This window comes from Sphingopyxis sp. (assembly GCF_016704835.1).
Taxonomy (GTDB): domain Bacteria; phylum Pseudomonadota; class Alphaproteobacteria; order Sphingomonadales; family Sphingomonadaceae; genus Sphingopyxis.
This window is the reverse complement of record NZ_JADIZJ010000021.1, coordinates 737867-792106: the sequence shown is the minus strand read 5'-3', so window position 1 is coordinate 792106 and position 54240 is coordinate 737867. Positions and strand designations below refer to the sequence as shown.

The window sequence follows — 54240 nt, the reverse complement described above, 5'->3', positions numbered from 1 at the left end:
CGACATCGCCCTTGAGCAACAGATCCTGCCCGTCGTCGACATGGAAATTCTTCACATTGGGCTTTTGCTTGATCATCATCGCTTCGATTGTCGCGATGTCGGCGGGGGTCAGTGCATTGACCGACTTGCCCAGATATTTGCCGTAGAGGCGGAACATGTCGCCGGCTTCGGACAGCCAAGCGATGCGGCCCGCATATTCGGGGCTGTCGAACAGGACTTTCCAGCTGTCGGGCTTCGCCTTCACCTTCGACTTGCGATAGCCGATGCCGAGCGCGAGCCAGGTGTAAGGCATCGAGACTTTGCGGCCCTTGTCATAATCGACGTCGATGAAGGTCGGATCGATATTCTTCATGTTCGGGATCTGGGCATGGTCGAGCGTTTGCAGCATGCCCGCCTGCGCCATTCGCTCGACAAAGTCGTTCGAGGGAACGATGACGTCGTAACCGGGGTTGCCGGCCTTGAACTTGGCGAACAGCACGTCGTTGCTGTCGAACAGGTCCATCTTCACTTCGACGCCGCTGGCTTCCTTGAAATCGTCGAGCGTCGTTTCGCCGATATAGGTGTCCCAGTTGTAGAAGTTGAGCTTGCCCTCTTCGCCATTGGCGAGCTTTTTACCTTCGCCCTTGCTGCACGCGGCGAGGCCGCCAAAGCTGATTCCGATCGCCGCGACCCCCATCGCCTGCAAGAGCGAGCGACGCCCACGGGCTTGCTTGATCAGTTCGTTCAGATCCATGACGACCTCCCTGTTTGTGACGTCAAGCTGACTCATTAAAGTCGGCTTGGAAAGAGGTTATTTTGCACCGCAGCACGAATCTTTGGAATATTCATGCGTTGCGGAGGTACCAATCGTAATCGAGCGTCGGGACGACACCGAAATAGCGATCCTGTTCAACGCGTTTGACGATGCTGAACATGTCGACAAAGCGTGACCCGAGATAGTCGCGCATCAGCACCGAGCCGTGGAAGCGATCGACCGCGGTGAACCAGTTCGACGGCGGCTTGTCGTCGCCCGAATTGTCGCGGTCATAACCGTTGCCGACCACCGCGGAGCCGGGATCGGTTTTCTCGGTCATGCCGTGGTGCATGCCAGCGAGCACCGCGGCGACGGCAAGATAGGGGTTAGCGTCCGCGCCGCAGGCGCGATGCTCGACATGGCGGCTCGGCGGCGGTCCGGCAGGGATGCGGAACGACACGGTGCGGTTGTTGACGCCCCAAGTCGGCGCGACCGGGGCATAGCTGTTTGCCTTGAACCGGCGATAGCTGTTGGCGTGCGGGGCGAAGAGCGCGAATGCATCGCCGACGGTCGCGATCATGCCGCCGATCGCGTGCCGCAGCGCCGGGGTGCCTTCGGGGTCGTCGCTGGCGAAGATGTTGGTACCCGAACCATCGTTGACCGAGACATGGATGTGCATGCCGCTGCCCGCTTGTTCGGCGAACGGCTTGGCCATGAAGGTGGCTTCGAGGCCGTGCTGCTGGGCCACCGCCTTGACCAGCCGCTTGTACATGATCGCATCGTCGCAGGCGCGGAGGGCATCGGGTTTGTGGCGCAGTGTGAGCTCGAACTGGCCGGGCGCAAATTCGGAAATTGCGCTTTCGAGCGGAATGTCCTGCGCGTCGGTCGCGGCGTAGAGCGCGTCGAAGAAGGGCCGGAAATCGTCGAGTTCGCGCAGGCCATAAACCTCGACGTTGCGCGGCGTATCGCGGCTGTAGCCGGGACGGGCGGGGCGCACCGTGCCGTCGCGGGCGCGGCGCGGATCGACGAGATAGAATTCCAGCTCGACCGCCAGCACCGGGGTCAGCCCGTCGGCGATAAAGCAGTCGATGACGCCGCCGAGGACATGGCGCGGATCGAGGTCGTGGGGGGTACCGTCGAGTTCGTAGAAATCGACGAGGAACTGCGCGGCATGGTCGCCGCCCCACGGGGTGCGGACGAGGGTGCCGGGGATCGGCTTCATCGATCGGTCGGCGTCGCCATCTTCCCACACCAGCCCGGTTTCGACGGTGTCCTGGCCGGTGATGTCGACGACCGTAATCGATCCCGGGAACATCCGCCCGCTTTCATACACCGCCATCACCTCGTGCTGGCGCAGCCGCTTGCCGCGCGGCACGCCGCCCATATCGGTATAAATCATTTCGATCGAATCGACGTCGGGATTGGCTTTGAAAAAGGCCTCGGCCTCCGATCGCGGCGCGATCACGCCCGATGATTTCGACATCACCCCTCTACTCCTTCAGCGCTTTGGTGCAGTCGGCGAAGCCGTTCACCAACCGGTCGATCTGGTCGTCGCCGGTAACCGGGCTCACCAACATCATATTGTGGAAAGGCGCCAGCAAAATCCCGCGGTTGGCAAGGAACAGGTGGATTGCGGCTTCGAGGTCGGGCTGCATCGCCGCCTTTGCTTCGCCGCCATTGCGCGGCGGGGTGGGGCAGGTGAGGAATTCCACGCGGGCGCCGACGTGGGTGACGTGCCAATCCAGATTGGCGTTCGCGACTTCCTGCTCCAGCCCGGCAACAAGGCGCGCGGCGCCGCGGAGCATATGATCATAGGCGTCGGGGGTGATGACCTCGGACAGCATCGCGTCCATTGCGGTGATCGCAAGTGCGTTGGCCGACAATGTCGTGCCGATGCCGCTGTGACCCGCCGGGCGCGATTGATTGAGCGCCGACATCTGCGCCGCTACTTCGGACGAAAAACCATAGACCGCGCACGGGACGCCGCCGCCGATCGACTTGCCGACAACCATCAGGTCGGGCTTCGGGCCATGGGTGACGCCATGGCCGCCATAGCCCGACGAGATCGTGTGCGTTTCGTCGAACACAAGCAGCGTGCCGGTCTCGTCGCACAGTCGGCGGAGCGACTGGAGAAATCCCGGTGCATCGCGGACCATGCCAACATTGGTCATCACCGGCTCGGCGAGGACGCAGGCGATGTCGCCGGCGCGCAGCGCCTCGGCGAGGGCGGCTTCGTCGTTGAACTCGATGGCCGTGGTCGTGGCGCGCAGGTCGTGGACCTGGCCGACCAGGCTGGCACGCATGACGGGCTGGCCGTTCTTCAGATCGACGAAGGCATCGTCGACCGCGCCATGATAGGCGCCGTTGAAGGTCAGGATTTTGGCGCGCCCGCTGATCCCGCGGCACCAGCGGATGACCGCACGATTGGCTTCGCTCGCGGTCGTCGTGACCTGCCAGAGCGGCAGGCAGAACATCGCCGCCAGCCGCGCGGAAAATGCCGCGCCGCGTTCCGTCGGCAGCATATAGCTCAGCCCTTCGCTTGCCTGCTTGGCAAGCGCCGCGGCGAGCGCGGGCGGCGAGTGACCGAACAGGCTGGCGGTGTCGCCGAGGCAGAAGTCGTCGTATGCTTGCCCGTCAATGCTGGTCAGGGTGGCATTCTTTGCCGATGCCGCGACGATCGGAACCGGGCTCGGCCAGTCCTTCATCCAGTGAAACGGCACGGACTGGAAAAAGCCGATCGCCGCGGCATGATGGGAAAAAGCGCGCGGGTTGGCGGCGCGGAAGCGCTCGGCTTCGCGGCTTGCGACCCGCGTGATGGCGGCGCCCGAAATCATCCGAGCCGATCCTTCAATGCGTAGTAGAGCAGCCCCAGGGTCGCAAGCGGCTGGCGCATCCATTTTCCGCCGGGGAAGGGACGGCTGGGCAGGTTCGCCAGCACGTCGAAGCGCTCGGCGGTGCCCGCCATCGCCTCGGCTATCAGCTCGCCCGCCAGCGTCGTCACCAGCGCGCCGTGGCCCGAAAAGCCGTGCGCGAAAAAGACATTCCCGCGCCGCCCGATATGCGGCAACCGGTTCATCGTCACCGCCACCGCGCCGCCCCAGCCATAGTCGATCCTGGCATCGGGAATCTGCGGGAACACCTGCGCCATGAAGGGGTGCACGAAGGCTGCGATGTCGCGCGGCGGCGTCTGCGAATAGCGCTCGCCACCGCCAAAGATCAGGCGCTTGTCGGCCGAAAGGCGGAAATAGTTGAGCACGAACCGGCTGTCGGCGACCGCGGCGCCGCTGGGGAGCAACGCGTCGGCGTTCGCGAGCGGTTCCGTCGCGATGTTATAGTTCATGATCGGCACCGTGTAGCGACCAAGGTCGGGTTCCAACTGGCCGATCCAGCTATCGGTTGCGTCGATGACATAGCGCGCGGCGACATGCGCGCGATCGGTCATTACGCCCAGACCATCGGGCGTGTCAGTGATCTCGTAGGCGCGCTGACCTTCCCACATGCAAACACCCGCCGCTTCGGCGGCTTGCGCAAGGCCGATCGCATAGTTCAGGGGATGGAAATGGCCGCCATGCGGGTCGTAGATGCCACCGTGATAGAGCGGGCTGGCGATATGGCCCGCCATATCTGCTTTCGCGACGACGTCACTCTGGTAGCCGAAGCGGGTGGCGAGATAGTCCGCCTCGCGCCGCATCGCGTCGAAGTCCTTCGGCGTCCACGCTGCTTCGAGATGCCCCGTTTTCAGGTCGCAGTCGATGCCATGCTTGGCGATCCGCGCCGCCACCCGATTGTCGCGCCAGCACAGGTCGAACAGCGCATCGGCGCGCTCTCGGCCAAATTCGGTCTCCAGTTCAGACGCGGACCAGCGCAGGCCGGGAATCAGCTGTCCGCCGTTGCGCCCCGACGCGCCAAAACCGATATGCTCGCGCTCGATCAGAATCACTGAAAAACCGCGCTCGGCACAGGCAAGTGCGGCGGACAGACCCGTGAAGCCGCCGCCGACCACTGCAACGTCGAACGACAGCGCGTCGCAGATTTGAGAGGCCGACCGCCACGGATGCGCGGTCGCGGCATAATAGCTGTTGGCGAGCGGGTCGGTCATGGCCGGGTCGCGGGTCAGACCCGCATCAACAGATGTTCGCGTTCCCAACTGGACACCACCGACTGGTAGTTGAACAGCTCATAGTCCTTCACCGCAAAGAAGATTTCGAAGAAATCGTCGCCGAGCAAATTGCGGACCTTCTTGCACGAGCTGAACCGGTCGAGAGCCGCCTCCAGCGTTCGCGGCAACGTGCGAGCGCGGTTGTACGCGCTGCCGGTGATAGATTTTGCCGGGACCATGCGGTCGACCACGCCGATATAGCCGCAGATCAGCGACGCCGCGATCGCCAGATAGGGATTGCTGTCCGCGCCGGGCAGGCGGTTTTCGACGCGGCGGTTGGCCTTTTCCGAAATCGGGACGCGGAATCCGCACGAGCGGTTGTCCTCGCCCCACTGGACGTTGATCGGTGCCGCGCTGTCGGGGCGCATCCGGCGGAAGCTGTTGACGTTGGGCGCCCATAGCGGCGCGATCTGCGGCATGTAGCGTACGAGGCCCGCGATATAGCTGCGGAACATTGCGCTGTCGCGACCGTTGGCGGTCGAGAACAGATTCTTGCCGGTCGTCGCGTCGACCACCGATTGGTGAATGTGCATTGCGCTGCCAGGCTGGCCCGCCATCGGATTGGCCATGAAGGTCGCATAGACGTCGTGCTGCTTGGCGACATTGCGCACCACGCGCTTGAACAGGAACACTTCGTCGGCGAGCCGCAGCGGGTCGCCATGCTCGAAATTGACCTCGAGCTGCGCGGCACCCATTTCGTGTATCATCGTATCGATATCGAGCCCCATCAGCTCGCAATCGTCATAGATATGATCGATGATATCCTCATATTCGTTCATCGCCTCCAGCCCATAGGGCTGGCTTGCGGACTCGCTGCGCCCCGACTGGCCGGTCGGCGGGGTCAGCGGAAAGTCGGGGTCGACGTTCTGCGACACCAGATAAAATTCGACCTCCGGCGCGATGACCGGACGCCAGCCTTTTTCGGCATAGAGCGCGAGCACTTTTTTCAGGATGGTGCGCGGGGCGATATCGACTTCGCTGCCGTCGCGGTTGAGGACGTCGGCGATCACGAAAGCGGTGGGCGATTTGAACCCCGGCGCGACGCAGATCGTGTCGGGATCAGCGATCAGGATCTTGTCGGGATCCTTGTCCCAGATATCGTCGATATCTTCGGGATAATGACCGTCGATCGTGCAAATGAACACGCTGCCCGGAATGCGCAGCGACTTGTCCTTCACCGATGCCAGGAACTTCTTGGCCGGCAGAACCTTGCCGCGCTGGACCCCGTTGATGTCGGGGACGATGCATTCGACTTCGTCGATCTTATGGTCGCTGATCCATTGTTCCAGATTGACTGACATGAGCCCCCGATTGGGCCAAGGAGCTGGCCCGGTTGTACCGGCGCAGCCTATCGCGAAGTGGAGCAGAGCGCCAGAGGAGCCGTTATCGGCCATTTTCGACGTTGCCAGTGTCGAGCGCCGGGGCCACTATGTGCGCGTTCGGCTGGTCGGGAGAATGGCAGTGAAGGGCGAAAATGATCCGCTGGCAGCGTTCTGGATGCCGTTTACCGCCAACCGGTCGTACAAGGCGAACCCGCGCCAGCTCGTGTCGGCGAGCGGCATGTATTATCAGAGCGGCGATGGGCGGCCGGTCCTCGACGGCACGTCGGGGCTGTGGTGCAGCAATGCCGGTCATTGTCGTCCCGAGATCACCAATGCGATTGCCCAAACCGCGGCAATGCTCGATTTCGCGCCGACGTTTCAGCTCGGCCACCCGCTGCCATTTGAGCTTGCGCAGCGGCTCGCGGTGCTGATGCCCGACGGCCTCGACCGGATATTCTTTACCAACAGCGGCTCCGAATCGGTTGATACGGCGCTGAAAATTGCGCTTGCGATCCAGCGTGCCAAGGGACAGGGAACGCGGACTCGGCTGATCGGGCGCGAGCGCGGCTATCATGGTACCGGCTTTGGCGGGATCAGCGTCGGGGGGCTCGTCAACAATCGCCGCGCGTTCGGCGGTTTGCCCGGCGTAGATCATATGCGCCACACGCACGACATTGCGCGCAACGCGTTCACGCGCGGCTTTCCCCAGCATGGCGCTGAGCTCGCCGACGATCTCCAGCGGCTTGTCGATCTGCACGGCGCCGAGACGATTGCTGCCGTCATCGTCGAGCCGATGGCGGGTTCGACCGGGGTGCTGGTGCCGCCGGTCGGTTATCTCCAGCGGCTGCGCGAACTCTGCGACAAGCACGGCATCATCCTGATCTTCGACGAGGTGATTACCGCCTTCGGGCGCGTCGGCGGCGCGACCGCGGCGGGACAGTGGGGCGTCACCCCTGACATCATCACGATGGCGAAGGGGCTGACCAACGCCGCGGTGCCAATGGGCGCCGTAGCGGTGAAGCGCGAGCTTCACGATGCGGTGCTCGACAGCGTCGATGCGGGCATCGAGCTGTTCCATGGCTATACCTATTCGGGCCATCCGCTGGCCAGCGCGGCGGGACTCGCGACGCTCGACCTATATGCGCGCGACGGCCTGTTCGACCGCGCGAGCGAACTCGGTGGCTATTGGGAAGACGCCGCGCACAGCTTGAACGGCAAGCGGCACATCATTGATGTCCGCACCATCGGCCTCGTCGCGGGTATAGAGCTGGATCCGCGACCCGGCGCGCCGACGGCGCGCGCGATGGAACTGTTCCACGCCTGTTTCGACAATGGCCTGCTGGTGCGCGCGACGGGCGACATCATCGCCCTGTCGCCGCCGCTTATCGTCGAAAAAGCGCAGATCGACGAAATCTTCGGGAAAATCGCTGACCTGCTCGTTGCGATCGATTAACGCTCCAGGCCGTCCATCTGCATCGCGGCGGCTTCGGCGTTCGCCTCGGCCTTTGCCGCGGTGGCGGCGACTTGCCGCGCGCGCGTGGCTTCGGTCTGAACCAGACGTTCGGCCATCGTGCGCCACGCCTGTTCGGCACGCAAATTGCGGTCGCGAACCTGCGACAAGGTGCTGGCTGCCGCGTCGACGGCGCATTTATCGGCCTGGGCCTGATAGAAGTCACTGGTGTTCGACATGGCGGATATCCTTAGCTCTGGGGTGGGGTAGGCAGTCGGTTCGGAATGGGTTCAGTCGATCATCTGGGCGATCAGGCGGCGCAATTCGCTTTGCGACAGGGTCGGCGATCGCCGATGGGATTTCCGCGCTGGCGCGTTGATCGCGGCATAGGGGCGGAGAAGGGAAGGGAAGCTGTTCGAAACTAAGTTCATATTATCCTGTATTCATTCATGTTTTTGTGGTCGTGGGTCAGCGCCGGTTGCCCTTGCGCGGACCGCTACCGGCCGGACCGGCGCCGCGATCACGATAGATGATGCGGCCTTTGGTCAGGTCATAAGGCGTCATTTCGACGCGAACGGCGTCGCCGACGACTGACCGGATGCGAAAACGTCGCATCCGGCCTGCCGTATACGCGATGATCCGATGGTCATTTTCCAACGTGACGCCAAAGCGTCCGTCGGGAAGGATCTCGTCGATCTGGCCGTCGAGGGTCAGTAGTTCCTCTTTGGCCAAAGATCAGGCCGACTGGATGTTGACGGCGGACACTTTGCCGCGCTGGTCGGTTTCCAGATCGTAAGAAACGCGCTGATCTTTGTTCAGCGTCGACATACCGGCGCGTTCGAGGGCGCTGATGTGAACGAAGCTGTCGCCCGAGCCATCCTCGTTGGCGATAAAGCCATAGCCTTTGTCGGTGTTGAAAAATTTTACGGTGCCGGTGGGCATAGGTCGTTCCTTTCACGGAAGCGGAGTTACCGCCGATCCATATCGGCGGCGCCAGGAAGCGTGAGGAAGGAAGGTCCTGCCGATGCGGCAACAAAATCCGTCGAAAGCGACGATAGCCTGTGCAAGATGGGCCATTCCGGGCCAAAAGTCAAGGACTAGCCGGTTTTGGCAATCCCGCGCGCGGGCCGTCAGTCGTGGACCAACAGCGGAAATGTCACCGACACCCGGGTTCCTTTGCCGACTTCGCTGTCGATATCGAGCTGTCCCTGATGGCGCTCGCCGATATGTTTGACGATCGCAAGACCAAGGCCGGTGCCGCCAACCGAGCGGCTGCGGGCTTCATCGACACGGTAGAACCGTTCGGTCAGTCGCGGCAGGTGATCGGGCGCGATGCCGTCGCCCTGATCGCTGACCGACAGACGTACACGGCGACCCTCGCGCGCCATTTCGACCGTTACCGGGGTCCCGGCGTGGCCATATTTCATCGCGTTGGAAATGATATTGTGCACCAGTTGGCTGAGTTGGGCCTCGTCGCCCAGCATCGGCTGCGGGCTGTCGCCGAGCTTTGCCACGAGATCCTTCGCGCGCACCGGTTCGCTGTCGCTGACCTGGCCGATGGTCGTGCGAACGATTGCGGCGAGATCGACCGTCGCGGTCGGGCGGCGAAAACGGTCGGCCTCGACCCGCGAGATTGACAAGAGATCGATCACTAGTTGCTGCATGCGCCGCGCTTCACGCTCGATGATCGACAGGAAGCGATCGCGGGTCGGTGCGTCGGTTTCGCCGTTCATTTCCTGCAGCGTTTCGACGTATCCCAGGATCGCCGCCAGCGGCGTGCGCAGTTCGTGGCTGGCGTTCGCGACAAAATCAGACCGCATTCGATCGGCGGCGTCGATCGCCGAACGGTCCGACAAGAAAATGATACATTCACTGTCCGACAATGCGGCAACGCGCATCGTCCAGCGCTGGCCGGCGCGGGGAAAGTCGATCAGATTGACAGGCTCCAAAGGCTTGGCGTCTTGAATGTGCGACAGCCATTCTGTCGCGGCGGGGTGACGGATTGCGGTCCGCACGTCGGCGCCGACGATATGCCGCCCTAGCAGCCGTATTGCGGCGTCATTGGCGATCGTGACGATGTTGTCGGCGGTGCCGAGCAGCGGTTCCTTTTCTTGATCAACCCAGTGCGCGAAGTCGGGATGACGAAGCAGCGACACGGACGGCGTTTCGACTGGTGGTTGAGCCGCGGTTGACGGCTCGGGCGCGGCCGACGGCAGCGCGCTGTGCACGATAGCGGCCGCGACAAATCCAGCGACAGCCATGAGCGCGATCGTGAGTCGATCACCGCCCGTCAGCGCGGCAAAAATCGCGGCGATGGCCACCATCGTGAACGCAATGACGAGGCTGGATACGCGATCGAACATTGTCTGCGGCCTGGCACGAAGCGAGGGGCGGGCGCAAGGCTGTTTGCGGGCGTTAATGCATGGACGGCGAATGTCCCAAACCGGGATGTCGGAGTCTAGAAGCGGTGTTTTGCTTTTCCTAGCGTCGTCATTGGGTTATGCGCCCACCATGGAAAAGAGCGACATTCCGACCGCGAACGCCAACGAAACTGGCGGTGCGATCTCCCCGCGGCGGCAGATACTGGCGCTTGGCGCGGTGGGCGTGTCGGCGGCGCTGACGATCCGTCCTGCCTTTGCGCAGACTGCGGTGTCGGTGATGAATTGCCAGATCCCGGTTCCCGGCCCGGGCGGCGCCGGAAAATTTATCGATACCCAAGGCAAGCTGGTCCCGCCAGGTACCAAGGGCGCTTTCCCGGGCGCGCTGCGACCCTTTACCGGCGAAGAAGTGAAGCGCGCGTTCCGCGGACAGACGCTGCCTGGTACGACCTATAACCAGTCACAAGCCTATCTACAGTACATCCGGCGCTTGCAGGCGGGGCAGAGCGGCTTTACCTGTTTCGCCTCGATCACGACGTCGCGCTGATTTTCGCTCCTTTACAGGCGATATCGGTTCAGCCGCGTCGCCAGCCAAAGGAGTTTTCGTGAAACTAGCTTCGCTCAAGCAGGGCCGCGACGGCCGTCTCGTCGTCGTTTCGGACGATCTGGCCTGGTATGCCGACGCCGGGCAGATTGTACCGACGATGCAGGCCGCGCTTGACAATTGGGCCTATGCCGCGCCGCGCCTCGCCACGCTCGCCGAAGATCTAAATCACGATGCAATCCCCAAGGAGCGGTTCCACGAGCGCGACGCCGCCTCGCCGCTGCCGCGCGCCTATCAATGGGCCGACGGCAGCGCTTATGTGAACCATGTCGCGCTGGTGCGGCAGGCGCGCTCCGCCGAGATGCCCGACAGCTTCTGGCACGATCCGCTGATGTATCAGGGGGGTAGCGATGCCTTCCTTAGCCCGCGCGACCCGATCCCACTTGGCGATCCGGCGTGGGGCTGTGATATGGAGGCCGAAGTGGTCGTCGTAACGGGCGACGTGCCCGCCGGCATCGACGCCGTCGCGGCGCGCGACAAGATTTTGCTCGTCGGGCTGACGAACGATGTTTCGCTGCGCGGGCTGATCCCGGCCGAGCTTGCCAAGGGATTCGGCTTTTTCCAGTCGAAGCCGTCGAGTGCAATGTCGCCGGTGTTCGTGACGCCGGAGGGGCTCGGCGAGCGCTGGAAGGATGGAAAGCTGCATGGCGCGCTATGCGTCGACCTGAACGCTCAGCCGCTCGGCCGCGCCGATGCGGGTGTCGACATGACTTTCGATTTCGGCGCGCTGATCGCGCATGCGGCAAAGACGCGCGACTTGGGTGCTGGCACGATCATAGGGTCGGGCACCGTGTCGAATCGTGATGCTGACGGCGGCCCTGGCAGGCCGATTGCTGAGGGCGGATTGGGCTATAGCTGCCTTGCCGAAGTGCGCACGGTTGAAACGATCCAGCAGGGGGAGCCTAAGACGCCGTTCATGCAAAGAGGCGATACGGTCCGCATCTGGATGGACGACGAGCGCCACCACAGTATTTTCGGTGCGATCGAGCAGCAGGTGATGTGAAACGAAAAGAGGCGGGTTTGCACCCGCCCCTTCTTGTCGTTTCAGTCGGTCGCGGCGATCATCCGAAGCTGCCGCCTGACATCGCATCGCTGAGCGAGCAGGCTGCCGGACCCAAGATCACGATGAACAATACCGGCAGAATGAATAGAATCAGCGGAACGGTCATGATCGCGGGCAGGCGCGCAGCCTTTTCTTCGGCGCGCATCATGCGTTCATTGCGGAATTCGGCGGACAAGACGCGAAGTGCGCTGGCGAGCGGCGTACCATATTTTTCGGTCTGGATCATGGTCGTGACCACGCCTTTCACCGACTCCAGGTTGACGCGATAGGCCAGGTTTTCAAACGCCTGACGGCGCTCAGTCAAGAAGCCGAGTTCGATCGAGGTGAGCGCAAATTCCTCGCCCAGTTCGGGATAGGCGCGGCCTAGTTCCTTCGATACGCGCGAGAAGGCGGAGTCGACGGTGAGGCCAGCTTCGGCGCAGATCACGAGCAGGTCGAGCGCGTCGGGAAGTCCTTTGCGGATCGCGTCGGTGCGCTTGGTGCGCTTGTTCTGGACGAACAAATCGGGCGCCTTGTACCCAAGCACCAACGCCGCCATCGTCACGCCAGAACGCTTAAAGGGGGTCAGGTCGGGCCACATGTCGAGGCCGTAAATCAGGAAGGCGGCAAGACCGCCGAACACAATTGGCAGGACCAGACGACCAAAGATCACCGCGACGGCCAGATCCTTTGACCGGATTCCGGCCTGCGCCAGCATTTGCTGGACTTCTTTGATCTGCCCTTCCTGGAGCACCTGGAGTTTGCCGAGGAAGGTGCGCATCTTGTCGGCATGCTGATTCTTGCGCACAAGTTTGGCGCGGCGTTTCGCGGTCGACGCGGTGATCCCTGCCTTGAGCTGTTCGCGGCGTTCATTGAGCGCCTTGACGCGTTTGGCCATCGGGTTGCGCACGGTGAGCGCGCCGTAGATCGCGAATAGCACGGCGAAAACCCCAACGGCTGCAAGCATGGTGCCGGCCCAGACGACATCAATGCCCATCAGCGTCGGGCCGGTCTGAGCGCCGGTGAAGGTCGTAAGAAGGAGGCTGCTGTTCACTGGTTCCGCCCCTTCAGATTTCGAAACTGATCATTTTGGCCATAATCCCGGCCCCGATGCTCATCCAGATCAGGCCGCCGAGACCGGTGATGATCAGCCGCTGTTCGTAGAAAAACCCCGCGAGATAGGTCGGGTTCATCGACCAGACGACGCCAAATACGAAGAAGGGCAACGCGCCAACAATATAGGCCGATGCTTTCGCTTCCGACGACATGGCGCGGATCTTCAGCTTCATCTGTGCGCGCTTTCGCAGCACTTCGGACAGGTTGGACAGCGTCTCCGCCAAATTACCGCCCGTCTCACGCTGGATCTGAATAGTGATGCAGAAAAACTGAAACTCGGGCGTTCCCAGCATCACTGCGGTTTCCTGCAATGCAGCTTCCATCGTGTTGCCGATGCGGATGCGTTCGATGACGCCTTTGAATTCTTCACCTACCGGCCCGGGGAGTTCCTGACTCACGATCTGAAAGGTTTCGGTGACCGGCAGGCCGGACCGGAGGCCACGGACGAGCAGGTCGATCGCGTCGGGAAAGCGGGTCGTGAATTTTGCGACGCGCTTTTTGATGGCGCGACCGACGACGAGATAGGGCAGGCCAAGGCTCAGGAACAATCCGATCATCGCGGCCATCATGAAAGGTGCGCGGATCGCGAGCATGCCGCCAGTGACGGCAACAAACATGCCCATCGACACGAACATATACTGGGTGAGCGTCCATCCTTTGCCGGTTCGGCGGAGACGCTTTTCCATTTCTTCACGGCGCGGCATCAGGCTGGTCAGCGATGTTCCGCCCCGGCCGACCGATTGGATAGTCTTGCGCATTTGCGCCGCGACAACGGCTTCGGTCGAAGCCGCATGGCGATCCTTGACCATCGCCAGTCGGCGCGTCTTTGCCTTGCCGACCGAAGGTCCGCCGAGCAAAATGACGAGCAGCGCAAAGGCGAAGAAGGCCCCCGCAATGATTAGGATGACTGGCAGGTTCATGTCGGCAGATATCCGCTTCTATCGCTTAATGGTGGTAACGACCCGTCGGGTGATCGTTATGCCGCCTGTTTCGCGCCTTTTTTCGTCATCAGGCCCAGTTTGCCGAGAAGCGAACCGCCCGATTTGCCTTTGGTTGCCGCGATCTGCGCCTCTTCGGCCTCGACATCGGCGCCATCAAGGATCAGGCGCATCAAATTGTTCCACACTTGCGCGGCTTTCGTACCCTTGCAGACCTCGGCGTAGGATTTTCCGAGTTTCGCCGACTGGCTGACCAGTTTCGGGTCGAAGGGGATGACGACATCGATCTGGCGTTCGATCGAAGATTCGAATTCCTTGCGCGACAATTCGCCAACGGCGTTCTGGAACTTGTTAGCGACCAGTACCACACGCGCGCCCGGAACATTTTGTTTGAACCAGGACAACAGACGAATCGTATCGCGTGCGGCCGCGAGCGTCACATCGCTGACCAGCATGATGGTTCCGGCTTCCGCCACAAGGTGGGGGAAGGGGATCAGCACCTGGCGCGGGATATCGACGATCGTCATCTCAAACGCACCGCGCAGCTCTTCCTCCAGCTGGAAAAAGGCCGAACCGTCGGTCATCACCGGCTGATGGATCGGCGCTTCGGCTGACAGCAGGCTGAGCTTGTCCGACGCGCGCACCATCGCGCGTTCGATGAACAGACCGTCGATACGGCTTGGGTTGTCGATCGCGTCGATCAGGCCGCGGCCCGGCTCGAGGTCGAGCGTCAGGGCGCCGGTGCCGAAGTGGACGTCGAGATCAAGCAGCGCCGTCTGGCGGCCCGCCTGTTCGCTCATAGCCCAGGCGAGCGAGGTTGATACGAGCGAGGCCCCGACTCCGCCGCGCACACCGACCACCGCCATCATGTGATGCGGCTTGTCGTCACCCATGTCGGCATGTTTCGGCGCGGTCAGCATGGCCTGTGCCATGGTCAGCGATTCGCGAACCTGTTCCAGGGACAAGGGTTTCAGCAGATAGTCCTGGATGCCGCTGGACAACAAATCGCGGTACAGGCGCACGTCATTGACCTGGCCTGCCGCGATCACGACGGTTCCGGGTTCACAGACTTCGGCCAGCGCGTTGATATCATTGATTGGATCGCCCGATTCCGACATGTCGACGAACAGGATGTTCGGGCTCGCCGAAACCGACAGCGATTGCACCGCGTTGCGCAAACCGCCCTTGTTACATTTTTCGATCGGCCAACCCATGTCGCTGGCTGCGGCGCGGATCAACTCCAGCGTGTCGTCGTCGCAGACATAGGCGCTGAAGGGATCGCGAAGTCCCGCTGATTTGAAAGGAGCGTTCACTTGCCACCTCCGTTGCTGGTTGCCTGGCCGCGTAATTCACCGGCACCCGTTGGCGGCTTTTCGCGGAAGGTTTTGATCGCCCGCGTTGCCATCGAGGGATCGTTGCCGTCGCTTCGCGCGCCCTTGATCAAGTCAGTCGGGTCGGCGACCATAGCAGCAAGGTTACTGTTGGTCGCGCAGCCGTAATTCGACGAGGTTGCGTTGGTCGGATTGATCGACGATTTTGTTGCCCAATCGGGGCAGCCAGGAACGAAGGCCGATGCACGAGTGATGATGATACGCAGGTGCCCCTGCGGCACCGCGCCAGTGGTTACCGGCACGTCGTTGCTGATCAGCATTCCGCGGCGTTCGATCATCGACCGCACCGTTGCCTGCGCCGACGTGGCTTCATAAACTGAAGGATCTTCGATCGAAACGCGGTCGCCGTAGCGCACGCCCATCGCGTCGAGCCAGCCTTGCAGGCGGCCCTGTTCGCTGGGTGGCAGTTCGCCGCTTGTAGCCGCGACATCGAATTGATGGATGGCATTGCGAACGATAGGCTGATGCACCGAATCGAGGCTGCGGTTGCTGTAGGCGGCGCCCGAGCATCCCGCGAGCGATGTGCTCAAGGCCAGGATTGTCCAAGTTGCGATTTTCTTCATCACTTTACTCCTGAAATCCTGCTCATCACTTGATGCTGAAACCGGGGGCGGCGTCGACGCTGCTGCCCCGCGGACGATCGGCGTCGCCGACATTGGTGTCGAGCCGCGGTTTCGGGCGGTCGCCGCCCGTCACGCCGTCGCCCGTCTGGTTGAGAAGCAATCGCTGCAGATCGTTGGCGTCCTGAAACGCGTCGGTCGGCAGCTTGATCTCGTTCGCCGACACCGGCTGCACCAGATAAGGGGTCACCACGATAACCAGCTCGGTTTCGCCGCGGCGGAAGCTGTCCGATTTGAATAACATGCCAAGCAGGGGCACGTCGCCAAGACCGGGCATTTTGTCGATCGCACCGATCGAGCGGTTGTTCATCAGTCCGGCGATCATGAAGCTTTCACCCGATCCCAGTTCAACCGTCGTTTCGGCGCGGCGCACGGTCAGCGCGGGAACCTGGAAGCCGTCGAGTTCGATCGCGCCTTCGGTCGATAGCTCCGACACTTCGGGGCGGACGCGCAGGCTGATGCGGCCGTTTGACAGCACCGTCGGCGTATACGCCAGGCTGACACCGTATTTGCGATACTCGATCGTCGTGCCGTTGAGATTGCCGGGGATCGGAACAGGGAATTCGCCGCCGGCCAGGAAATCGGCAGTCTCGCCGGAAATCGCGGTCAGGTTAGGCTGCGCTAGTGTCGCAACCATGCCCGACCGTTCGCCGAGATCGAGCGAGGCAATCAGGTCGAGACCGAACAAGCGGCCAGCGCCCGCCAGGCTGCGCATGCCGGAAGGTGTCGTGATGTTGTAGGTCGTGTTGCCATTCGCGTCGGTGGTGATCGACCCTGCGCTTCGGCCGCCGAAAACACCGCCGAGGAAACCGTTGCCCAGCGGGCCATCGGTATCGCGGGTCAGAATATTGCCGCTCATTTCCTTGACCAGCGAACGGTTCACTTCTGCGATACGGACCTGCAGATTGACCTGCAGCGGTGTGGCAGTGCGAAGGCGCGACAACACTTTGGTGCCTTCGCCGACAAACGCCTGAACCAGCATTTCTGCCTCGGCTGCATCGTCGGGCGACTGGACCGTGCCCGTCAGCAGTACGAACCCGTTCATCGTGTTCGCCGAGATTCTCGCTTCGGGCATCGCCAGCGACAACATCTGGTCGATCGTCTCGATATTGTTGCCAACGCGGGCGACGGTCGAAAACACGACCCGGCCGCTGGCGTCGGTGGCATAGATGCTAGTCTCACCCGGCTTTTTGCCGAAGATATAGAGCTGGCGACCCGAGCGAACCTGCACGTCGGCCACTTCGTCGTTGGCGACGAAGATGTCGGTCATTGCGGCAGGCAGGCTGATCAAGCGGCCGCGGCCGACCGACAGGTCGATGCTGCTGCTCGCATTCTGGGTCGCCTGCGCCGCCACTGGCGCCGAGGGAGCCGAGACCAGGGTCGCTGCCACCAGGCCGATGGCCAAGGTGCGGGCCAAGGCCACTGCCTTGAAATTGGCTTTGCTGTTCATCTTACTTACCCCCAACCGAAACTTCGGTCACCTTGTCGCCGCGGGTGACGCGGACGACCGGGCCACTCGATGCTGCCGATCCATAGTTGCCGCCTCCCGGTGCTGCCGGTGCACCACCGGTCTGCTGTTGCGGACGCGATCCGCCGCCGACACGGCCGCTGACCGGGATCCAGAAACGTGACACGTCGCCGCCGGTCGTCGCCGTCTTCGAGGTGACCGGGCGTGCCTGAGCCTGCGCCAGCATACGGCGTTCGGCTTCGGTGCCTCCCTTGGCAGGCACACTGATCTCGCCCGATGCGATCGCCGCTTCGAGTTCGCCGCTGCTTTCGGCGAGCGGACGCAGAGCGAGCGACAATTTGCCCATGCTTTGCGCCACCGCGATGCGTTCGGCGAGGTCGGGGGTGGCCTCCAGCGTCACCGAGCCAAAGGTGCGGACTGGGGTCTTGCCGGTCTCGTCCTCGGCGTCGTAGCGCTGATCGGTGGCGAGCACGCGGACATTGCGCACGATGGTTTCGGCGGTGAAGATCTGGTCGTCAGGATAGGCGCTGCCTTCCTTGACCTCGATGGTCTGGGCCAGCAGCACGTCGACGCGGTCACCCGGGAAGACGAAACCGGCGACGCCCTGTTCCTGGCTGACCTTGACAGTGACGGCACGCATGCCGGGGCCAAGCGCCGCCGCAAGGAAGCCGCGATCGTCGGGATGGACCAGAGCGCCCTGGGTCAGTGGCTGACCGGCGGTGATCGGATAGCGCACGACGGTTCCGACCAACGTGTTGACGTCGGTTTTTTCCTTCATGAAATACGCCTTTTCGACCAATTCTTTCGGCCAAGGCTGAAATCGGAAGCTGTCGGGGCCGATGATCGTCCCCACCGGCAGCTGCCGCGTTGCGACAAGGATCATCGGACCGGTAATCTCAGGCGCCGCAGCGGCCCGAGCTTCCGGAGTCGAGGCCCCGCGCATCATCTGGTTGACCCCGAATGCTGCGCCGATCGCAATGACCAGCGCGCCGACGATCAGCATAATCTTTCGCGTATCCATGACGATTTTTCGCCTCCTAACACCAGCCAGACGCGGCGGTGTTTGCCCTCAGGCTCATCCGATAGCCTGAAACTGGTTAAGATATTGTTGGTGAAGCGCCCAAAGCCCGGCGGCGGCGATGGCAACGCCATAGGGTACCTCCACCGGACTGTCGGACCGACGCAATTTCAAATGGATGAGCATCACCGCCGAGAGGATCCCGCCTCCTACCGCCATGACAGTGAGCATCGGCAGAAACAGCGGTAACGGGATCCACAGCATCACCGCGCCGATCATCTTCACATCGCCGCCGCCCATCGCGCCGATCGCGAACAAGCCGGCAAAAACGAGGAAGACGGCAAAGGCCGCGCCGAACTGAATCGGTATCTCGGGCCAGACGGCAAGCCCACTTGCGATCCAGAAGGGGATGGCGAGCAGCGCCATCGCCGCATTGAGTTCGTTGGAAATGGTTCGTGATCTGAGGTCGCTGATCGCCGCGGCAATCATCAACAGGCCAAGAACGGCCATCAGGCCAAGGGAGATCATGCCGCTGTCCATGAGTGCCCTCCTACGCAACATGGCTTACCAAAGAGTAACCATGTTCCCGGTGATGGCGTCGTCGCTTGCATTCCCCGGGCCAATGGATATGCGGCGAGACATGATTGACGCACAGCCTTCCGCAACCGACGTACTGATCGTCGGCGCGGGTATTGCCGGCGCCAGTCTGGCCGCGGCGCTGGCGCCGTGGCGGCGTGTGATGCTGATCGAGGCGGAAGACACCCCGGGCTATCACGCAACCGGTCGCTCGGCCGCCTTTTGGCATGAAACCTATGGCGGACCGCGGGTGCAGCCGCTGTCGGTTGCGTCCTTCGACACCCTTGCCCGCCCTTCGCGCGCGTTTTCCGAGCGCGGATTTCTGTCGCCGCGCGCCGCGCTGACGCTCGGCCATCGCTCAGAAGCGGCAGCGGTGGACGCCTTTACTGCGGAATTTATCGCCAAAGGTGTCGAGGTCGTGCGGATGGGCGCTGCCGAAGTCGCCGGAAAAATCCCGGGTGTGCGAACTGAATGGAGCGAAGCCGCCTATGAGGCGGCGTGCAGCGACATCGATGTCGGCGCGCTTCATGCTGCCTACCTGCGTTCAGCGAAACGCGCCGGGGCGTTTATCGCCACCCGCGCGCCGCTGGAATCGGCACGGCGTATCGGCGCTATGTGGGATGTTCGGGCGGGCGGGCAGGCGATCAGCGCTGCGCTGATCGTCAACGCCGCCGGCGCCTGGGCGGACCGGGTGGCGGCCGCATGTGGGGTCGCCCCTATCGGGATCCAGCCCTATCGGCGCACCGTCATCCAGCTACGGCTGGGTATTCCGGTCCCAGCCGAACTGCCGCTCGTCATCCACATCGGCGGCAGATTCTACTTCAAGGGCGAAAGCGAGGGCCGCGTGTGGCTCAGTCCGCATGATGAAACTCCCGTCGATCCGCACGATGTGGTGCCGGAAGAGATTGATGTTGCGATCGCGATCGAGCGGATGCAGGCGGTCGTCGATTGGCCTGTCGCTGCGGTCGAGCGCAAATGGGCCGGACTGCGAAGTTTCGCGTCCGACCGCATTCCGGTTTTTGGAGCCGATCCGCACGTGCCCGATTTCATCTGGTGTGCGGGACAAGGCGGCTTCGGTATCCAGACCGCACCCGCGGTTGCTGGACTGCTGGCGGCGCAACTCGGTGCGCCGCCGCCTGGCGGCGCCATCGGTAGTGTCGATCCAGCGCCTTTCGCGCCGTCGCGCTTCACCTGATATCAATCTGGCGTCTTGCGCGCCGCAGCCGTCTGCTTACCATGGGATCGTCGCGTCACCGTGGGCGCGCCAACGACCGATGGAGGATCCGATGGCCCATTATTTCGAGATCAAGAAGAACAAGGCTGGCGAGCATGTCGCTTATTTCAAGTATAATAGCGAAACGATTTTCTGGACCGAAGGCTATTCCAGCAAGGCTTCAGCGATTAACGCGATCGAGTCGATCAAAAAGAACGGACCGGGGGCCGAAACGCGCGAAGCTGAATAGAATGACGGGCGCGGGCGCTCAGCGCGCCCGCGCAACTTCCAACGCGGCATCGCTGGCGAGCTGATCGGCGATCTCATTATCGCCGTGCCCCGCATGGCCTTTGACCCATAGCCACTCGATGTCGTGCCGCCTGGCTTCAGCGAGCAGCCGTTGCCACAGATCGGCGTTGGCGACCGGCTTTTTGGCGGCCGTTTTCCAGCCGTTCTTCTGCCAGCCAAATATCCATTTCGTGATGCCATCGCGGACATAAACGCTATCGGTCGACAGTTCGACGTTGCAATGGCGTTTCAGCGCGGCCAGCGCTTCGATCGCCGCCATCAATTCCATGCGATTGTTCGTCGTGTCGGGCTCGCCCCCCGACAGTTTTTTCACCACATCGCCCCAGCGCAGCACCGCGCCCCAGCCCCCTGGTCCGGGATTGCCTTTGCAGGCGCCATCGGTGGCGACAATCACCGTCTTGGTCGGTTCGTCACTCATGCGGTGACAAACAGGCTGGCGGCGTCGTCGGCGCGATAGCGCAGAAGGCGGGCGAGGAATGGCGAGGGGTCCTTGCGGGTGACCAGCGCGTCGGCAGGGGTATGGACCCAGTCGTGCGCGCGCGTCAGCAAGAAGCGGAGCGCCGCGCCGCGCGCCAGCGTTGGCAAGGCGGCGAACTCGGCATCGGTCAGGGCGATTTCGCGCGCGTAACCGCGCATCAATGCTTGTGTGAGCGCCGGATCGCATGTGCTGCCATCGGCGGAAAAGGTCCATGCCGCGTGGGTGACCACCAGATCGTAGGCGCGAAAATCGCTGGCGGCGAAATAAAAGTCAATCAAGCCCGTCACCTGGTCGCCGAGCATCAAAACATTGTCGGGAAACAGGTCGGCGTGGATGACATGCGTGGGCAGGTCGGTTGGCCAATGGGCGTCGATAAAGCCGAACTCTTCATCGACAATCGCTTGCAAGCCCGGACGCACCGCGTCGAGATTTCCGGTGGCGTTGGCAATATCGCGCCAATGGGGATGGCCCATGCTGTTTTCGCGGGCGCCATTATATCCGGCAAGCGCGTGGTGCATGGCGCCCAGTGCAACGCCTGCCGCCTCGCACTGTGCAGGGGTGGGATGGGTCAGCGAGATGCCCGACAGGAACTGAATGATACAGGCGGCGCGGCCTGAAATCTGCTGAACCGCGATGCCTTGGCGGTCACGGATCATGGCGGGAACCGGCGAGCCGCTAGTTGCCAGATGATCGAGCAGATCAACGAAGAAGGGCAGGTCGTCCTCACTCACGCGCTTTTCATAAAGGGTCAGGATGAACCTGCCGCCAGTCGTTTCGAGCAGGAAATTGCTGTTCTCGACCCCCTCAGCAATGCCCTTGCACGACAGGACGCTGCCGATGTCGTAGCGCGCGACGAGCGTCGCCAGATCGTCTGGATCGACGGGGGTATAGACTGCCATCAGGCTGCGGTCGGCTCAAGACCGCGCGGTAGCTTGAACACCATCGTCTCCTCGGCTGTAACCACGACCTCCTCGACGATCTTCCGGTGCACAACGACCGCGTCGATCACTTCGCGGACGAGCGTCTCGGGCGCGCTGGCGCCCGCCGTAATGCCTAGCGTCGCGATGTCGGTCAGCCAGTCGGGGTCGATGTCGGTGCCGCGCTGCACCAGATGTGCGGGCGTTCCCATGCGCTGTGCGACTTCGACCAGACGCAGACTGTTCGAGCTGTTCGGCGCGCCGATCACAATCATGCGGTCGCAATCACCGGCGATTGCCTTGACCGCGTCCTGCCGGTTTGAAGTTGCGTAACAAATATCCTCGCCGCGTGGGCCGGCGATGGCCGGGAAGCGATGTTGTAGCGCCTTCACGATATCGCGCGTGTCATCGACCGACAGTGTGGTCTGGGTCAGGAACGCCAGCATGTCGGGATCCGGCGGCGCCAGCGCCGCAACGTCGTCGACCGATTCGACCAAAGTCATTGCGCCTTCGGGCAGCTGGCCGAGCGTGCCGATGACTTCGGGGTGACCGGCGTGGCCGACAAAGACGATATGGCGCCCCGATTCATGCGCGCGCTCGGCTTGGCGATGAACCTTCGACACCAAGGGACAGGTCGCATCGATATAGTCGAGCCCGCGCATCTCCGCTTTCGCCGGGACTGCTTTGGGGACGCCGTGGGCGCTGAAGACGACCGGTACACCATCGGGAACCTGATCGAGCGATTCGACAAAAATCGCCCCCTGCGCCTTCAGCGTATCGACGACATAGCGGTTGTGAACGATTTCATGGCGGACATAGACCGGTGCGCCAAAACGCTCGAGCGCCAGTTCGACGATGCGGATTGCCCGATCGACGCCGGCGCAAAAACCGCGAGGGGCGGCGATCAAAACCCTGAGTTCTGCGGTTTCGGTGGTGTTCGGGCGCGGTGTCAGATGGGCAGCGTTCATGATGGGGGCGCTGTAGCGCAGCATGCGGCGCCGGGTAAAGAAGTTCGTCCGTGTTGCGCCGCGTTCATCGCACCGATAAGAAGCGGCGCGCATGAAGCGGGATCAATCGTCCCGATGCACCGAAAGCCGCATTGGCACGCCTGTTTGGAAAGCCCGATTATCATGATGTCCATTTCGTTCCCGTCGCGTAAGTTTCTGACCGTGCTGTGCGGCACGGCAGCCATGGCGACCGTCGCGGGATGTGCAAAGGACAACGATATCGACGTTTCTGGCGGTGTAGGTATCACCGCGACGCGCAGCGCTTGTCCGGCGGTTGCGGTGCCGCTGCACACCGGTGACGTCACCCTGTTCGATCCCGCGACCAGCCGCGATGCACGTGCCATCGACATTGTTGCCGCGATCACCAATGTGACGCCGCAGTGCAACGACGCCAGCGAGAAGGTCTATCAGCTCGCCAGCTTCGACGTCATCGCGACGCGCCGCGACGCCGGTCCGGCGCGGTCGGTGACCTTGCCTTATTACGGTACCGTTCTGCAGGGCGGCACGGCGGTGGTCGCCAAGCGACTGGGCAATGTTGTCGTGACCTTCCCTGAAGGGCAGACGCGCGGTACCGGCCGGGCGCATGCGTCGGCTTATGTCGATCGCGCCGCTGCGACGCTGCCCGCTGACATTCAAGAGCGCATCACGCGCCGCCGTAAGGCCGGCGACCAGGACGCCGCGATTGATCCGCTCAGCCTGCCCGAAGTTCGCGCCGCGGTGCAGCGCGCCAGCTTTGAACTGTTGATCGGTTTCCAGCTGACGCAGGAACAGCTCGAATATAACGTCCGACGTTAGGATTGCGGCGGCGTAATTGCGCCGTTCGCAACATTTTGCCCCGCGCGCCAACAGGGCGACGCGGGGCTTTTCGCGCCCGTCCAGCTGCGATAGAGCGCGCGAAAGACTTTCCCGATCGAAGATAGGCCAGCTCGTGACTCTGTTCAGCCGCTTTTCCGACTATATAGACGCCGCGCTCGATACGCTCGTCGCCAAAGGGGCCTTGTCCGATGGCCTCGACCGCTCGGCGATCAGCGTCGAGCCGCCGCGCGATCCGGCGCATGGCGACGTTGCGACCAATGCCGCGATGGTGCTCGCCAAACCTGCGGGCATGAACCCGCGCGCGCTCGCCGATCTGCTTGTCACCGAACTCGGCGCGCTCGACGAAGTGATCGAGGCCAGCGTCGCCGGACCGGGATTCATCAACCTGCGTCTCGTTGACGGCAGCTGGCGCGACGAACTCGCGCTGATCCACGATGGGGGGGGCGAGTACGGCCGCTCGGCCGTGGGGCAAGGGCGGCGAGTCAATGTCGAATATGTGTCGGCAAATCCGACCGGCCCGATGCACGTCGGCCACTGCCGCGGCGCGGTGGTTGGCGACGCACTGGCGGCGCTGCTCGAATATTCGGGCTACGCCGTGACGCGTGAATATTATGTCAACGACGCGGGCGGCCAGGTCGACGTCCTCGCGCGTTCGGTGCATCTGCGCTATCGCGAAGCGCTTGGCGAAGATGTCGGCGTGGTCCCTGAAGGGCTTTATCCCGGCGATTATCTCATCCCTGTCGCTGAAAAGCTGGCCACAGAATATGGCGACCGCTTCGTCAGCGCGCCCGAAAGCGCGTGGCTTGGACTGTTCCGCGCCGAAGCGGTCAGCGCGATGATGGACATGATCCGCGCCGACCTTGCCAAGCTCGGCATCCATCATGATCTGTTTTCGTCCGAAGCCGAGTTGCAGGCAGCCGGAAAGCCTGAGGCTGCCGAAAAATGGTTGCGCGACCACGACCTCGTCTATGACGGCGTGCTCGAAGCACCGAAGGGCGACACCCCCGATGATTGGGAACCGGTCGAGCTGCCGCTGTTCCGCTCGACCAGGTTCGGGGACGATCAGGATCGGCCGATCAAGAAATCTGACGGCAGCTGGACCTATTTCGGCGCCGACCTCGCCTACCATTTCCAGAAGAGCCAGGATGCCGACGAGATGATCGACATCTGGGGCGCGGATCATGCCGGGACGGTCAAGCGGATCAAGGCGGCGGTCGCGGCTTTGACCGATGGCAAGAAGAAATTCGACGTCAAGCTGGTCCAGATGGTTCGCCTGCTCAAGAACGGCGAACCGTTCAAAATGTCGAAGCGCGCGGGCAATTTCGTTACGCTGGCCGACATCGTTGACGAAGTCGGCAAGGACGCGGTGCGCTTCACCATGCTGACGCGCAAGGCCGACGCGCAGATGGATTTCGACTTTGCGAAGGTGGTGGAGGCGTCGCGCGACAACCCGGTCTTTTATGTCCAATATGCACATGCGCGGATCGCGTCGCTGAAGCGCAGGCTGGCCGAAGCAGAGGTTGCGCCCGCCGCTCCCAACGCGGACCGCCTCGACGAGTATGAGCTTGGCCTCGTCAAGCTGCTCGCGCAATTCCCACGGATCGTCGAGGCGGCGGCTTCGGCGCGCGAGCCGCACCGCGTCGCTTTCTATCTCGGCGATGTCGCGGCGGCGTTCCACGCGTGGTGGAACCTTGGTAACGATCGTCCCGACGCGCGTGTCATTTTGGCAAACGACCCCGAATTGACCGCGACGCGCCTTTATTTGGCCGACGGAATCGGGCAAGTCATCCGCAACGGGCTGCACCTGATGGGGGTTGAGGCGCTCGAGGAGATGAAATGATGGCCGAGGACAAGAACGCCGACCAGGGCGATGCCGGACTGGGGCTGGAAAGCGAAGACCGTCTGCCGTGGCTCGAAGCCGCCGACGGGGTCGAAGATGATGGCGAAGTTTCACCAGCGCGCCTGCTCGTCATGGTGCTTGGCGGGCTGTTGTTGATCGGCGCGGTGCTGGGCGGCCTGTGGTGGGTCCAGAACGGCGGCGCGCGCGGCAAAGGCGAGCTGATCGCGGCGCAGGATGGCAATTACAAGGTCGCGCCAAAGAGCGACGGTGCCAAGAATTTTGAAGGCGAAGGCGATGCCAGCTTCTCGGCCAGCGAAGGCGCCGAGCCGGCGGGCAAGGTCGATCCGACGCGCATGCCCGAAGAGCCTGCAGTGACGCCGCAGGAGCGCGAGGCGGCGACCGCGAAGGTTGCGGCGGACAAGGCTGCGGCGGCGAAAGCGAAAGCCAAACCGGCGGTCGTAACCGCGAAGGAGCAACCCAAGTCCGTGGCTATATCGGTCAAGACGCCCGACGCAGCTTCCAAGGCGGCACCGGGTGCCACAGGGCCGGCGATGATCCAGCTCGGCGCATTCAGCAGCGATGCCGCCGCGACCAAAGCGTGGATGAGTCTGTCGAAGCGCTTTGCATATCTGGCCGACCTCAACAAATCGGTGGCGCCGGCCAAGGTCGGCGACGGTACGGTATATCGGCTGCGCGTTGCGGCGGGAACGACTGCTAACGCCGCGAATTTGTGCGGAAAATTGCGCGTCGCAGGCGAAAATTGCGTCATCGTTCGCTGATTCGCCCCGCTTGGCCGCAGACTCCGTTGGTACTATCGCGCCGCTATGGCATGTTGCGCGCCCTGGTTGCAGCATGAGGGGGCGGCGGCCGATGGAGTTTGAAGCACGATGATACCCGCCATATTCGGCCTGTCGGGACTGACCCTCACCGACGATGAGCGCGCCTTCTTTCGGGACAGCGATCCCGCGGGCTATATATTGTTCGGGCGCAATATCGCGAACCGCGACCAGTTGCGGCAACTGACTGACGAACTGCGCGCAATCGACGGGCGGACCAATGTGCCGATCCTGATCGATCAGGAAGGCGGACGCGTCGCGCGGATGAAATCGCCTGAATGGCCGCCGTTCCCGAGCGGGGCGACCTTCGACGCACTGTATGACCGCGCGCCCGCAAGCGCGATCGAGGCGGCGCGGCTCAACGCCATGGCGCTCGCCGCGATGCTTGCTGAGGTCGGCATCAACGTCGATTGCCTGCCTTTGCTCGATGTGCGCCAGCCGGGGGCCAGCGACATCATCGGCGACCGGGCGCTAGGCAGCGAACCGATGCGCGTTGCGGCATTGGGCCGCGCGATACTGGGTGGATTGCAGGATGGCGGCGTCGTCGGCATCGTCAAACATATCCCCGGCCATGGCCGCGCGCTGCTTGATACCCACGAAGCGCTGCCGGTCGTCACGGCAACCGATCGCGAATTGCAAACCGACCTGGCGCCATTCGCGGCGCTGCGCGATGCGGCGATGGCGATGACTTGCCATGTCATATTCGAAGCATGGGATCCTGACCGGCCCGCCACTTTGTCGCCGCTCATCATCGACAGCGTGATCCGCCAGCGCATCGGGTTCCACGGCCTCCTGATGTCGGACGATCTCGATATGAAGGCCTTGTCGGGCGATGTTCCTTCGCGCGCCGCGGATGCGGTCGCTGCGGGTTGTGACATTGCGCTCAACTGCTGGGCCAAGATGGACGACATGGTGGGTATCGCCAATGCGCTCGATCCGATCAGCACTGTGTCGCGCGCGCGGCTTGAAGGCGCGATGGATCGCATATCGGGGGCTGGAGACAACCGAGCGTTTGCCACACTGGTCGAACAGCGCGACGCGCTGCTCGCGGTCGCCTGAGCAGGCGATGGACGAACCAGCGCTCGATTTCGAAACTGCTCCCGCGGCGTCCGACCGCGACGATGCGCTGCAACTTTCGCTCGAAAGCTGGGAAGGGCCGCTCGATCTGCTGCTCACGCTGGCGCGCAGTCAGAAAGTCGACCTCAAGCAGATTTCGATCCTCGCGCTGGTCGAACAATATCTTAGCTTCATCGCAGAGGCGCGCGAGCTGAAGCTGGAGGTCGCCGCCGATTATCTTGTGATGGCGGCATGGCTGGCCTATCTCAAATCGGCGCTGCTGCTTCCCAAGGATCCGCTGGAGGATCCGTCGCCCGACGAGCTGGCGCTGCGATTGCAATTGCGCCTGCAACGTCTGGCGGCGATGCGCGAAGCCGCGGCGCGGCTGCTTGCGCGCGATCGCGTCGGCCGCGATGTGTTCCTGCGCGCCAAGCCGGAGGGGCTGCGCGACGTCAAGCTGCGTCGGTGGGACGCCAGTCTCTACGATCTGTTGTCGGCCTATGGTCAGGTCAAGCTACGTAGCGAGCCCGTCGTGCATCTGGTGTCGCGGCGCCCGGTGATCACGCTCGATGCCGCGCTCCACCATCTACAACGGATGATCGGGATCAAACTCGACTGGGCCGAATTGGCCGATTTCCTGCCACCCGATTATCACGGTCCACTGCGCCGTTCGGCGATTGCGTCGAGTTTCGTCGCCGCGCTCGAACTGGCGCGGCAGGGGCGCGTCGACCTGAAACAAGCGGGCGCATTCGAACCGCTTTACCTGAAGGCCGCGACTATGGGACGACCCGCCGCATGAACCCGATCGACGACCGCGAACGCGCGATAGAGGCGATGCTGTTCGCTAGCGACGAACCGCTCGATCCGCGGCAGGTCGTCGCGCGGCTGGGTGACGACGGGAGCATCGGTGAAGTCCGCGCCTTCATTCAGGCGATTGCCGCGCGTCACGCGGGCAGCGGCATCGAACTGGTTGAGCGCGGCGGCCATTGGCATTTCCAGACCCCAGCCGACCTCGCGCATCTGCTTCGCCGCGAGCGCGACGATCCGCGCAAACTTTCGCGGGCTGCCGCTGAAGTGCTGGCGATTGTTGCCTATCACGAACCCGTCAGCCGCGCCGAGATCGAGGCGATCCGCGGCGTCCAGACGTCGAAGGGAACGCTCGACGTGCTGATGGAGGCCGAATGGATCGCGCCCGCGGGTCGCCGCGAGGTGCCGGGGCGACCGCTGATCTACAAGACGACCGACGCATTTCTGCAGCATTTCGGCCTCGGCAGCCGCAAGGATTTGCCAGGCATCGACGATCTGCGCGCGGCAGGTCTGCTCGATCCGGTCGATCTCGCATTTGACGAAGCGATGGGCGAGCTGGACCTAGTAAAAGACGGCGAAGAGGCCTAGATGAGCCTCTCAAGGAGAATTTAGATGGGTAGCTTCAGCATCTGGCATTGGCTGATCGTCGGCATTCTCGTCCTGCTGCTGTTCGGCAAGGGCCGGTTTTCCGACATGATGGGCGATGTCGCCAAGGGAATCAAAAGCTTCAAAAAGGGCATGGCCGAAGACGACACGCCTCCCGTCGCGCCGAAGCATATCGAAGGACAGCGCGCTCCCGATGGTGCGCCGGTCTCGACGCCGATCAACGAGCACGACAAGCTCTGATCCTGTTCGACACGCGGGGGAAGTTCTAGTCCATGTTCGACGTTGCGCCCACCGAGCTGCTGCTCGTTATCGTGGTGGCTCTGGTCGTCATCGGTCCGAAAGATTTGCCGAAGGCGATGCGTTTTGTCGGCAAATGGATGGGCAAGGCGCGCGGCATGGCGCGCCATTTCCGGTCCGGGCTCGATACCATGATGCGCGAGGCCGAACTGGAAGAACTCGAGAAGCAGTGGCGCGAACAGAATGACGCGATCATGCGCGAATTTCCGCGGATCAACGATGTGAACGCGCCGACTCCGAAATCCGGGCCTGCTGCGCCCGGCGCACCAAGCGAGCAGGGTGCGGACGAATCAGCCGCGGCGACCGCCCAACCTGAAACGCATGCGGTTCCACCACGCGACGGTCCGTTGCCATGACCGCCGAAACGCCGATCACCGCGAGTGAGGACGATGGAGCCGGCGGCAAGATGCCGCTTCTCGACCATTTGATCGAACTGCGCTCGCGGTTGTTAAAGTCGCTGCTCGCGATCGGGCTCGCCTTTGGTGTGTGCCTTTTTTACGCCGAGCCGATTTTCAGCATCCTCGTGCAGCCGCTCGTCGCAGCGGGACAGGGCAAGATCATCTACACGCAGCTGTTCGAGGCGTTTTTTGTCCAGATCAAAGTCGCGCTGTTTGCGGCGATGATGATCGCCTTTCCGGTTATAGCGAACCAGCTGTGGAAATTTGTCGCGCCCGGCCTGTACCGCAAGGAAAAGCGCGCATTGCTGCCGTTCATCCTGGCAACCCCGGTGCTGTTCACCGCCGGGGCGTGTATGGCCTATTTCGTGACCGTCCCCGTCGCGCTGAAGTTCCTGCTTGGTTTTCAAGGTGACATGGGCGGGATCGAGCAGGAAGCGCTGCCGTCGGTCGCCAATTATCTCAGCTTCATCATGCAGTTCATCATGGCGTTCGGGATTGCGTTTCTGCTGCCGATCTTCCTGATGCTGATCGAACGGTCGGGCCTGGTGACGCGCGCGCAACTGGTGTCGGCGCGGCGTTACATGATCGTCGCCGCGTTCGCGATCGCCGCGGTCGCAACCCCGCCCGATATTCTCAGCCAGTTCCTGCTCGCGATCCCGCTGATCCTGCTTTACGAAATGTCGCTGTTCGCGATCTGGTTTACCCAGCGTCGACGCAAAACAGGCGCCGAAGAGGCGCCTGTCGAGCCTCTCGAAGAGGCTTAGGGTAAGTGATTTAGACCCCGATCAGTCGATGGCGTCGCTGCCAGCCTGACCAACCGATTCGATGTCGCGGCCAGCTCCCTTGACGGTGTTGCAGCCCGTGACGACGACACTTGCCAAAACGGCGAGAATGATTGCGCGGAGACTCGTCATTTTTCAAACCTCTCTGGATGGGGTGCAAAATGGCCCGGCACACTTTCGAGGGGGGGGAGGGAAATGCGCGCCGGGCCAATGTTGCTGAGCAGCGCTGCGGGGGGGCGATGATCGCTGCTCGAATGGGAAACGAGCCAAATGTCGGATAAGTTCCCGAAAAAAATTGGGATGATGAAATTTTTTTCGCATTATTTTTCGGCCGCGGAATCGACTTTTGATTCCAGTATCTTGATCAGCCCATGGTGGTCAGGCCGCTGGCCACCGCGAGGCCCAGGAAGGCGAGAAAGCCCATGGAATCGGTGGTCATGGTGACAAAAATGGAACTGGCAACCGCCGGATCCTGATCGAGCCGGTCGAGCAATAGCGGAATCGCGACCCCGGCGACTCCCGCTACAAAGATGTTCACGACCATCGCCGCAGCAATCACCGCGCCCAGTTGCGGGTTGGCGAACCATATCGCAGTTGCCGTGCCGGCGAGCAGCGCGATTGTCGCGCCGTTGAGCAGCGCAATTTTCATCTCACGCCAGATTGCGCGCCAGCTGTTAGAATCGGTAAGCTGGTTCATTGCCAGCGCGCGTACCGTCACCGCCAGCGTCTGGGTTCCGGCATTGCCGCCGACCCCAGCCACAATCGGCATGAGCGCGGCGAGCGCGACCATCTGTTCGATCGCGCCCCCGAAAAAGCCGACGATCGACGATGCGAGCAGCGCGGTGCCAAGGTTGGCGACGAGCCAGCGCACCCGCGCGCTGTATGTTTCGCGGATCGGTTCGTTGATGTCGCCATCGCCGGCGCCTGACAGGCGCAAGATGTCTTCGCCGGCTTCTTCCTGAATGATATGGACGATGTCATCGACGGTGATCATCCCGACGAGCCGACCGCCCCTGTCGATGACCGCAGCCGAAATCAGCGCATATTTCTGAAAGCGCAGTGCGACTTCTTCCTGATCCATATCGACCGGGATCAGAGTCTGCTCGCGCTTCATCACATCGCTGATCGCAATGTCGCGCGGGGTGCGCAGGATCCAGCTGAGCTGGCACGAACCCACCGGTCGGTGCATCGGATCGACAACGAAGATTTCCCAGAAATCGCTGGTCAGCGCAGTATCTTCGCGCAGTCGGTCGATGACGTCACCGACCGTCACATGCTCGGGTACCGCAACAAGGTCGCGCTGCATCAGGCGGCCAGCCGATTCCTCTGGGAAGGAGGGGGCGGCCTCGATCGCGGCGCGATCTTCGGGCTCCATCGCGTCGAGCACCGCCTGCTGCTCGTCGGCCTCCATATCCTCAATGATCGCAACGGCATCGTCGGTATCGAGTTCGGACGCGAGCTCTGCGACTTGTTCGGGCGCGAGCAGATCGATCAGTTCTTCGCGAACATAATCGTTCATTTCCGCCAGCACGTCGGCGGACAGCATGTTGCCCAGCACGGCGGCGAGCATCGGGCGCTCGTCGCTACGCGCGAGTTCGAACAGGTCGGCGATGTCGGCGGGATGCAGGCGACCGATACGCTCGCGCGCCGCTTCGCCTTCGCCGGCTTCGGCCAGTTCGATGACGTCGCGGACGAATTCGGGCCTCAGCCGGTCGTCTTCGTCGAGTTCGGTTTCTGTCTCGCGTGCCACCACGTCGCGGTCGCGATCGTCGGTGATGGCGACATCCTCGGCGGACCGGGAATCTTCGCGGTTATCCATCGCGCGGTCCTCCCTGTCAAAGCCGGCGACTGGCCGGCGGGCCGAGCCTTCCCCCTAGTCGCGGCACCGCGATATGGCAACGCCAGCGAGGCGGCAGCGGCAATTAAAGCGTGGCTTTGGCGCTGTTGCTCGCTATGGCACCGCGATTATTTTCTACAGGAGCCGAGCATGACCGACCAGACCCTCACCCTTTCGCTGTCTACTGGCGATGTTGTTATCCGCCTGCGTCCCGATCTGGCGCCGCTGCATGTCGAGCGCATCACCCAGCTCGCCAGCGAAGGTTTTTACGACGGCGTCGTGTTTCACCGCGTGATCCCGGGCTTCATGGCGCAGGGCGGCGATCCGACGGGCACCGGCATGGGCGGCAGCCCGCTGTCCGACCTTCCCGCCGAATTCAACGCGCAGCCGCACGTCCGCGGCGTTTGCTCGATGGCGCGGGCGCAGAACCCGAACAGCGCGAACAGCCAGTTCTTCATCTGCTTCGACGACGCGCGCTTCCTCGACAATCAATACACCGCCTGGGGCGAAGTGATCGAAGGCATGGAAAATGTCGACGCGCTGCCTAAGGGCGAGCCGCCGCGCGAGCCGGGCAAGATCGTCAAAGCGACGGTTTCCTGATCTGAAAATCCCCGCTTCGGCGGGGATTTTTTTGGCTATTCCCCGATAAACCCGTTCAGCCGCTCGCACGCGGCGATCCAGTCTTCCTTGAACTCCTGCACGACTTGCCCGGCGCCCATCGCCTCGTTCATCAGCCCGACGCCTTGGCCGACCCAATAGGTCGCAAGCGCCTTCGCGCCTTCGTGGCCGCCCTCGGACAATTTATCGACCTTGCGCAGCGCGGGTTCGCTGACCAGCGATTGCAGCGGCATTGGCAGCGGTTTCGGGGCACCGTCGGCCTCCCAGGCGTCGGTCCAGGGCGAACGGAGCTGACGGGAGGGTTTCCCGGTGCGGCTTTTCGAACGCACTGTGTCGCGCGAACTGGCGAGCAGCATCTTTTCCTTCACCACCGGATTGGTTTCCGCCTCGGCGGTGGTCAGCCACACCGATCCGGTCCACGCGCCATGCGCGCCCATCGCCATTGCCGCGGCCATCTGGCGCCCGGTGACGATGCCGCCCGCCGCAAGGATCGGCGTGGTTGCGCCGACGGCTTCGACTGCCGCGGCAACCTCGGGCACCAGCACCATTGTCGCGACTTCGCCGCAATGGCCGCCAGCTTCGCCGCCCGCGACCACAAGGATATCGACCCCGGCGCGGACCTGCGCCAGCGCGTGATCGCGGGTGCCGACCAGCGCGGCGACGGGCACATTGTGGCGCTTGCCGAGTTCGAGCATCAGCGGTGGCGGGACGCCGAGCGCATTGGCGATCAGGCCGATGGGGTGGCGAAAGGCGACTTCGAGCAGCGCGGCGGCGCCGTCGTCGCTCATATTGTCGCCTAGGCTGCTACGCATCGCGCCGGGCAGCGACAGATCGCTAGTGTCGACGCCGTGCTTTCGAAGCAGGCCCGAAATAAACGCCTTATGCTCGTCAGGAATCGAAGGCGTTTCCCGCTGGACCTCGCCTTTGCCAGCAAAGCTGTTCGGGACGATCAGGTCGACGCCATAAGGCTTGCCGCCGATATGCGCGTCGATCCACGCCAGCTCCTCTTCAAGCCGTGCGGGGGGGAGCGAGGCGGCGCCGAAGACGCCCATGCCGCCCGCTTTCGACACCGCAACCACCACGTCGCGGCAGTGCGAGAAGGCGAGGAGGGGGAATTCGATGTCGAGCATCGCGCAGATGGGTGATTGCATTGGGCCTCTCCGATGTGGACTAAGGTGCCACGTGGCGCACATGTCAGCGTTAGTTTACGTAAACGTCAAGTTGATTTGCTGGAGCCGCCCATTATCGCAGTCCCATGACCCAATTTTCCCCGCCCGATTTCGATCTCGACGCCTTTGTTCGCGCCACCTTGGCCGAGGATCTGGGGTCGGGCGGTGACATCACGTCAATGGCAGTGATTCCCGCCGGGGCGCGCTTTGGGGGGGTGATGGATAGCCGCGATGCGATCATCGTGGCTGGGTTGCCGATCGCCGAAGCTTTCTTTCGCGCCCTCGATCCTGCCATGGAGATCGAAATTCCGGTCGCGGAGGGCACCGAAGTGGCCGCGGGCAGCGATTTGATGCGCCTGTCGGGCAACGCCCGCGCAATGCTGACCGCCGAAAGATCGGCGTTGAACACGGTGCAGCATCTGTCGGGCATCGCAACGATGACGCGGCAGTATGTCGATGCGCTGGCAGGTACCGGCGCCACACTGCTCGATACGCGCAAGACGATCCCGGGCCTGCGGGTGCTGGAAAAATATGCGACGCGGATGGGCGGTGCGACCAATCACCGGATGGGGCTCTGGGACGCGGCGATGATCAAGGACAATCATGTCGCGGTCGCCGGGTCGGTCGAGGAAGCGGTGCGCCGCGCGGTCGCCGCCGGGATCGAGCGGATCATCGTCGAGGTCGACCGGGTGGCGCAGGTCGAACCGGCGCTGAATGCCGGGGCGACTCACCTGCTGCTTGACAATATGACACTGGATGAACTGCGAACATGTGTGGGCATCGTCGGCGGCAAGGTGCCGACCGAGGCGTCGGGCGGGGTGCGGCTCGACACGATCGGCGCGATCGGCGCGACGGGGGTGACTTATGTGTCGGTCGGGCGGTTGACGCAGTCGGCGCCCGCGGCGGATGTCGGGCTCGATTTTGCGCTGGTCTAGCGTTGCTGCGCTGGGTTTGATGCTCGCGCCAACCGCGGGGCAGGCGCAGGCGCTCGCCTGCAATATCCCCGATCGCATCCCGGTGCCCCGCCTCGAACAGCCCAAACGCGGCGAACCAGTGCGCAAGTCGCCGATCACCGGCTATCTGCTCAGTATGAGCTGGTCGCCGCAGCATTGCGCCGATGTCCGCAACCCGCGAGACGCGCGCGACCGGTTCCAGTGCGGGGGCGAGGATGGCCGCTTCGGCTGGGTGCTCCACGGGCTGTGGCCCGAAACCGACAGCCGCGACTATCCGCAATGGTGCCGCCCGGCCAAAATCGTGACGCAGCCGGTACTACGCCAGCATCTATGCATGACTCCGTCGGCGCAGCTGCTCCAGCATGAATGGGCGAAGCATGGGACGTGCATGAGCCCGCACCCCGCCGCCTATTTTCGCTCGGCCGCGACGCTGTTCCGCGCGGTGCGCTTTCCCGACATGGCGGCGCTGGCGGCAAGGCCGCAAACCGCGGGCAGCATTCGCCGCGCTTTCGCCGCGGCCAATCGCGAGATTTCCGAACCGATGGTTGCGGTGTCGATCGATCGGCAGGGCTGGCTGGACGAGGTGCGGCTGTGTTTGGGGCCGCGGATGCGGCCGCAGCGGTGCAAGCCGTTCCAGGCTGGAGCGCGGGACCAGCGGCGGGTGCGAGTCAGGCCGATGGCGCAAGACTAGAATATATTCGTCATTGCGAGCCGAGCGAAGCAATTTCCAGCCGTCGGGCTCGCGCCGAGCCGATAGCTGGAGATTGCGGCGTCGCTGCGCTCCGCGCGATGACAGGATCGAGCCGTACTCCTCGGCCGGGCCGCTGTACCGCTTTGGCACGCCACATTTGTTAACGATCTTTTAACCTTACCAAATCGTTAAGATCGCCATAGCTTGCCGGGCATGGACTCGGATCACATCAATATTCGCCGCCGGATTCAGGCGCATAGCGCCCGCCAGCTGACGATCGCGCGTTTGAGCGCGCCGGCCGACTGGCAGGGCGAGTTGCGGCAGGCGCTGGCGGCGCACCGTGAGCCCGTGACGATTTTTGCTGGCAGCGACCTGCGGCTCTTTTTGCAGAGTTTCGCGGTGTTTTTTACCGCTACGATGATGTTTCTGATCTGACGGCAGCTACCGACCAAAAGTGGCCGTTTTATATCTCGTCACCCTGAACATGTTTCAGGGTCCATGGCCTGCCGTTTCTTCCGTCGCCGCGCGCGAGATTAAAGCTCAGGCCATGGATGCTGAAACAAGTTCAGCATGACGAAATCAGGGCAGCTTACCACCCGTATCGGTCATTCGCGAACGATCTAATCGCAGGCCTTGTGCAGCTTCCATGCCAGCACCGACGACATCAGACACATTGCCGCCACCATCAGCAGCGTGTCGTCGATGGTCAATCCGATTCCGATCAGCACGCTGAGCAGTAACGTCGCCGCCACCATGAAGCCCGAATTGACGATATTGTTCGCGGCGATCGTGCGTGCGGTCTGCGACTTGGCGACGGTCGTGGTCAGGAAGGCATAGAGCGGGACGACGAACATGCCGCCGGCGATCGCGATGCCGAGCAGGTCCAGGATGATGCGGTCGCCGGTCGTCAGCGCCAGAAAGTCGCGCCAGTTCATCAGACCGGTGCCGACATGCTCCCACCCTTTGACGTTCCACCACAGGTCGAGCACGAACAGCCCCATCACGATCACCGACCCCGGCGAATAGCGCGCCGAGACATGGCCCTTGAGCAGCCGGTTGACGATAATCGAGCCGATCGCGACGCCCACCGAGAAGATCGCGGTGAACAGGGTCGCGACAGTGTTGTCGGCGCCGAGCGCATTCTTGACCAGCGGCGGGAATTGCGCCGCGAGGATGGCGCCGATCGCCCAGAAAAAACTGATCGACACGATCGCCAGGAACAAGCGCGGGATGTGCATTGTCGAATTGACCAGCCGCCACGACGAGCGGAAGACATTATGGTCGATGACCAGCCCCTCGGCTTCCTTTTCGGGCGGTGCGGCGGGGACGTAGTTGGCGGTCAGGCGGCCGATTATGGCGACGATGATGATCCCGGGGATGGCGATGTGCGGCGGGGTGAGGCCGCCGACAATGGTACCGCCCAAGATGGCGATATAGGTGCCCGCCTCGACCCAGCCGGTGCCGGCGAGAACCTCGTCCTCCTCCAGATGTTGGGGCAGGATGGCGTATTTGATCGGGCCGAAGAAGGTCGAGTGCGTTCCCATCGCGAACAGCGCGAGCAACATGATCGGCACCAGATGAAACCAGATGCCGATGGCGCCGACGATCATGATGAAAATTTCGGCGGTCTTGATCAGGCGGATCATCCGCGTCTTGTCGGTGCTGTCGGCGAGCTGCCCAGCGAGCGCCGAAAACAGGAAAAAGGGCAGAATGAACAGGCCGCCCGCCAGCGCGTTGAACCACGCCTCGGTTTCCGGATCCTTGTAGATGGTAAAGGTGACGAGGATCACCATCGCCATCTTGTAGAAATTGTCGTTAAAGGCGTTGAGGAACTGCGTGGCGAACAGGGGCAGGAACCGGCGTTGCTTCATCAGCGCAAAGGAACCGGTCATTGAAAATCCATTTTTGCAGCCTGACAGTCGGACAACGCCGGGACATCACGGCAATATTGTTGTCGCGCGGGGGGCTTATCGGTTAGGGCGGGCAGGGTCAAAGCCCATTTTGGAAATAGCGCGCCGCATTGGCGGGAATCAGGGATCATGCTCAGTCTTCCGAACATCCTGACATTGTCGCGCATTTTGGCGGTGCCCATCCTGCTGTTCCTGCTGTGGCCGGGGGTGGTCGAGGGATCGCACCAGCCCAAGCCGATCGATTATGCGCTCGCGTTCGGTCTGTACTGCCTGATGGGCATTACCGATTATTTTGACGGCTATGTTGCACGGTCGCGCGGCATTGTGTCGCGGCTGGGCGCCTTTCTGGATCCGATTGCCGACAAGATCATGATTGCGGCGGTGATCCTGCTGCTGGTGTTTACCCGCGACATCACCGGATATCATGTCATCGCGGCGCTGATGATCCTGCTGCGCGAGATCATCGTGTCGGGGCTGCGCGAGTTTCTGGCGACATTGCAGGTGTCAATGCCGGTAACGCAGCTGGCGAAGTGGAAAACGACGTTCCAGCTGGTGGCGTTCGGCGCACTGATCCTGGCGGGGGCGCTGCCCGCGATGGAGTGGGTCAAGATGGTCGGGCTGGCGTCGCTGTGGGGCGCCGCGGTGCTGACGCTGATCACCGGCTGGGATTATCTGCGCGTCGGCCTGAAGCATATGGATTGAGTGCGATGGCGCTGAACCTCGCCTATTTTGCCTGGGTACGCGATCGGATGGGCGTGGCTGACGAGGTCGTCGAGCTGCCCGCCGATATTGCCGATCTGACCGCCTTGCTGACGTGGCTCGCGGGGCGTGATGAGCGTGGAGCGCTGGCCTTTGCCGAACCGCAGCGCATTCGCGCCGCCATCGATGGAGTGATGATGGGGCCGGGTGCGCCGCTGGCCGACGCGCGCGAAGTTGCGCTGTTCCCGCCGGTGACGGGCGGATGATCCGCGTCGCGGTGCAGCCCGCCGCGATCGATGTCGGCGCCGAGTTCGACCTGCACGATGCGGGCGGGCATGGCGCGAGTGCCAGCTTTATCGGGCGGGTGCGCGGCGATGGCGATCTGACCGAACTGTTCCTGGAACATCACCCGGCGATGACCGAAGCGGGGCTGGGCGATCTCGCCCATGCGGCAGCCGACCGGTGGCAGCTGGCGGCGCTGACGCTGATCCACCGCGTCGGCGCGATGGCGCCGGGCGACACGATCGTGCTGGTGCTGGCGAGCAGTCCGCACCGCAGCGGGGCGCTGGCGGCATGCGAATTTCTGATCGACCGGCTGAAGACCGATGTGATGCTGTGGAAGCGTGAGACGTTTGCCGACGGGCGGGTGGCGTGGGTCGAAGCGCGGGCGGGGGATGAGGTGCGCGCGGAGCGGTGGAACCAGTAACCATCGTCATCCCGAACTTGATCCGGGATCCATTCGGCGGCGTTGCCATGGACCCCAGATCAAGTCCGGGGTGACGAAGCAGCGGTTAGGCCGCCCGATGCTGCCGGAAAATATCCGCCAGCATCTTGAATTCGTCGGCGCGCGGGCTGCCTTTGCGCCATACCAGCGCGATCGTCCGCCAGTCATGGTCCGAATCGAGCGGGCGGGTGTCGATGTCGGTGTGGTCGAGGATGCCCGCCTCGATCGCCATCTGGGGCAGCATGGTGATGCCCAGGCCGTTATCGACCATCTGGACCAGCGTGTGCAGCGACGTCCCCATCATCCGCGCCCCGGCGCGGAGTTCGGGGCGGTTGCACGCGGCGAGGGCGTGATCCTTCAGGCAATGGCCGTCCTCGAGCATCAGCATCTGCGCGGGGTCGATCTGGTCGGCGCTGACCATCGCCGGCAGGTCTTCGGACTGGTCGCCGGGGAAGGCAACGAACAGCGCGTCGTCGAACAGTTCCTCGCTCTCGACGTCGCCGCACGCGTAGGGGAGGGCGAGGAGGACACAATCGACGGTGCCGTGGTGGAGCGATTCACAGGCTTGGGCGCTGGGTTCTTCGCGCAGGAACAGTTTGAGCGCCGGGCGCTCCTTGCGCAGCAGCCGCAGCATGCCTGGGAGAAGGAAGGGCGCGATCGTCGGAATGACGCTCATCCGAAGGTCACCGACCAGCGGCGCCGCGGCGGCGGCGGCCATATCGGCGAGTTCCTCGGCCTCGCGCAGCACGCGGTGCGCCTTTTCGACGATTGCGTTGCCAAGGCCGGTAAAGCGGACGACGCGGCGGGTGCGCTCAACGAGGGTCGGACCGAGCAGCGTTTCGAGCTCGCGAATGCCCGCCGACAGCGTCGACTGGGTGACATTGCAGGCATCGGCGGCGCGGCCGAAATGGCCATGTTCGTGCAGCGCGACGAGATATTGCATCTGCTTGAGGGTCGGGAGGTAGTTGGACATTGATCGGATATAACCATGAACCGGGTCGTTTTGAACAATATGATCGATAAATATTCTTCGCCATATTGGTGACGATTGTTGCCGCTGTACGCGTTGCCATGATAGCCAATGGGATCGGACGAGGCGGAGGGGCAGATGGCGATTTCCCGTTTTCTGATCGGCGGCGTGGCGAGCGCGCTACTGCTCACCGGCGGCCTGTTTATGTGGGCCGGCTATACCCAGATCGCCGAGGAGGAAGTGTTGCCAGAAGCGCCTCCCGCGCTGGCGGCGATACCGGTGGCGGGGGCGAACGCGCCGAAGCGCGGACCGGCGCCGCCTGCGTTGCCCGCCGCGAAAGAGGCATCGCGCGAGGAGCGGCGCTTCAATCGCTTCGACCGCGACCGCAACGACCGGATCAGCCGCATTGAGCTGATGTCGTCGCGGACCGCGGCGTTTCGCAAGCTCGACAAGGATGGCAACAATCTGCTGACCTTCGAGGAATGGGCGGCGGCGACGGGCGAGCGGTTTGCCGGGGCCGATGGCGATCGGTCGGGCGATCTGACGCGCGCGGAGTTTACGACGACGGCGCCGAAGCGGGCGGTGAAGGCAAAGTGTAGTTGCTAGGCCGCGATGCCGTCGGCGACTTTCATCCATTCGCCGAGTGAAGCGCCCGCGCGCGCCGTATAGCCCAGCTTGCGGTCCTTCTTGCGCACTTCCTCGGTGAGCGGCGGGAAGAGCCCGAAGTTGACGTTCATCGGCTGGTAGCTGGCGGCATCCGCCCCGCCGGTGATATGGCCGAGCAGTGCACCGAGTGCGGTTTCGGGTGGGGGCGGGGGCAGGTCGCGGCCGCCGAGCTCGGCAGCGGCAAAGCGTGCGGCGATCAGGCCGATCGCAGCGCTTTCGACATAGCCCTCGCAGCCGGTGATCTGTCCGGCGAAACGGATGTGCGGCGCCGATTTGAGGCGCAACTGCGCGTCGAGCAGTTCGGGCGAGCGAATGAAGCTGTTGCGATGGAGGCCGCCGAGGCGCGCGAATTCGGCCTTTTCGAGGCCCGGGATGGTGCGGAACAGATCGACCTGCGCCGCATGCTTCAGCTTGGTTTGGAAACCGACCATGTTCCACAAGGTGCCGAGCGCATTGTCCTGCCGCAGCTGGACAACCGCATAGGGCCAGCGCCCGGTGCGCGGATTGTCGAGGCCGACGCCCTTCATCGGGCCGAAGCGCAAGGTTTCGGGGCCGCGCTCGGCCATCACCTCGATCGGCATGCAACCTTCGAAATAGGGGGTGCTCGTCTCCCACTCCTTGAATTCGGTCTTGTCGCCGTCGACCAGTCCCTGGACGAAGGCGTGATACTGGTCCTTGTCCATCGGGCAGTTGATATAATCCTTGCCGTCGCCGATCGGCCCGACCTTGTCCCAGCGGCTGGCCATCCACGCGATGTCCATGTCGATGCTGTCGCGATAGACGATCGGCGCGATGGCGTCGAAAAAGGCGAGCGCATCCTTGCCCGTCGCGATGCCGATGCTGTCGGCGAGGCTGGCGGCGGTGAGCGGGCCGGTGGCGACGATGGTCAGGCCTGAGGTCGGCAGCGTGTCGATGCGTTCGCGGACGATGGCAATGTTGGGGTGGTTTTCGAGCGCGCGGGTGACGCCGCCCGCGAACAGCTCGCGGTCGACGGCGAGCGCCGATCCCGCGGGCACCTTGTGGACATCGGCCTCGCGCATGATGATCGAGCCGAGCGTGCGCATCTCGCGGTGGAGCAGGCCGACGGCGTTGCTGTCGCCGTCGTCACTGCGGAAGCTGTTCGAGCACACCATTTCGGCGAGCGCGTCGCCCTGATGCGCCGGGGTCATGTCGCCGCCACCGCGCATTTCGGACAGATGGACGCGGAAACCGGCTTCGGCGAGTTGCCAGGCGGCTTCGGATCCGGCGAGGCCGCCGCCGATGATGTGAACGTCGTATTCCGCCATTTACCCTATCCGTTGACTTGCGACCAATTCGCCGCGCAGTAGGCGGGTTGAAAGCAAGATGCAAAGGGGCGACGATGAGCGGGGGAGAGAGTTGGGATCGCGCGCGGTGGCTGTGGCTGGCGGGGCTGGTCGGCGGGATCAGCTATTTCGCGGCGGTGTATATGCGGCTCGACGGGCCGGCGATCTGGGCGTGGAAAGCGTCGGGGGTCGGGCTGCTCGCGGTCTGGGCCGCGATGAATGCGCGCAGCAGCCACGGCAGGCTGATCGCGGCGGTGCTGGCGTTCGGGGCGCTGGGCGACTGGCTGCTCGATGCGGTCGGGATGCTGGCGGGGGCGGCGGCGTTCGCGACGGGGCATCTGATCGCGATCATCCTGTATCTGCGCAACCGGCGGCCCAGCCTGTCATCCTCGCAGTGGCTGCTGGCATGGGTGCTGGTGCCGCTGGCGCTGCTGATTGCATGGGGGCTGACACGCGGGGCCGAGGCGGCGCTGATGGGCGCGGCGATCGCCTATACCGGCGGCGTCGCGATCATGGCCGCGACCGCGTGGACCAGTCGTTTCCCACGCTATCGCACCGGAATCGGCGCAATGGCGTTTCTGGCGAGCGACCTGTTCATCTTTGCTGGTGAGGGCGGCGTGTTGTCCAAGGATGTCACGTTGTGGCTGGTCTGGCCGCTCTATTTCGGCGGGCAGGCGCTGATCGCGTGGGGGGCGGTGAGCACGCTGGCGAAGGAAGGGCGTGGCTGAGTGGCCGGAAGCGACCATCAACGGCCATTACGCCGCAGCTTCGCCGCGAATGGCTGTCCAATATTCGTCATGCACGTCGGCATCGATTTCGACGGGCTTCGAACTTGCGGGGTATAGCCGATCCCGACCATCCTTTCGCGGCCCCGAGATCCAATACTGGTCACCAGTTTCAGCGTCAAAGTAGTTGGCCTTGAAGCCGTCACCTCCCAATCGTTGAAAAGTGCGGCCCTGATAATGTATCGATTGGCCTGATTTGGAAAATGTCACGCGACAGATCCGCGCGGAGCCATTGAGGCCAGCCGACTTGTCTTCGATATACATGATCCGGGTATTCTTGGCACTCATCGCCTCGCTCTCCGTCCACCCTCACTATCAGCGCGACGGCAGCATTCCACGCCGTTTCCGTCATTCCGCCCCGATCTGGTCGCAACGACGGCAAACGACCGTTAATTACCGTTGGCATCCACCTGAAAAACTGCCGACTTTCCTCAGCCGAGGTCGGCTTCCACCCCGCTGCCAGAGCCGCTCGGACCCCATTCGCAATAATCGACTGATTGACTTGCGGGCGACGCAAATGAGGTTGCAGGGCTGAACGGCGGGACGACGGCATGGGAAATTCTAATAATGCCTCGCGCGGCGCATTCTCTCGGCGTAGATTGACGACCATCCCACGCCACCCATCGGCAGTGCACCATTGCGGTTCCCGCGCAATGGCCCAACGATACTGATGATCATCAACTTCGATCAGGCCGAACAGATTCCGCTTTGCAGGCATTAGCTAAGGCTAACACGGCGCTGTCTGGTTTCCACCCCAAAGCAGCCGCTTCACCCATCGACCTTACCCGTCCCACGCCGCGATCGTCGTGCGGTGGAGCAGGCGGTCGTGGCCGTCGTAGCCACCGGTGGCGCGGTGGAGGAGAGAGCGGTTGTCCCACATAATCAGCATGTCGGGTTCCCAGATATGGCTGTAGCGAAACTCCTCGCGGCCCTGCCATTGCAGAAGTTCGTACAATAAGGGCAGTGCATCGGCATCGTCCATGCCCTCGATGCCTATGATGTAACCCGCGCAGCCGAACAGCCCCTCGCGGCCCGTTTCGGGGTGGCGGCGGATGAAGGGATGCAACTGCGTCGCCAGCGCTTCCTCCCCCGAGCGGATGTCCATACTGCGACCCTTGTCGTTCGCGCCGTACATGCCCGACGGGGCATAGCCACCGCGCGCGCTGTGGATCGCCTGCTTGCCCTCGATCCGGGCGCGGAGCGCAGCGGGCATCGCGTCGAGCGCGGCGTGTTGGTTGACGAAATCGGTGTTGCCGCCGACGGGCGGGATGGTGATCCCGAACAGGCAGGTGCCCGCGGGTGGTCGCGCCTGAAAGCTCCAGTCGCTGTGCCAGTTTTCGGCGAACAAGGGCGAGGTTTCGTCGGCGCGGCGTTTGACCGCGATGACATGCTCGCGGCCCGCGATCGGCTTGATAAACGGATCGTCGCCGAAGCCGCCAAAATATTGGGTGAAGCGCTCAAGGTCGTCGTCGCTCATTTTCTGGTCGGGGAAGGCGAGGACATGATGGTCGAGCCATGCGGTGCGGATCGCTGCGACGCGGTCGGAGGTGAGCGGCCGGACGAGGTCGACGCCGGTGACGCGCGCGCCGCAGCATTGGCCGCTGGGGGTGATGGTGAGGGTCATGGGGGTAGGGTGCGCCGGTTAGCGCGGGAGGTCAATTGGATGGCCTGAAGTGGTTCGAGAATGGCGTTCCAAGTGTCGGATTAGACAAAGGGGCGATTTCTCGTGACGCCAAATGCCAGGCCGCCCGCGCAAGCGCCGACCGCCCTGAAACCGTCGATCGCCGACGCTATTGATGATTGGGCACCTGTCTTGCATTCTGAGGGCATGAACAAGAAGTCCAGCCAAGGTGCCAAGGGGTTGCGCCAGTTTCTGAATCTCGAGCAGCAGGAGGATTGGCTGCAGGGCAAGGCGGATCTCGCCGACGCCGAGGAGCGGCAGGATTCGATCGAGCAGCGGATAAAATATTCCCCCCGCTTCCAGAAGCTGCTTCTTCGACCGCAGGTGCCTGAGCTATTCGAGATTCTGGAGCGGTACGGCCAGACCTGTGTTCCCATACCGCGCGCGACAGAGCGCGCTTACTGGTCAGTTTCCTGCCTGCCATCGACTTCCGACAAGCCTTTGGTTCGCGTCAACGCGAGCTGGATGGAGCTGTTCACTCTCTACGCCGATGACGGCGATCTTCGGGCACGGTTCATTGTTCATCTTTCGGATTTCACGACCGACGGCTCGCTCGCGCAGGGGAGGGTCGATGAGGCGTTCCTCGAACGGAGCCTGCGGGCACCCGGGGACGTCAGCTTTTCGATTCCGAGCGGCCCGGACATCGTTATCGTCAAGATACGAGGCTCCGCTTCCATCCGCGACTTTCTGGCGGTCCCTCGCGCGCTCCGCGCTATCCGGCGGTTTAACCTGACCCACATGAACCGCGGCAGGAACGCCTATCAGGCCAGCCACTCCTACAGTGTGGCAGATCATATGCTGGGGGACGGCGTCCGCTGACACGTGATTGTGCAACCGATGCCGTCACTGGCCACTAGCGACGCTCAATGCCGTAATCGATCCTGATCCTGACCCAACTGCCCACCATTGGCCGTCCGCCAAGGCGAGGCGGTCGCACCCTGAATGCCCACGCTGCGGCGAGCACTGCCCGATTGATCTGCGAGCCGTTCGGGTACTCATCGAGTCCGACGCAATCTTCGACGCGGTAATCCGGCGCCGTGCGGCACGCGATCAGTCCCCAACCGGGCCCGCTGGCGGTGGATAAATAGCCGCGCAACTCGTCATCGCGCGGCTCGCGATACCAGGCCGCCGCATAGAGCGGCTCACCGTTGGGAGCCGTTCCCACTCGCTCGGTATCGCGGGAGGAGGGAGAGCCGCCCGTGTTGGGCGGCCCGTAAACTGCTCCGCCCGGTGGACGAATGGTGCTGCGCGGAATCGGGGGCGATGGAAGCGGTTCGGCTGGCGTCGGCATGATCGGAGCGGCCTTCGGTGCCGTGGTTCGCGGCGGCAGCGGTTCGGCCGGTTCTGGCGGCAACGGTTCCTCAGGTGCAGGCTGCACTTCGGCCCGCTCGCGCTCCGCGCTGCTCGGTTCGACGGCATCCTGCGAAATCGCGGAGGCCTCGAGGCTTACCACGCTGACACGCGTCTCCCTGTAGTCGGGCTGCAGTTCCGTGCCATAGGACAGCAACAGGAGCAGCAAGAGTGCCGGGATCAGCACCGCCAGGCTTAAGGCAAGCGCGCGTCGTCCCGCCCCGATGCTGAGCGGTTCGACATGGGAAGTGGCTGGAACAGGGCTCAGCTGAAGCAATCTTTGGTGGCGGCGTCCGCTGGTCAAGGTGTCCGGAGCCTATGTAGGAGCGATAGATAGGCACCAGACCTTTGACAAGTGCAAGCGCCGTCCCGTCAACGCAAAGGCAGCCGAAGGTCACCGCGCTCAGGAGCGCTATTTCGTCTCCACCAGTTCGCGCAGCAGGAAGGCGTGCAGCATCGCGGCGCGCACCGCGTCCTCGGCATGGTCGGCGCCGACCGAGTGGCCGCCCTCGATATATTCGTGATAATAGACGCGGTTGCCCAGTTCCTTGAGCCGCGCGGCATATTTGCGCGCGTGGCCGGGGTGGACGCGGTCGTCCTTGGTCGAGAGGTAAAGGAAGATCGGCGGATATCTCACGCCCTTGCGCAGCGCCTGATACGGCGAATATTTCGACAGGAAGGCCCAATCCTCCGGCACATCAGGGTCGCCATATTCGGCGACCCATGAGGCGCCGGCGAGCATCTTGTCGTACCGCCACATATCCTTGATCGGCGAGCCGAGATCACCGCGCCATAAAGGTCGGGGCGCTGGGTCATTGCGGCGCCGACCAGGACGCCGCCATTGGAGCGCCCCGAAATCGCGACCTTGCCCTTGGCACTGACCCCGGTAGCGACCAGATCCTCCGCGACAGCGTGGAGATCGTCGAAGCTGTTCTGACGCTTTTCGCGCAGCGCCGCCTGATGCCAGGCGGGGCCATATTCACCGCCGCCGCGGATGTTGGCGAGGACATAGGCGTTGCCGTCCTCGACCCAGAACAGGCCGAGCGGTCCGGCGCGGTACGGCTGGCCGGTGAGATAGCCCGGGGTCTGTGCGGCGCGGAACCCGCCGTAGGCGTGAACAAGCGCCGGAACGGGACCGGTTGCGCCCGTTTTGCGGACAAGGAAATAGGGGATTTTGGTGCCATCCTTCGACGTCGCGAAGCGTTTCTCGACCGTCATATCCTTGGCATCGAAGGTCGCGGGCAGGGTCTGCACTGGCTGCGGCGCCTGGTCGTCGGATACCGCGTACAGCGTTGGCGGCATCAGCAACGTTTCGGCGGTCGCCAGCACGACGTCGCGCTTGCTGATCGTCCCGGCGATGCCGACCGTGGCGTTGGCGGCCAGCGGCACTTCGTTCTGGCTCCATTTGCCGGTCTTGGGATCGCGGCGCAGCGCGAACAATTTGCCCTCGACATCGTCGAGAGCTTTGACCCACAGGATATTGTCGGTCGCCGAGACATTCTCGATCGCCTGCGCCTTGGTCGGGGTCATCGCGGTGACGATTGGTACCTGACGGCCGGCGGACATGTCGGCGAGCGACAGCGAGACGAGCGAGCCGGCGGGGATGTTCGCCCAATCCTGGTTGAGAAAGATCACCAGCTGGCCGTCGATGACGTCGCGGATGCTGGCGGTGTCGGGGATGATGGTCGAGATATAGCGCGAGGCGTCGACGTTCGGCAGCTTGATGTCGGCGGTGTAAAATGTCTTGCCGCGGCTGATCATCGGCCAGCGTTTGTCGCGGTCGGTAAGGGCAAAGACATTCATGCCGACGTCTTCGGCTTCGCCCTCCGCCACGGTTTCGGCCGAGGTCAGCGGGGTGCCGCGTTTCCAGCGTTTGACAATGCGCGGGTAACCCGACGCGGTCATGCTGCCCGCGCCATAGTCGGTGGCGACGAGCAAGGTGTCGGCATTTTCCCATGTCACGCTGCTCTTGGCTTGCGGCAGGGCGAAACCGCCATCGACGAAGCTTTTGGTCGTGCGGTCCCATTCACGCACGATGTCCGAATCGGTGCCCCCGGGGCTGAGCGACACCAGGCAGCGGGTGTAGGCGGGCGCGAGGCAGTCGGCGCCGTGCCACACCCAGCTTTGCTTTTCCGCCTTGCCCAGCGCGTCGACGTCGATCAGCGTCGTCCATACGGGCTTGCCCGCCAGATAGGCATCGAGCGGACTTTGCCGCCACAGCCCCCGCGGATTGGCGGCGTCGCGCCAGAAATTGGTGATCATGTCTCCCATCACCTCGCCGGGCATCGCGATCTGGCGATCGTCGTCGAGGATATCGCGGGCACGCTTGCGGTCGGCTTCAAAACCCGGGCGGCCGAGGATCAACTGGTCGGTAGCGGCGTTTTCTCGTTGAACCCAATCGAGGGCCTTTGTGCCCTCGATGTCCTCGAGCCACAGATAGGCATCGGATTCCTGGGCAACGGCAACGGCAGTAAACGAACAGCTGAGGGCAAGCGCGGCAAGGCTGGCGCGGATCATCAATATGTCTCCCTTGGGGCGTGGTAACGCTGTGCTAGCATCATCAGACACCGGAGGGGAAGGCTCTACCCCATGCTTCGTCACGGCGAGCGAAGCGGGCGGAAGGCGGCCGTGGGCTGACCAATCCAGGTTGGTTTTGCCGCGTCGCTTAACTCCTCGCAATGACGAGAAGGGTTATTGATCGATTATGATCGTACCGGGGTGATGCTTGTCGAGGTGGCGCTTGATGATCTTGAGGTTGCGTGTGTTCGAGCGGAAGAACAAGTCGAATGCATCGCCGACGAGGGGAATGGCGCCGAGCGCGGTGTCGACGCCCAGATTGCCCGCCATCCGCCACAGCTTCCACTTCGGCATGCCCAGATTGCGCGCTTCCCAGATCAGATAGGCGCCCATCAGGCCGGCAATGACGTCGCCGACCACCGGCACCAGCCCGACGATCGCATCGAGCCCGACCGGACGGTTGATGCCGGGAATGACAAAACTGCGCTCGAGAAGGATTTCCAGCGTTTCGACCCGCTTGCGCAGCGCCGCGGGGTCGGTGCGATTCTGGATCAGCGCGTCGAAAATGGCGTCGGGATTGGGCGGCGTGGGGGCCATGAGCGTGCTTTCATAAAGCGCCACGATCGACGCCAGCGGTTTAGTTGGGAGCGCTGATCATATGATTCAATGGGTGTTGAGCGCGGGTGTTGGGGCGCAGGCCGGTCAGCCGCTGTGCCGCAACCGACCAGCGCAGCGGCGTGGCGAGCGGAATGAAGGGGGTGTAGCGGGTAAGGACGACTTCGGCTTCAATAAGCTGTTCGGCGCGCTGACCGACATCGATGTTGCGCATCGTTTGCTCGATCAGCACTTGGGCTTCGCGATTGCACAGCGTGTCGCGCCGGCACGACAGACGGCGCAGCGCCCATAGCGGATCGTCATTGGGGGCAACTTCATCGATCAACCTGAGATCGGCGGCCGATGACATGGTGACGCGGCGACTGGGGACGCCGATCGCCACGAAATCGGCGGCGACATAGGCAAAGAGGATGCGTCCGCCCGGCGAGTCGGGTACGGCGATGCGGATCGGATCGATCTCGCGCCCCGCCGCGCGCCAAGCGTCGACGACGCGTCTGGCCTGCGTCTGCCGCGACGCATCGTCATAGTCCGCCCACGTCGGCAGCATCGGCGTCGGTCCGCCGTCGCGCGTATGGACCGCAGGGCGGAGCGTCAGCTGTTCCTGCCACTCCTCCAGCCCAAAAGCATCGACGAGTCGCTCGCGCCGGATGGCGCGGGCCAGAGCATCGCGATTGGTGTCGGTCGCCAGAAAGCCTTCGGCGCGAACGAAACTCAATCCGAACAGGCCCGGGACAGGATCGACCACCAGTCGCGACCGGGCGATATTCGATGCGGCGAAATAGGGGAGGGTGGAAAACCGGCCGCCGATGACGCCGTCGGCATAGCCGTTCTTGAACCGGGCCAACGCCCCGGCGGGTGACGTGCCAACGAGTTCAATCGACGCGGCAGGGTCGTTGGCGGCGGCTTCGGCAGCTTCCGGGTTTTCTGCGAGCGGGTCCGGGACTGGGGAGAGGAGGATGGCGCGGCCCATTTTTCGCGCCCGCATCGGTCCCCAGCCCATGCCTTTGTTGACGATTGCCATCGAAGGTTGCGCGAGCAGCTCGAGGATCGCGGGCTGCGGCACCGACAGGCGAATTTCGATGACCGTTTCGGTCATTGCTTTGATCGTCTCGATCTCGGGAAAATCGCTTTTCAGAACATGGCGGCTCGCGGTGGCGAGGTAAGTGCGCAGGATCGCCGCGACATCCTGCGCCGTCACCTTGCGACCGTTGGACCATTGGCTTCGCGGAGCCGGAAAATATAACTCCTGCCGTCGGTTGTAACGGTCCAGCGATCGGCAAGGCCGGTGTCGATCTGTCCTTGGCCATCATAGCCGACGAGCCCCTGCGACGTGGCATCGAGCAGCGCTGCATTGGCGGCGGACAATTCGCCGGCCAGGGGGGTGGCCGCGGGATTGAGCCGCCCCATTGCGGCGATTTTCACTGGCCCGCGTTCGCCGAACAGGCCGCAACTGCCCAGGGTGAGCAGGAACAGGCCAGCCGCGACGGCGATCAGCCTGCTGCCCTTCGGTCTGTGTGTTGGCGGTAGCATCGCCGCCATCATAGACATGCCGCGCAAAACCGGAAGTGGTCATCCGGGGCGATCAACAAAGCCGATCGCAATGCTGGTGCGGACGGCGGGACTTGAACCCGCATGACACTAGGCCGGCAGATTTTAAGTCTGCTGCGTCTACCGATTTCGCCACGTCCGCACGGCGCAGCAGGTCAAGCCGATGGGTTGATTCAGGTCAAGCGATGTTTGCCGCTTCACCCGGCATTGTCGCTCGGCTAGACCGCTGGATATGACAGCAGTTCTTGAAATTTCCGGCCTCGGGAAGACGTATAAAAGCGGACACATAGCGCTCAGCGATGTCGATCTTTCGATCAACAAGGGCGAGATTTTCGCCCTGCTCGGGCCGAATGGCGCGGGCAAGACGACGTTGATCAGCATCGTCTGCGGCATCGTTACAGCCAGCGCGGGGACGGTGACCGTGGCGGGGCGTGATCATGCCCGCGACTATCGCGCGGCGCGCACAATGATTGGGCTGGTGCCGCAGGAACTGCACACCGATGCGTTCGAAACCGTGCTGGCGACGGTCCGTTTTTCGCGCGGACTGTTCGGCAAACCCAGCGATGCTGCTTTCATCGAGCAATTGCTGCGCGACCTGTCGCTATGGGACAAGCGCGATTCGAAGATCATGGAATTGTCAGGGGGCATGAAGCGCCGCGTGATGATCGCCAAAGCGCTGTCCCATGAGCCCCAAATCCTGTTTCTCGACGAACCGACTGCGGGGGTCGATGTCGAGTTGCGCCGCGACATGTGGCAGATGGTCCACGGGCTGCGTGAGCGCGGCGTGACGATCATCCTGACCACCCATTATATCGAAGAGGCGGAGGAAATGGCCGATCGCGTGGGGGTGATCAGCAAGGGTCGGCTGATTCTGGTCGAGGAAAAGCATGCGCTGATCAAGAAACTGGGACGCAAGACGCTGACGCTCAACCTCGCCGAACCGCTTGATGCGGTGCCGGCGGAGCTGGCCGACTGGAAGCTTGCGCTGGCGGGTGACGGGCATGAGCTCGTCTATGAATTCGACAGCCAGGCCGAGGCGACCGGAGTGCCCTCGCTGCTGCGGCGGATGAGCGATATCGGGGTCGCATTCAAGGATCTGCACACCAAGCAAAGCTCGCTCGAGGATATATTCGTCGGGTTGGTGCATGAAACCAAGGGAGAGGCCGGATGACCGCGAACTGGCGCGGCGTACGCGCGATCTATGCGTTCGAACTGGCGCGCTTCCGGCGCACCGTCTGGACCAGCCTGGCGCTGCCCGTCATTACCACGGCGCTATACTTCGTCGTGTTCGGATCGGCGATCGGCGGCCGGATGAGCGAGGTCGGCGGGGTGCCTTACGGCGCCTTCATCGTGCCGGGGCTGATGATGCTGACGATGTTCACCGAAAGCATCAGCAACGCCTCGTTCGGCATCTATATGCCGAAATGGACCGGGACGATTTACGAGATGCTGTCGGCGCCGCTGTCGCCGCTGGAGACGGTTATCGCCTATGTCGGGGCGGCGGCGACGAAATCGGTCATCATCGGGACGATCATCTTCGCGACCGCGCATCTGTTCGTCGATGTCCAGGTTGTGCATCCGCTGCTGATGTTCGGCTTCATGCTGCTGATGGCAGTCACATTTTGCCTGTTCGGTTTCATCATCGGCATCTGGGCGCAGAGCTTCGAGCAGTTGCAGGTGATCCCGATGCTCGTGATCTATCCGCTCACCTTCTTGGGCGGCGCGTTTTATTCGCTCGACATGCTGCCCGCGGCATGGCGCACGGTCACCTTGTTCAACCCCGTCGTCTATCTGATCAGCGGCTTCCGATGGACCTTTTTCGGGCAAGGCGATGTCGGGTTTGACGTGAGTATCGCCGCGGTCGCGCTGTTCTTTGCGCTGTGTCTGGGCGTGATCTTCTGGATGTTCCGGACCGGGTATCGGCTCAAGAACTGATCGGGTGCGGTGCCGTGTTGCCGCGCGGCAAAGCCATCGCTCAGCCGAATGCGCACCTTGTAGTCGGCGCGGATTGCAGACGATAGGAAATATTTGGACCGAAACCGGGCGAAACTTAACGTCAGCGCCCGGACCGGTGATCGATCGACGACGGATTCAGTCGTTCAGGCGCTCGCGCATTTCCTTGCCGGGTTTGAAATAAGGCACATTTTTCGCCTTCACATCGACCGAGGCGCCGGTGCGCGGATTGCGACCGGTGCGCGATTCGCGCGAACGCGTCGAGAACGCTCCGAAGCCGCGCAGCTCGACACGGCCCCCGGCCGCCAGCTGATCGACGATGGAATCGAAAAACGTGTCCACGATGCGTTCGACTTCATCGACGCGCAAATCGCTGTTTTCGCTCGCGATCTTTTGAACCAGTTCTGACCGGATCATTTGCTTCCCCTAGTATAAGCCACGCATTTCCTGCCGAAGCAGGCGTCCGGTCGTTACCGGCCCATCTTTTTTGCGTGAGACCCCTCCCAACGCGCGCCGAAGGTATCACGAATCACTGTCTGGTCAAAATATATCACCGAAAGAAAAAGGCCCGCAGAGGGACACTCTACGGGCCTTTTCGTTCGTTTCGCTATGCAAGTTTGAAATTAATCTTTCTTGCCGGCTTTCAAAGCTTCGCCGAGGATGTCGCCGAGCGACGCACCCGAGTCCGACGAACCATATTGTTCAACGGCCTGCTTCTCTTCGGCGATCTGCATCGCCTTGACCGAGAAGTTCGGCTTTTTCGAGCGGTCGAAGCCGATGACCATCGCATCGAACTTCTGGCCGACCTGGTAGCGCTCGGCCCGCTGTTCGTCGCGGTCGCGGCCAAGATCGGCGCGCTTGATGAAGCCGGTGGCGCCATCGTCGCCCGCCTGGACTTCGAGGCCGTTGTCGCGGACTTCGAGGACGGTGACGGTGACGACATCATTCTTCTTCACCGAACCGGCAGCCGCTGCGGCGCCGCCGCCAACGGCCGGAGCACCCTTTTCAAGCTGCTTGATGCCAAGGCTGATGCGTTCCTTCTCGACATCGACGTCGAGCACGACGACCTGCACGGCCTCGCCCTTGCGGTGGAGGTGCAGGGCTTCTTCGCCCGAGATGCCCCAGGCGATATCCGACATGTGAACCATGCCATCGACGTCGCCGGGCAGGCCGATGAACAGGCCGAATTCGGTCGCGTTCTTGACTTCGCCTTCGACGACCGAGCCCACCGGGTGGGTGTCGGCGAAGCCTTCCCACGGGTTCTGCTGGGCCTGCTTGAGGCCGAGCGAGATGCGGCGCTTGTCGCTGTCGACTTCGAGGACGATGACGTCAACTTCCTGGCTGGTCGAAACGATCTTGCCGGGGTGGACGTTCTTCTTGGTCCACGACATTTCGCTGACGTGGACCAGACCTTCGATGCCGGCTTCGAGTTCGACGAACGCGCCATAATCGGTGATGTTCGTGACCGTACCCGACAGCTTCGCGCCCACGGGGTACTTGGCGGCGACGCCTTCCCACGGATCGCTTTCCAGCTGCTTCATGCCCAGGCTGATGCGCTGGGTGTCGCGGTTGATGCGGATGATCTGTACCTTGACGGTGTCACCGATGTTGATGACCTCGCTCGGGTGGTTGACGCGCTTGTAGCTCATGTCGGTGACGTGGAGCAGGCCGTCGATGCCGCCGAGGTCGACGAACGCACCGTAATCGGTGATGTTCTTGACGGCGCCGTCGATGATCTGGCCTTCTTCGAGGTTCTGGATCAGGCCCGAGCGCTGTTCGGCGCGCGTTTCTTCGAGGATGGCGCGGCGCGACACTACGATGTTGCCGCGGCGGCGATCCATCTTGAGGATCTGGAACGGCTGCGGCAGGTCCATCAGCGGGCCAACGTCGCGCACCGGGCGGATATCGACCTGCGAACCGGGCAGGAAGGCCACGGCGCCGCCGAGGTCGACGGTGAAGCCGCCCTTGACGCGGCCGAAGATCACGCCTTCGACGCGCTTTCCTTGTTAAATTCTTCTTCCAGGCGGTCCCAGGCGGCTTCGCGGCGGGCGCGATCGCGGGACAGCATGGTTT

The 54240-nt window shown here is 63.1% G+C and carries 59 protein-coding genes, 1 tRNA gene and 2 pseudogenes (2 of these 62 only partly in view); 26 read left to right on the top strand and 36 right to left on the bottom strand.

The window, feature by feature from the left end; all coding sequences use genetic code 11:
* The 5 genes from IPF76_RS18995 to IPF76_RS18975 all read right to left on the bottom strand — a co-directional run.
* Window positions 1-733, bottom strand: the 5' portion of a protein-coding gene (locus tag IPF76_RS18995) for a spermidine/putrescine ABC transporter substrate-binding protein (protein WP_293847127.1). It extends 374 nt beyond the left edge of the window; only the first 733 of its 1107 coding nucleotides appear in the window; the start codon lies at window positions 731-733; its stop codon lies off the left edge, out of view.
* 91 nt (window positions 734-824) lie between these two features.
* On the bottom strand, window positions 825-2216 hold the full coding sequence (locus IPF76_RS18990) for a glutamine synthetase family protein (RefSeq protein WP_293847408.1): 1392 nt from the start codon (window positions 2214-2216) through the stop codon (window positions 825-827).
* 7 nt (window positions 2217-2223) lie between these two features.
* On the bottom strand, window positions 2224-3567 hold the full coding sequence (locus IPF76_RS18985) for an aspartate aminotransferase family protein (RefSeq protein ID WP_293847126.1): 1344 nt from the start codon (window positions 3565-3567) through the stop codon (window positions 2224-2226).
* Entirely contained in the window at window positions 3564-4832 is a 1269-nt protein-coding gene (locus tag IPF76_RS18980; protein WP_293847125.1) for an FAD-binding oxidoreductase, read from the bottom strand. The genes IPF76_RS18985 and IPF76_RS18980 overlap by 4 nt, the downstream gene beginning before the upstream one ends.
* A 14-nt stretch (window positions 4833-4846) precedes the next feature.
* Entirely contained in the window at window positions 4847-6193 is a 1347-nt protein-coding gene (locus IPF76_RS18975; RefSeq protein ID WP_293704379.1) for a glutamine synthetase family protein, read from the bottom strand.
* 154 nt (window positions 6194-6347) lie between these two features.
* On the opposite strand from IPF76_RS18975, the gene IPF76_RS18970 reads away from it, so the two are divergent.
* Window positions 6348-7667: an aspartate aminotransferase family protein gene (locus IPF76_RS18970; protein ID WP_293847124.1), complete on the top strand. Its 1320-nt coding sequence runs from the start codon at window positions 6348-6350 to the stop codon at window positions 7665-7667.
* On the opposite strand, the gene IPF76_RS18965 is transcribed toward IPF76_RS18970, so the two are convergent.
* The 5 genes from IPF76_RS18965 to IPF76_RS18945 all read right to left on the bottom strand — a co-directional run bounded on the left by IPF76_RS18965 (window position 7664) and on the right by IPF76_RS18945 (window position 10027).
* Window positions 7664-7903 carry a hypothetical protein gene (locus IPF76_RS18965; RefSeq protein WP_293847123.1) on the bottom strand — a complete coding sequence of 80 codons (240 nt, stop codon included), beginning with the start codon at window positions 7901-7903 and terminating at the stop codon, window positions 7664-7666. The genes IPF76_RS18970 and IPF76_RS18965 overlap by 4 nt on opposite strands.
* Before the next feature lie 51 nt (window positions 7904-7954).
* Complete coding sequence (locus tag IPF76_RS18960) at window positions 7955-8095, bottom strand: hypothetical protein (RefSeq protein WP_293847122.1); 141 nt, start codon at window positions 8093-8095, stop codon at window positions 7955-7957.
* Between the two features lie 37 nt (window positions 8096-8132).
* Complete coding sequence (gene infA / locus IPF76_RS18955) at window positions 8133-8396, bottom strand: translation initiation factor IF-1 (protein WP_088440753.1); 264 nt, start codon at window positions 8394-8396, stop codon at window positions 8133-8135.
* 3 nt (window positions 8397-8399) lie between these two features.
* Window positions 8400-8606 (bottom strand): cold-shock protein, encoded by a 207-nt coding sequence (locus IPF76_RS18950; RefSeq protein ID WP_293847121.1) that lies wholly within the window; start codon window positions 8604-8606, stop codon window positions 8400-8402.
* A gap of 188 nt (window positions 8607-8794) precedes the next feature.
* Entirely contained in the window at window positions 8795-10027 is a 1233-nt protein-coding gene (locus tag IPF76_RS18945; protein WP_293847120.1) for an ATP-binding protein, read from the bottom strand.
* Window positions 10028-10175: 148 nt separating this feature from the next.
* Between IPF76_RS18945 and IPF76_RS18940 the strand changes: the two genes are divergently transcribed.
* Window positions 10176-10589, top strand: coding sequence for a hypothetical protein (locus IPF76_RS18940; protein ID WP_293847119.1), 414 nt, complete (start codon window positions 10176-10178; stop codon window positions 10587-10589).
* A 58-nt stretch (window positions 10590-10647) separates the two neighbouring features.
* A complete protein-coding gene (locus tag IPF76_RS18935) occupies window positions 10648-11649 on the top strand; it encodes a fumarylacetoacetate hydrolase family protein (RefSeq protein WP_293847117.1) in 1002 nt (333 codons plus the stop codon).
* A 58-nt stretch (window positions 11650-11707) separates the two neighbouring features.
* On the opposite strand, the gene IPF76_RS18930 is transcribed toward IPF76_RS18935, so the two are convergent.
* The 7 genes from IPF76_RS18930 to IPF76_RS18900 all read right to left on the bottom strand — a co-directional run bounded on the left by IPF76_RS18930 (window position 11708) and on the right by IPF76_RS18900 (window position 18779).
* Entirely contained in the window at window positions 11708-12685 is a 978-nt protein-coding gene (locus IPF76_RS18930; protein ID WP_293847407.1) for a type II secretion system F family protein, read from the bottom strand.
* 70 nt (window positions 12686-12755) lie between these two features.
* Entirely contained in the window at window positions 12756-13724 is a 969-nt protein-coding gene (locus IPF76_RS18925) for a type II secretion system F family protein (RefSeq protein WP_293847115.1), read from the bottom strand.
* 56 nt (window positions 13725-13780) lie between these two features.
* Window positions 13781-15055 (bottom strand): pilus assembly protein CpaE, encoded by a 1275-nt coding sequence (locus tag IPF76_RS18920; RefSeq protein ID WP_293847113.1) that lies wholly within the window; start codon window positions 15053-15055, stop codon window positions 13781-13783.
* On the bottom strand, window positions 15052-15696 hold the full coding sequence (locus IPF76_RS18915) for a CpaD family pilus assembly protein (RefSeq protein ID WP_293847111.1): 645 nt from the start codon (window positions 15694-15696) through the stop codon (window positions 15052-15054). Before IPF76_RS18915 ends, IPF76_RS18920 begins: the two co-directional genes overlap by 4 nt.
* 25 nt (window positions 15697-15721) lie before the next feature.
* Window positions 15722-17203 (bottom strand): type II and III secretion system protein family protein, encoded by a 1482-nt coding sequence (locus IPF76_RS18910; RefSeq protein WP_293847109.1) that lies wholly within the window; start codon window positions 17201-17203, stop codon window positions 15722-15724.
* Window position 17204: 1 nt separating this feature from the next.
* Window positions 17205-18242: a Flp pilus assembly protein CpaB gene (cpaB, locus tag IPF76_RS18905; RefSeq protein WP_293847108.1), complete on the bottom strand. Its 1038-nt coding sequence runs from the start codon at window positions 18240-18242 to the stop codon at window positions 17205-17207.
* A gap of 54 nt (window positions 18243-18296) precedes the next feature.
* Window positions 18297-18779, bottom strand: coding sequence for a prepilin peptidase (locus IPF76_RS18900; protein ID WP_293847106.1), 483 nt, complete (start codon window positions 18777-18779; stop codon window positions 18297-18299).
* 100 nt (window positions 18780-18879) lie between these two features.
* On the opposite strand from IPF76_RS18900, the gene IPF76_RS18895 reads away from it, so the two are divergent.
* Both IPF76_RS18895 and IPF76_RS18890 read left to right on the top strand, forming a co-directional pair.
* Complete coding sequence (locus IPF76_RS18895; RefSeq protein WP_293847105.1) at window positions 18880-20010, top strand: FAD-binding oxidoreductase; 1131 nt, start codon at window positions 18880-18882, stop codon at window positions 20008-20010.
* 91 nt (window positions 20011-20101) lie between these two features.
* On the top strand, window positions 20102-20278 hold the full coding sequence (locus IPF76_RS18890) for a DUF1508 domain-containing protein (protein ID WP_293847103.1): 177 nt from the start codon (window positions 20102-20104) through the stop codon (window positions 20276-20278).
* A gap of 18 nt (window positions 20279-20296) precedes the next feature.
* On the opposite strand, the gene rnhA is transcribed toward IPF76_RS18890, so the two are convergent.
* From rnhA to ispH, 3 genes are read right to left on the bottom strand one after another with little or no spacing between them, the layout of a single operon-like run.
* Window positions 20297-20755 (bottom strand): ribonuclease HI, encoded by a 459-nt coding sequence (gene rnhA / locus IPF76_RS18885; RefSeq protein ID WP_293847101.1) that lies wholly within the window; start codon window positions 20753-20755, stop codon window positions 20297-20299.
* On the bottom strand, window positions 20752-21714 hold the full coding sequence (thrB, locus tag IPF76_RS18880) for a homoserine kinase (RefSeq protein WP_293847099.1): 963 nt from the start codon (window positions 21712-21714) through the stop codon (window positions 20752-20754). The genes rnhA and thrB overlap by 4 nt, the downstream gene beginning before the upstream one ends.
* Window positions 21714-22700 (bottom strand): 4-hydroxy-3-methylbut-2-enyl diphosphate reductase, encoded by a 987-nt coding sequence (gene ispH, locus IPF76_RS18875; RefSeq protein ID WP_293847406.1) that lies wholly within the window; start codon window positions 22698-22700, stop codon window positions 21714-21716. Before ispH ends, thrB begins: the two co-directional genes overlap by 1 nt.
* Before the next feature lie 162 nt (window positions 22701-22862).
* Between ispH and IPF76_RS18870 the strand changes: the two genes are divergently transcribed.
* From IPF76_RS18870 to tatC, 9 genes are all read left to right on the top strand, one after another.
* Window positions 22863-23534, top strand: coding sequence for a hypothetical protein (locus IPF76_RS18870; protein WP_293847097.1), 672 nt, complete (start codon window positions 22863-22865; stop codon window positions 23532-23534).
* A gap of 133 nt (window positions 23535-23667) precedes the next feature.
* Window positions 23668-25395 (top strand): arginine--tRNA ligase, encoded by a 1728-nt coding sequence (argS, locus tag IPF76_RS18865; protein WP_293847095.1) that lies wholly within the window; start codon window positions 23668-23670, stop codon window positions 25393-25395.
* Complete coding sequence (locus IPF76_RS18860; protein WP_293847093.1) at window positions 25392-26174, top strand: SPOR domain-containing protein; 783 nt, start codon at window positions 25392-25394, stop codon at window positions 26172-26174. Before argS ends, IPF76_RS18860 begins: the two co-directional genes overlap by 4 nt.
* Before the next feature lie 108 nt (window positions 26175-26282).
* A complete protein-coding gene (gene nagZ / locus IPF76_RS18855) occupies window positions 26283-27290 on the top strand; it encodes a beta-N-acetylhexosaminidase (protein WP_293847091.1) in 1008 nt (335 codons plus the stop codon).
* A gap of 7 nt (window positions 27291-27297) precedes the next feature.
* The gene (locus IPF76_RS18850; protein ID WP_293847089.1) at window positions 27298-28086 is read left to right on the top strand and encodes a ScpA family protein; all 789 of its coding nucleotides are present in this window, start codon (window positions 27298-27300) and stop codon (window positions 28084-28086) included.
* The gene (gene scpB, locus IPF76_RS18845) at window positions 28083-28682 is read left to right on the top strand and encodes an SMC-Scp complex subunit ScpB (RefSeq protein ID WP_293847087.1); all 600 of its coding nucleotides are present in this window, start codon (window positions 28083-28085) and stop codon (window positions 28680-28682) included. Before IPF76_RS18850 ends, scpB begins: the two co-directional genes overlap by 4 nt.
* A 24-nt stretch (window positions 28683-28706) precedes the next feature.
* Window positions 28707-28940: a twin-arginine translocase TatA/TatE family subunit gene (locus IPF76_RS18840; RefSeq protein WP_293847085.1), complete on the top strand. Its 234-nt coding sequence runs from the start codon at window positions 28707-28709 to the stop codon at window positions 28938-28940.
* A gap of 32 nt (window positions 28941-28972) precedes the next feature.
* Window positions 28973-29353: a Sec-independent protein translocase protein TatB gene (gene tatB / locus IPF76_RS18835; protein ID WP_293847083.1), complete on the top strand. Its 381-nt coding sequence runs from the start codon at window positions 28973-28975 to the stop codon at window positions 29351-29353.
* On the top strand, window positions 29350-30159 hold the full coding sequence (gene tatC, locus IPF76_RS18830) for a twin-arginine translocase subunit TatC (protein WP_293847081.1): 810 nt from the start codon (window positions 29350-29352) through the stop codon (window positions 30157-30159). The genes tatB and tatC overlap by 4 nt, the downstream gene beginning before the upstream one ends.
* 21 nt (window positions 30160-30180) lie before the next feature.
* Here tatC and IPF76_RS18825 read toward each other — a convergent pair whose 3' ends face one another.
* Together IPF76_RS18825 and mgtE are read right to left on the bottom strand one after the other, a co-directional pair.
* Window positions 30181-30309 (bottom strand): entericidin A/B family lipoprotein, encoded by a 129-nt coding sequence (locus IPF76_RS18825; RefSeq protein ID WP_293847079.1) that lies wholly within the window; start codon window positions 30307-30309, stop codon window positions 30181-30183.
* Window positions 30310-30541: 232 nt separating this feature from the next.
* The gene (mgtE, locus tag IPF76_RS18820) at window positions 30542-31996 is read right to left on the bottom strand and encodes a magnesium transporter (protein WP_293847077.1); all 1455 of its coding nucleotides are present in this window, start codon (window positions 31994-31996) and stop codon (window positions 30542-30544) included.
* A 168-nt stretch (window positions 31997-32164) separates the two neighbouring features.
* Here mgtE and IPF76_RS18815 point away from each other — a divergent pair, with 168 nt between their 5' ends.
* Entirely contained in the window at window positions 32165-32614 is a 450-nt protein-coding gene (locus IPF76_RS18815; protein WP_293847075.1) for a peptidylprolyl isomerase, read from the top strand.
* 35 nt (window positions 32615-32649) lie between these two features.
* On the opposite strand, the gene IPF76_RS18810 is transcribed toward IPF76_RS18815, so the two are convergent.
* A complete protein-coding gene (locus IPF76_RS18810) occupies window positions 32650-33783 on the bottom strand; it encodes a nitronate monooxygenase (protein WP_293847073.1) in 1134 nt (377 codons plus the stop codon).
* A gap of 104 nt (window positions 33784-33887) precedes the next feature.
* Here IPF76_RS18810 and nadC point away from each other — a divergent pair, with 104 nt between their 5' ends.
* The 3 genes from nadC to IPF76_RS18795 all read left to right on the top strand — a co-directional run bounded on the left by nadC (window position 33888) and on the right by IPF76_RS18795 (window position 35880).
* Complete coding sequence (gene nadC / locus IPF76_RS18805; protein ID WP_293847071.1) at window positions 33888-34736, top strand: carboxylating nicotinate-nucleotide diphosphorylase; 849 nt, start codon at window positions 33888-33890, stop codon at window positions 34734-34736.
* Entirely contained in the window at window positions 34723-35445 is a 723-nt protein-coding gene (locus IPF76_RS18800; RefSeq protein ID WP_293847069.1) for a ribonuclease T(2), read from the top strand. The genes nadC and IPF76_RS18800 overlap by 14 nt, the downstream gene beginning before the upstream one ends.
* A gap of 213 nt (window positions 35446-35658) precedes the next feature.
* Entirely contained in the window at window positions 35659-35880 is a 222-nt protein-coding gene (locus tag IPF76_RS18795; RefSeq protein WP_293847067.1) for a hypothetical protein, read from the top strand.
* A 185-nt stretch (window positions 35881-36065) separates the two neighbouring features.
* Here IPF76_RS18795 and IPF76_RS18790 read toward each other — a convergent pair whose 3' ends face one another.
* On the bottom strand, window positions 36066-37337 hold the full coding sequence (locus IPF76_RS18790; RefSeq protein ID WP_293847065.1) for an MFS transporter: 1272 nt from the start codon (window positions 37335-37337) through the stop codon (window positions 36066-36068).
* A gap of 147 nt (window positions 37338-37484) precedes the next feature.
* On the opposite strand from IPF76_RS18790, the gene pgsA reads away from it, so the two are divergent.
* From pgsA to IPF76_RS18775, 3 genes are read left to right on the top strand one after another with little or no spacing between them, the layout of a single operon-like run.
* A complete protein-coding gene (gene pgsA, locus IPF76_RS18785; RefSeq protein ID WP_293847063.1) occupies window positions 37485-38057 on the top strand; it encodes a CDP-diacylglycerol--glycerol-3-phosphate 3-phosphatidyltransferase in 573 nt (190 codons plus the stop codon).
* A gap of 5 nt (window positions 38058-38062) precedes the next feature.
* Entirely contained in the window at window positions 38063-38320 is a 258-nt protein-coding gene (locus tag IPF76_RS18780; RefSeq protein ID WP_293847061.1) for a MoaD/ThiS family protein, read from the top strand.
* Complete coding sequence (locus IPF76_RS18775) at window positions 38317-38760, top strand: molybdenum cofactor biosynthesis protein MoaE (RefSeq protein WP_293847059.1); 444 nt, start codon at window positions 38317-38319, stop codon at window positions 38758-38760. Before IPF76_RS18780 ends, IPF76_RS18775 begins: the two co-directional genes overlap by 4 nt.
* A gap of 85 nt (window positions 38761-38845) precedes the next feature.
* Here IPF76_RS18775 and IPF76_RS18770 read toward each other — a convergent pair whose 3' ends face one another.
* Window positions 38846-39751, bottom strand: a complete 906-nt coding sequence (locus IPF76_RS18770) for a hydrogen peroxide-inducible genes activator (protein WP_293847057.1) — start codon at window positions 39749-39751, stop codon at window positions 38846-38848.
* Between the two features lie 135 nt (window positions 39752-39886).
* Between IPF76_RS18770 and IPF76_RS18765 the strand changes: the two genes are divergently transcribed.
* Entirely contained in the window at window positions 39887-40354 is a 468-nt protein-coding gene (locus tag IPF76_RS18765; protein WP_293847055.1) for an EF-hand domain-containing protein, read from the top strand.
* Here IPF76_RS18765 and trmFO read toward each other — a convergent pair.
* Window positions 40351-41700, bottom strand: coding sequence for a methylenetetrahydrofolate--tRNA-(uracil(54)-C(5))-methyltransferase (FADH(2)-oxidizing) TrmFO (trmFO, locus tag IPF76_RS18760; protein WP_293847053.1), 1350 nt, complete (start codon window positions 41698-41700; stop codon window positions 40351-40353). The two genes, IPF76_RS18765 and trmFO, sit on opposite strands and share 4 nt — an antisense overlap.
* 74 nt (window positions 41701-41774) lie before the next feature.
* Here trmFO and IPF76_RS18755 point away from each other — a divergent pair, with 74 nt between their 5' ends.
* Window positions 41775-42446: a lysoplasmalogenase gene (locus IPF76_RS18755; RefSeq protein ID WP_293847051.1), complete on the top strand. Its 672-nt coding sequence runs from the start codon at window positions 41775-41777 to the stop codon at window positions 42444-42446.
* 27 nt (window positions 42447-42473) lie between these two features.
* On the opposite strand, the gene IPF76_RS18750 is transcribed toward IPF76_RS18755, so the two are convergent.
* Both IPF76_RS18750 and IPF76_RS18745 read right to left on the bottom strand, forming a co-directional pair.
* Complete coding sequence (locus IPF76_RS18750; RefSeq protein ID WP_293847049.1) at window positions 42474-42767, bottom strand: 1-deoxy-D-xylulose-5-phosphate synthase; 294 nt, start codon at window positions 42765-42767, stop codon at window positions 42474-42476.
* 517 nt (window positions 42768-43284) lie between these two features.
* Window positions 43285-44127, bottom strand: coding sequence for a TauD/TfdA family dioxygenase (locus IPF76_RS18745; RefSeq protein WP_293847047.1), 843 nt, complete (start codon window positions 44125-44127; stop codon window positions 43285-43287).
* A gap of 102 nt (window positions 44128-44229) precedes the next feature.
* Between IPF76_RS18745 and IPF76_RS18740 the strand changes: the two genes are divergently transcribed.
* On the top strand, window positions 44230-45003 hold the full coding sequence (locus tag IPF76_RS18740) for a hypothetical protein (protein WP_293847045.1): 774 nt from the start codon (window positions 44230-44232) through the stop codon (window positions 45001-45003).
* A 34-nt stretch (window positions 45004-45037) separates the two neighbouring features.
* On the opposite strand, the gene IPF76_RS18735 is transcribed toward IPF76_RS18740, so the two are convergent.
* The 6 genes and pseudogenes from IPF76_RS18735 to IPF76_RS18710 form a co-directional block, all read right to left on the bottom strand.
* Window positions 45038-45838: a hypothetical protein gene (locus IPF76_RS18735; RefSeq protein ID WP_293847043.1), complete on the bottom strand. Its 801-nt coding sequence runs from the start codon at window positions 45836-45838 to the stop codon at window positions 45038-45040.
* A gap of 108 nt (window positions 45839-45946) precedes the next feature.
* Window positions 45947-48051, bottom strand: a pseudogene (locus tag IPF76_RS18730) (prolyl oligopeptidase family serine peptidase).
* Window positions 48052-48225: 174 nt separating this feature from the next.
* On the bottom strand, window positions 48226-48648 hold the full coding sequence (locus tag IPF76_RS18725; RefSeq protein ID WP_293847041.1) for a DUF4112 domain-containing protein: 423 nt from the start codon (window positions 48646-48648) through the stop codon (window positions 48226-48228).
* A gap of 40 nt (window positions 48649-48688) precedes the next feature.
* On the bottom strand, window positions 48689-49864 hold the full coding sequence (locus IPF76_RS18720) for an ABC transporter substrate-binding protein (protein ID WP_293847039.1): 1176 nt from the start codon (window positions 49862-49864) through the stop codon (window positions 48689-48691).
* Window positions 49861-50208, bottom strand: a complete 348-nt coding sequence (locus IPF76_RS18715; protein ID WP_293847037.1) for a hypothetical protein — start codon at window positions 50206-50208, stop codon at window positions 49861-49863. The genes IPF76_RS18720 and IPF76_RS18715 overlap by 4 nt, the downstream gene beginning before the upstream one ends.
* Before the next feature lie 62 nt (window positions 50209-50270).
* Window positions 50271-50356: transfer RNA gene (locus tag IPF76_RS18710), tRNA-Leu, on the bottom strand.
* 90 nt (window positions 50357-50446) lie between these two features.
* On the opposite strand from IPF76_RS18710, the gene IPF76_RS18705 reads away from it, so the two are divergent.
* Together IPF76_RS18705 and IPF76_RS18700 are read left to right on the top strand one after the other, a co-directional pair.
* Window positions 50447-51385: an ABC transporter ATP-binding protein gene (locus IPF76_RS18705; RefSeq protein ID WP_293847035.1), complete on the top strand. Its 939-nt coding sequence runs from the start codon at window positions 50447-50449 to the stop codon at window positions 51383-51385.
* Window positions 51382-52149: an ABC transporter permease gene (locus tag IPF76_RS18700; protein ID WP_293847034.1), complete on the top strand. Its 768-nt coding sequence runs from the start codon at window positions 51382-51384 to the stop codon at window positions 52147-52149. The genes IPF76_RS18705 and IPF76_RS18700 overlap by 4 nt, the downstream gene beginning before the upstream one ends.
* A gap of 156 nt (window positions 52150-52305) precedes the next feature.
* On the opposite strand, the gene IPF76_RS18695 is transcribed toward IPF76_RS18700, so the two are convergent.
* Window positions 52306-52584, bottom strand: coding sequence for an integration host factor subunit beta (locus tag IPF76_RS18695; RefSeq protein ID WP_293847032.1), 279 nt, complete (start codon window positions 52582-52584; stop codon window positions 52306-52308).
* 206 nt (window positions 52585-52790) lie between these two features.
* Window positions 52791-54240 (bottom strand): annotated as a pseudogene (gene rpsA, locus IPF76_RS18690) (30S ribosomal protein S1) (it continues 265 nt past the right edge of the window).

What these genes read in the sequence shown, in the direction of transcription:
- IPF76_RS18990 (WP_293847408.1), bottom strand. Translation starts at nt 2,216, where the DNA reads ATGTCGAAATCATCGGGCGTGATCGCGCCGCGATCGGAGGCCGAGGCC.
- IPF76_RS18985 (WP_293847126.1), bottom strand. Translation starts at nt 3,567, where the DNA reads ATGATTTCGGGCGCCGCCATCACGCGGGTCGCAAGCCGCGAAGCCGAG.
- IPF76_RS18980 (WP_293847125.1), bottom strand. Translation starts at nt 4,832, where the DNA reads ATGACCGACCCGCTCGCCAACAGCTATTATGCCGCGACCGCGCATCCG.
- IPF76_RS18975 (WP_293704379.1), bottom strand. Translation starts at nt 6,193, where the DNA reads ATGTCAGTCAATCTGGAACAATGGATCAGCGACCATAAGATCGACGAA.
- IPF76_RS18970 (WP_293847124.1), top strand. Translation starts at nt 6,348, where the DNA reads ATGGCAGTGAAGGGCGAAAATGATCCGCTGGCAGCGTTCTGGATGCCG.
- IPF76_RS18965 (WP_293847123.1), bottom strand. Translation starts at nt 7,903, where the DNA reads ATGTCGAACACCAGTGACTTCTATCAGGCCCAGGCCGATAAATGCGCC.
- IPF76_RS18960 (WP_293847122.1), bottom strand. Translation starts at nt 8,095, where the DNA reads ATGAACTTAGTTTCGAACAGCTTCCCTTCCCTTCTCCGCCCCTATGCC.
- IPF76_RS18950 (WP_293847121.1), bottom strand. Translation starts at nt 8,606, where the DNA reads ATGCCCACCGGCACCGTAAAATTTTTCAACACCGACAAAGGCTATGGC.
- IPF76_RS18945 (WP_293847120.1), bottom strand. Translation starts at nt 10,027, where the DNA reads ATGTTCGATCGCGTATCCAGCCTCGTCATTGCGTTCACGATGGTGGCC.
- IPF76_RS18940 (WP_293847119.1), top strand. Translation starts at nt 10,176, where the DNA reads ATGGAAAAGAGCGACATTCCGACCGCGAACGCCAACGAAACTGGCGGT.
- IPF76_RS18930 (WP_293847407.1), bottom strand. Translation starts at nt 12,685, where the DNA reads ATGGGCATTGATGTCGTCTGGGCCGGCACCATGCTTGCAGCCGTTGGG.
- IPF76_RS18925 (WP_293847115.1), bottom strand. Translation starts at nt 13,724, where the DNA reads ATGAACCTGCCAGTCATCCTAATCATTGCGGGGGCCTTCTTCGCCTTT.
- IPF76_RS18915 (WP_293847111.1), bottom strand. Translation starts at nt 15,696, where the DNA reads ATGAAGAAAATCGCAACTTGGACAATCCTGGCCTTGAGCACATCGCTC.
- IPF76_RS18910 (WP_293847109.1), bottom strand. Translation starts at nt 17,203, where the DNA reads ATGAACAGCAAAGCCAATTTCAAGGCAGTGGCCTTGGCCCGCACCTTG.
- cpaB (WP_293847108.1), bottom strand. Translation starts at nt 18,242, where the DNA reads ATGGATACGCGAAAGATTATGCTGATCGTCGGCGCGCTGGTCATTGCG.
- IPF76_RS18900 (WP_293847106.1), bottom strand. Translation starts at nt 18,779, where the DNA reads ATGGACAGCGGCATGATCTCCCTTGGCCTGATGGCCGTTCTTGGCCTG.
- IPF76_RS18895 (WP_293847105.1), top strand. Translation starts at nt 18,880, where the DNA reads ATGATTGACGCACAGCCTTCCGCAACCGACGTACTGATCGTCGGCGCG.
- IPF76_RS18890 (WP_293847103.1), top strand. Translation starts at nt 20,102, where the DNA reads ATGGCCCATTATTTCGAGATCAAGAAGAACAAGGCTGGCGAGCATGTC.
- rnhA (WP_293847101.1), bottom strand. Translation starts at nt 20,755, where the DNA reads ATGAGTGACGAACCGACCAAGACGGTGATTGTCGCCACCGATGGCGCC.
- thrB (WP_293847099.1), bottom strand. Translation starts at nt 21,714, where the DNA reads ATGGCAGTCTATACCCCCGTCGATCCAGACGATCTGGCGACGCTCGTC.
- ispH (WP_293847406.1), bottom strand. Translation starts at nt 22,700, where the DNA reads ATGAACGCTGCCCATCTGACACCGCGCCCGAACACCACCGAAACCGCA.
- IPF76_RS18870 (WP_293847097.1), top strand. Translation starts at nt 22,863, where the DNA reads ATGATGTCCATTTCGTTCCCGTCGCGTAAGTTTCTGACCGTGCTGTGC.
- IPF76_RS18860 (WP_293847093.1), top strand. Translation starts at nt 25,392, where the DNA reads ATGATGGCCGAGGACAAGAACGCCGACCAGGGCGATGCCGGACTGGGG.
- nagZ (WP_293847091.1), top strand. Translation starts at nt 26,283, where the DNA reads ATGATACCCGCCATATTCGGCCTGTCGGGACTGACCCTCACCGACGAT.
- IPF76_RS18850 (WP_293847089.1), top strand. Translation starts at nt 27,298, where the DNA reads ATGGACGAACCAGCGCTCGATTTCGAAACTGCTCCCGCGGCGTCCGAC.
- scpB (WP_293847087.1), top strand. Translation starts at nt 28,083, where the DNA reads ATGAACCCGATCGACGACCGCGAACGCGCGATAGAGGCGATGCTGTTC.
- IPF76_RS18840 (WP_293847085.1), top strand. Translation starts at nt 28,707, where the DNA reads ATGGGTAGCTTCAGCATCTGGCATTGGCTGATCGTCGGCATTCTCGTC.
- tatB (WP_293847083.1), top strand. Translation starts at nt 28,973, where the DNA reads ATGTTCGACGTTGCGCCCACCGAGCTGCTGCTCGTTATCGTGGTGGCT.
- tatC (WP_293847081.1), top strand. Translation starts at nt 29,350, where the DNA reads ATGACCGCCGAAACGCCGATCACCGCGAGTGAGGACGATGGAGCCGGC.
- IPF76_RS18825 (WP_293847079.1), bottom strand. Translation starts at nt 30,309, where the DNA reads ATGACGAGTCTCCGCGCAATCATTCTCGCCGTTTTGGCAAGTGTCGTC.
- mgtE (WP_293847077.1), bottom strand. Translation starts at nt 31,996, where the DNA reads ATGGATAACCGCGAAGATTCCCGGTCCGCCGAGGATGTCGCCATCACC.
- IPF76_RS18815 (WP_293847075.1), top strand. Translation starts at nt 32,165, where the DNA reads ATGACCGACCAGACCCTCACCCTTTCGCTGTCTACTGGCGATGTTGTT.
- IPF76_RS18810 (WP_293847073.1), bottom strand. Translation starts at nt 33,783, where the DNA reads ATGCAATCACCCATCTGCGCGATGCTCGACATCGAATTCCCCCTCCTC.
- nadC (WP_293847071.1), top strand. Translation starts at nt 33,888, where the DNA reads ATGACCCAATTTTCCCCGCCCGATTTCGATCTCGACGCCTTTGTTCGC.
- IPF76_RS18795 (WP_293847067.1), top strand. Translation starts at nt 35,659, where the DNA reads ATGGACTCGGATCACATCAATATTCGCCGCCGGATTCAGGCGCATAGC.
- IPF76_RS18790 (WP_293847065.1), bottom strand. Translation starts at nt 37,337, where the DNA reads ATGACCGGTTCCTTTGCGCTGATGAAGCAACGCCGGTTCCTGCCCCTG.
- pgsA (WP_293847063.1), top strand. Translation starts at nt 37,485, where the DNA reads ATGCTCAGTCTTCCGAACATCCTGACATTGTCGCGCATTTTGGCGGTG.
- IPF76_RS18780 (WP_293847061.1), top strand. Translation starts at nt 38,063, where the DNA reads ATGGCGCTGAACCTCGCCTATTTTGCCTGGGTACGCGATCGGATGGGC.
- IPF76_RS18775 (WP_293847059.1), top strand. Translation starts at nt 38,317, where the DNA reads ATGATCCGCGTCGCGGTGCAGCCCGCCGCGATCGATGTCGGCGCCGAG.
- IPF76_RS18770 (WP_293847057.1), bottom strand. Translation starts at nt 39,751, where the DNA reads ATGTCCAACTACCTCCCGACCCTCAAGCAGATGCAATATCTCGTCGCG.
- IPF76_RS18765 (WP_293847055.1), top strand. Translation starts at nt 39,887, where the DNA reads ATGGCGATTTCCCGTTTTCTGATCGGCGGCGTGGCGAGCGCGCTACTG.
- trmFO (WP_293847053.1), bottom strand. Translation starts at nt 41,700, where the DNA reads ATGGCGGAATACGACGTTCACATCATCGGCGGCGGCCTCGCCGGATCC.
- IPF76_RS18755 (WP_293847051.1), top strand. Translation starts at nt 41,775, where the DNA reads ATGAGCGGGGGAGAGAGTTGGGATCGCGCGCGGTGGCTGTGGCTGGCG.
- IPF76_RS18750 (WP_293847049.1), bottom strand. Translation starts at nt 42,767, where the DNA reads ATGTATATCGAAGACAAGTCGGCTGGCCTCAATGGCTCCGCGCGGATC.
- IPF76_RS18745 (WP_293847047.1), bottom strand. Translation starts at nt 44,127, where the DNA reads ATGACCCTCACCATCACCCCCAGCGGCCAATGCTGCGGCGCGCGCGTC.
- IPF76_RS18725 (WP_293847041.1), bottom strand. Translation starts at nt 48,648, where the DNA reads ATGGCCCCCACGCCGCCCAATCCCGACGCCATTTTCGACGCGCTGATC.
- IPF76_RS18715 (WP_293847037.1), bottom strand. Translation starts at nt 50,208, where the DNA reads ATGATGGCGGCGATGCTACCGCCAACACACAGACCGAAGGGCAGCAGG.
- IPF76_RS18705 (WP_293847035.1), top strand. Translation starts at nt 50,447, where the DNA reads ATGACAGCAGTTCTTGAAATTTCCGGCCTCGGGAAGACGTATAAAAGC.
- IPF76_RS18700 (WP_293847034.1), top strand. Translation starts at nt 51,382, where the DNA reads ATGACCGCGAACTGGCGCGGCGTACGCGCGATCTATGCGTTCGAACTG.
- IPF76_RS18695 (WP_293847032.1), bottom strand. Translation starts at nt 52,584, where the DNA reads ATGATCCGGTCAGAACTGGTTCAAAAGATCGCGAGCGAAAACAGCGAT.